Annotated in this window: 42 protein-coding genes and 2 pseudogenes (1 of these 44 running past the window's edge); 19 read left to right on the top strand and 25 right to left on the bottom strand. The window is 64.3% G+C overall.

What is annotated here, in order from left to right; translation table 11 throughout:
• The 3 genes from GF068_RS47285 to tnpC (GF068_RS40720) form a co-directional block, all read left to right on the top strand.
• Window positions 1–141, top strand: partial view of a hypothetical protein gene (locus GF068_RS47285; RefSeq protein WP_153824958.1) — the 3' portion only. Its footprint begins 138 nt before the window's first position; the window shows 141 of its 279 coding nt (coding positions 139–279); the start codon falls outside the window, past its left edge; it ends in the stop codon at window positions 139–141.
• Window positions 138–515, top strand: coding sequence for an IS66 family insertion sequence element accessory protein TnpB (gene tnpB / locus GF068_RS46735; RefSeq protein WP_206079663.1), 378 nt, complete (start codon window positions 138–140; stop codon window positions 513–515). The genes GF068_RS47285 and tnpB (GF068_RS46735) overlap by 4 nt, the downstream gene beginning before the upstream one ends.
• Before the next feature lie 67 nt (window positions 516–582).
• The gene (gene tnpC / locus GF068_RS40720) at window positions 583–2,082 is read left to right on the top strand and encodes an IS66 family transposase (RefSeq protein ID WP_153824957.1); all 1,500 of its coding nucleotides are present in this window, start codon (window positions 583–585) and stop codon (window positions 2,080–2,082) included.
• Between the two features lie 240 nt (window positions 2,083–2,322).
• Here tnpC (GF068_RS40720) and GF068_RS40715 read toward each other — a convergent pair.
• Window positions 2,323–3,104 (bottom strand): annotated as a pseudogene (locus tag GF068_RS40715) (IS5 family transposase).
• A 179-nt stretch (window positions 3,105–3,283) separates the two neighbouring features.
• Here GF068_RS40715 and GF068_RS40710 point away from each other — a divergent pair.
• Entirely contained in the window at window positions 3,284–3,511 is a 228-nt protein-coding gene (locus tag GF068_RS40710; RefSeq protein ID WP_153824956.1) for a hypothetical protein, read from the top strand.
• A gap of 9 nt (window positions 3,512–3,520) precedes the next feature.
• Here GF068_RS40710 and GF068_RS40705 read toward each other — a convergent pair whose 3' ends face one another.
• Window positions 3,521–3,811 carry a hypothetical protein gene (locus GF068_RS40705; RefSeq protein ID WP_153824955.1) on the bottom strand — a complete coding sequence of 97 codons (291 nt, stop codon included), beginning with the start codon at window positions 3,809–3,811 and terminating at the stop codon, window positions 3,521–3,523.
• Between the two features lie 577 nt (window positions 3,812–4,388).
• On the opposite strand from GF068_RS40705, the gene GF068_RS40700 reads away from it, so the two are divergent.
• Window positions 4,389–5,525, top strand: coding sequence for a toll/interleukin-1 receptor domain-containing protein (locus GF068_RS40700; RefSeq protein WP_153824954.1), 1,137 nt, complete (start codon window positions 4,389–4,391; stop codon window positions 5,523–5,525).
• A gap of 83 nt (window positions 5,526–5,608) precedes the next feature.
• Here the strand turns inward: GF068_RS40700 and GF068_RS45895 are convergent, their stop codons facing one another.
• Window positions 5,609–6,439, bottom strand: coding sequence for a hypothetical protein (locus GF068_RS45895; RefSeq protein WP_240808147.1), 831 nt, complete (start codon window positions 6,437–6,439; stop codon window positions 5,609–5,611).
• A 276-nt stretch (window positions 6,440–6,715) separates the two neighbouring features.
• Window positions 6,716–7,501, bottom strand: a pseudogene (locus GF068_RS47530) (serine/threonine-protein kinase); the annotation flags it as partial.
• Between the two features lie 697 nt (window positions 7,502–8,198).
• Here GF068_RS47530 and GF068_RS40690 point away from each other — a divergent pair.
• The 4 genes from GF068_RS40690 (at window position 8,199) to GF068_RS40675 (ending at window position 20,840) form a co-directional block, all read left to right on the top strand.
• Entirely contained in the window at window positions 8,199–11,474 is a 3,276-nt protein-coding gene (locus tag GF068_RS40690; protein WP_240808145.1) for an STY4851/ECs_5259 family protein, read from the top strand.
• Window positions 11,467–17,688, top strand: a complete 6,222-nt coding sequence (locus GF068_RS40685; RefSeq protein ID WP_153824951.1) for a DEAD/DEAH box helicase — start codon at window positions 11,467–11,469, stop codon at window positions 17,686–17,688. Before GF068_RS40690 ends, GF068_RS40685 begins: the two co-directional genes overlap by 8 nt.
• 690 nt (window positions 17,689–18,378) lie before the next feature.
• Window positions 18,379–20,016: a HEAT repeat domain-containing protein gene (locus tag GF068_RS40680; RefSeq protein WP_153824950.1), complete on the top strand. Its 1,638-nt coding sequence runs from the start codon at window positions 18,379–18,381 to the stop codon at window positions 20,014–20,016.
• On the top strand, window positions 20,016–20,840 hold the full coding sequence (locus GF068_RS40675; protein ID WP_153824949.1) for a hypothetical protein: 825 nt from the start codon (window positions 20,016–20,018) through the stop codon (window positions 20,838–20,840). The genes GF068_RS40680 and GF068_RS40675 overlap by 1 nt, the downstream gene beginning before the upstream one ends.
• Before the next feature lie 237 nt (window positions 20,841–21,077).
• Here GF068_RS40675 and GF068_RS40670 read toward each other — a convergent pair whose 3' ends face one another.
• Window positions 21,078–21,449, bottom strand: coding sequence for a hypothetical protein (locus tag GF068_RS40670; RefSeq protein WP_153824948.1), 372 nt, complete (start codon window positions 21,447–21,449; stop codon window positions 21,078–21,080).
• 136 nt (window positions 21,450–21,585) lie between these two features.
• Here GF068_RS40670 and tnpA point away from each other — a divergent pair, with 136 nt between their 5' ends.
• The 3 genes from tnpA to tnpC (GF068_RS40655) all read left to right on the top strand — a co-directional run bounded on the left by tnpA (window position 21,586) and on the right by tnpC (GF068_RS40655) (window position 24,072).
• Entirely contained in the window at window positions 21,586–21,951 is a 366-nt protein-coding gene (gene tnpA / locus GF068_RS47525; protein WP_420814153.1) for an IS66 family insertion sequence element accessory protein TnpA, read from the top strand.
• The gene (gene tnpB, locus GF068_RS40660; RefSeq protein ID WP_153824946.1) at window positions 21,951–22,325 is read left to right on the top strand and encodes an IS66 family insertion sequence element accessory protein TnpB; all 375 of its coding nucleotides are present in this window, start codon (window positions 21,951–21,953) and stop codon (window positions 22,323–22,325) included. The genes tnpA and tnpB (GF068_RS40660) overlap by 1 nt, the downstream gene beginning before the upstream one ends.
• A gap of 103 nt (window positions 22,326–22,428) precedes the next feature.
• Window positions 22,429–24,072, top strand: a complete 1,644-nt coding sequence (gene tnpC / locus GF068_RS40655; RefSeq protein ID WP_153824945.1) for an IS66 family transposase — start codon at window positions 22,429–22,431, stop codon at window positions 24,070–24,072.
• 72 nt (window positions 24,073–24,144) lie between these two features.
• On the opposite strand, the gene GF068_RS40650 is transcribed toward tnpC (GF068_RS40655), so the two are convergent.
• The 3 genes from GF068_RS40650 to GF068_RS40645 form a co-directional block, all read right to left on the bottom strand.
• Window positions 24,145–27,288, bottom strand: coding sequence for an NACHT domain-containing protein (locus GF068_RS40650; protein WP_153824944.1), 3,144 nt, complete (start codon window positions 27,286–27,288; stop codon window positions 24,145–24,147).
• Between the two features lie 1,477 nt (window positions 27,289–28,765).
• Entirely contained in the window at window positions 28,766–28,933 is a 168-nt protein-coding gene (locus GF068_RS43980) for a hypothetical protein (RefSeq protein ID WP_170319984.1), read from the bottom strand.
• Between the two features lie 160 nt (window positions 28,934–29,093).
• A complete protein-coding gene (locus tag GF068_RS40645) occupies window positions 29,094–30,035 on the bottom strand; it encodes a protein kinase domain-containing protein (protein ID WP_170319983.1) in 942 nt (313 codons plus the stop codon).
• A gap of 240 nt (window positions 30,036–30,275) precedes the next feature.
• Between GF068_RS40645 and GF068_RS40640 the strand changes: the two genes are divergently transcribed.
• The 6 genes from GF068_RS40640 to GF068_RS40615 all read left to right on the top strand — a co-directional run bounded on the left by GF068_RS40640 (window position 30,276) and on the right by GF068_RS40615 (window position 39,259).
• Complete coding sequence (locus tag GF068_RS40640; protein ID WP_153824942.1) at window positions 30,276–32,006, top strand: protein kinase domain-containing protein; 1,731 nt, start codon at window positions 30,276–30,278, stop codon at window positions 32,004–32,006.
• A gap of 6 nt (window positions 32,007–32,012) precedes the next feature.
• Window positions 32,013–33,287 (top strand): sigma 54-interacting transcriptional regulator, encoded by a 1,275-nt coding sequence (locus tag GF068_RS40635; RefSeq protein ID WP_153824941.1) that lies wholly within the window; start codon window positions 32,013–32,015, stop codon window positions 33,285–33,287.
• 133 nt (window positions 33,288–33,420) lie between these two features.
• Window positions 33,421–35,763, top strand: a complete 2,343-nt coding sequence (gene hsdR, locus GF068_RS40630) for an EcoAI/FtnUII family type I restriction enzme subunit R (protein ID WP_153824940.1) — start codon at window positions 33,421–33,423, stop codon at window positions 35,761–35,763.
• Window positions 35,764–35,799: 36 nt separating this feature from the next.
• Window positions 35,800–37,242 (top strand): type I restriction-modification system subunit M, encoded by a 1,443-nt coding sequence (locus GF068_RS40625; protein WP_153824939.1) that lies wholly within the window; start codon window positions 35,800–35,802, stop codon window positions 37,240–37,242.
• A gap of 275 nt (window positions 37,243–37,517) precedes the next feature.
• Window positions 37,518–38,945 carry a restriction endonuclease subunit S gene (locus GF068_RS40620; protein WP_170319982.1) on the top strand — a complete coding sequence of 476 codons (1,428 nt, stop codon included), beginning with the start codon at window positions 37,518–37,520 and terminating at the stop codon, window positions 38,943–38,945.
• Between the two features lie 11 nt (window positions 38,946–38,956).
• On the top strand, window positions 38,957–39,259 hold the full coding sequence (locus GF068_RS40615) for a S24/S26 family peptidase (protein WP_153824937.1): 303 nt from the start codon (window positions 38,957–38,959) through the stop codon (window positions 39,257–39,259).
• A gap of 6 nt (window positions 39,260–39,265) precedes the next feature.
• Here GF068_RS40615 and GF068_RS40610 read toward each other — a convergent pair whose 3' ends face one another.
• From GF068_RS40610 to GF068_RS40560, 11 genes are all read right to left on the bottom strand, one after another.
• Entirely contained in the window at window positions 39,266–40,429 is a 1,164-nt protein-coding gene (locus tag GF068_RS40610; protein WP_170319981.1) for a plastocyanin/azurin family copper-binding protein, read from the bottom strand.
• A gap of 559 nt (window positions 40,430–40,988) precedes the next feature.
• Window positions 40,989–42,773: an IgGFc-binding protein gene (locus GF068_RS40605; RefSeq protein ID WP_153824935.1), complete on the bottom strand. Its 1,785-nt coding sequence runs from the start codon at window positions 42,771–42,773 to the stop codon at window positions 40,989–40,991.
• Between the two features lie 11 nt (window positions 42,774–42,784).
• Entirely contained in the window at window positions 42,785–43,678 is an 894-nt protein-coding gene (locus tag GF068_RS40600; RefSeq protein WP_153824934.1) for a tetratricopeptide repeat protein, read from the bottom strand.
• Between the two features lie 135 nt (window positions 43,679–43,813).
• Window positions 43,814–45,286: a protein kinase domain-containing protein gene (locus tag GF068_RS44640; RefSeq protein WP_153824933.1), complete on the bottom strand. Its 1,473-nt coding sequence runs from the start codon at window positions 45,284–45,286 to the stop codon at window positions 43,814–43,816.
• 159 nt (window positions 45,287–45,445) lie between these two features.
• The gene (locus GF068_RS40590) at window positions 45,446–45,742 is read right to left on the bottom strand and encodes a helix-turn-helix domain-containing protein (RefSeq protein ID WP_153824932.1); all 297 of its coding nucleotides are present in this window, start codon (window positions 45,740–45,742) and stop codon (window positions 45,446–45,448) included.
• 229 nt (window positions 45,743–45,971) lie between these two features.
• Complete coding sequence (locus GF068_RS40585) at window positions 45,972–46,355, bottom strand: hypothetical protein (protein WP_153824931.1); 384 nt, start codon at window positions 46,353–46,355, stop codon at window positions 45,972–45,974.
• Window positions 46,356–46,381: 26 nt separating this feature from the next.
• Window positions 46,382–46,723 (bottom strand): hypothetical protein, encoded by a 342-nt coding sequence (locus GF068_RS40580; protein ID WP_153824930.1) that lies wholly within the window; start codon window positions 46,721–46,723, stop codon window positions 46,382–46,384.
• A gap of 24 nt (window positions 46,724–46,747) precedes the next feature.
• Entirely contained in the window at window positions 46,748–47,371 is a 624-nt protein-coding gene (locus tag GF068_RS40575; RefSeq protein ID WP_153824929.1) for a hypothetical protein, read from the bottom strand.
• Between the two features lie 182 nt (window positions 47,372–47,553).
• Window positions 47,554–48,567, bottom strand: a complete 1,014-nt coding sequence (locus GF068_RS40570; protein ID WP_170319980.1) for a sigma-70 family RNA polymerase sigma factor — start codon at window positions 48,565–48,567, stop codon at window positions 47,554–47,556.
• A gap of 164 nt (window positions 48,568–48,731) precedes the next feature.
• Window positions 48,732–49,832, bottom strand: a complete 1,101-nt coding sequence (locus GF068_RS40565; protein ID WP_170319979.1) for a hypothetical protein — start codon at window positions 49,830–49,832, stop codon at window positions 48,732–48,734.
• A gap of 17 nt (window positions 49,833–49,849) precedes the next feature.
• The gene (locus tag GF068_RS40560; RefSeq protein ID WP_153824926.1) at window positions 49,850–50,887 is read right to left on the bottom strand and encodes a hypothetical protein; all 1,038 of its coding nucleotides are present in this window, start codon (window positions 50,885–50,887) and stop codon (window positions 49,850–49,852) included.
• A 189-nt stretch (window positions 50,888–51,076) separates the two neighbouring features.
• Here GF068_RS40560 and GF068_RS40555 point away from each other — a divergent pair, with 189 nt between their 5' ends.
• On the top strand, window positions 51,077–51,316 hold the full coding sequence (locus GF068_RS40555) for a helix-turn-helix domain-containing protein (protein ID WP_338046772.1): 240 nt from the start codon (window positions 51,077–51,079) through the stop codon (window positions 51,314–51,316).
• A gap of 891 nt (window positions 51,317–52,207) precedes the next feature.
• Here the strand turns inward: GF068_RS40555 and GF068_RS40550 are convergent.
• From GF068_RS40550 to GF068_RS40525, 6 genes are all read right to left on the bottom strand, one after another.
• The gene (locus tag GF068_RS40550; protein WP_153824925.1) at window positions 52,208–52,876 is read right to left on the bottom strand and encodes a SpoIID/LytB domain-containing protein; all 669 of its coding nucleotides are present in this window, start codon (window positions 52,874–52,876) and stop codon (window positions 52,208–52,210) included.
• Between the two features lie 2 nt (window positions 52,877–52,878).
• Window positions 52,879–53,277, bottom strand: coding sequence for a hypothetical protein (locus GF068_RS40545; RefSeq protein ID WP_153824924.1), 399 nt, complete (start codon window positions 53,275–53,277; stop codon window positions 52,879–52,881).
• A gap of 12 nt (window positions 53,278–53,289) precedes the next feature.
• Window positions 53,290–54,498 carry a hypothetical protein gene (locus GF068_RS40540; RefSeq protein ID WP_153824923.1) on the bottom strand — a complete coding sequence of 403 codons (1,209 nt, stop codon included), beginning with the start codon at window positions 54,496–54,498 and terminating at the stop codon, window positions 53,290–53,292.
• Window positions 54,499–54,538: 40 nt separating this feature from the next.
• The gene (locus GF068_RS40535; protein WP_153824922.1) at window positions 54,539–54,928 is read right to left on the bottom strand and encodes a hypothetical protein; all 390 of its coding nucleotides are present in this window, start codon (window positions 54,926–54,928) and stop codon (window positions 54,539–54,541) included.
• A gap of 99 nt (window positions 54,929–55,027) precedes the next feature.
• A complete protein-coding gene (locus tag GF068_RS40530; RefSeq protein WP_153824921.1) occupies window positions 55,028–55,870 on the bottom strand; it encodes a hypothetical protein in 843 nt (280 codons plus the stop codon).
• Window positions 55,871–55,893: 23 nt separating this feature from the next.
• Complete coding sequence (locus GF068_RS40525) at window positions 55,894–57,582, bottom strand: hypothetical protein (RefSeq protein ID WP_206079662.1); 1,689 nt, start codon at window positions 57,580–57,582, stop codon at window positions 55,894–55,896.
• Window positions 57,583–57,671 lie beyond the last annotated feature (89 nt).

Below are 57,671 nucleotides of genomic sequence, written 5' to 3'. Positions count from 1 at the left end.
GCCGGTTTCTCGCCGGTCGAGATTATCGAGGCCCGGTCCGCCGATGTCGGCGGACCCTATGTGGTCGTGCATCGATCCGGCGTGCGCATCGAGGGCCTCGACCTCGATGCGCTCGTCGAGCTTTTGCGGAGGCTTTCGTGATCGGCTCGACGCGGCAGGTCAAGGTCTATGCTTACCGAGAGCCCGTCGACATGCGCAAATCCTTCGATACGCTCACGGCGCTCGTCGCCCAGGGCCTTCGCCGCGATGCGATGTCGGGTGAGATATTTCTCTTCGTTAGCCGCACCCGCCAGCGGTCCAAGGTGTTGTACTGGGACGGCACGGGGCTTTGCCTCTTCTCGAAGCGGCTCGCGAAGGGGCGATTCGCGGCGCCGTGGGCGCGGCCTGGGGACGGTCCGCTCGTGCTCACCACGAGCGAGCTCGCGCTCCTGCTCGAAGGGAGCGAGCTCATCGGTCGAATGCCACTCTCGCCGCCGCCGTACACGCCCGCCCATCGCGTGTTGCGCTGGGGATGAGCGGTTTTTTTTTCACGGCCGTCGGTACATTCGAGGGGTCTGACGACATTATACGTTTCGAGACCCGATGCGTTTCGAGACCGAGAATGACCCCGAAGTCCTCCGCCAGGCGGCGCTGCTGCTCGAGCGGGAGAACCAGAAGCTCGCCAAGAAGATCATCGAGCTGACCGCCGAGCTCCTCGCGCTCAAGGGCGGCGATCCGGAGCAGCTCAAGCTCCGCATCGCCGAGCTCGAGCAGCAGATTGCCCAGAAAAATCGCCTCCTTTTCGGCGAGAAGTCGGAGCGTCGCGACGGCGACGAGCAAGACGCAACGCCGGAGCCGCCGGCACCGCCGAAGCCGCCGCAGAAGGGCCACGGACCGAAGGCGCAGCCGTCGTTGCCGATTGTGGAGGTCGTGCACGAGCTCGACGAGGCGGACAGGGTATGCAACTCGTGTGGCAGCGCGCTCGAGGTGTGGGAGGGGCAATTCGAGGAGTCGGAGGTGGTCGACGTCGTCCCGCGGCGCTTCGAGCTGAAGAAGCACAAGCGGCAGAAGTATCGGTGTCGCTGCGGTGGTTGCGTGGAGACGGCGCCCGCTCCGGTGAAGCTCTTCGAGGGGGCACGGTATTCGGTCGACTTCGCCGTCGAGGTGGCCACGGAAAAGTATTGCGAGCACTCGCCGCTGGAGCGCCAGGTGCGCAAGATGCGGCGCGAGGGCCTGCTCGTCGAGTCGCAGACGCTCTGGGACCAGATCGAGCGGCTCGCGCGGCTCCTTGCGCCAGGCTACGAGGCCCTCGTGCGCCACGTCCTGAGCCAGCCCGTCATTGGCGTCGACGAAACGCGATGGCCGCTCCTCGGCAAGAATGAGCCCTCGCGGTGGCACGCGTGGTCGATTGTCGCGCCGGATGCGGTCGCGTACCGAATTCTCGAAGGTCGCTCGACCGAGGAGGCAAAGCAGGTGCTCCGCGGCTACGAGGGCGTCGCCATGTGCGACGGCTACGCCGTCTACAAGTCGCTTGCCAAGGGCGAGAATGCGGGGATCGAGCTCGCGCACTGCTGGGCTCACGTGCGCCGCGAATTCATCAAAGCCGAAAAGTCCTATCCCGAGGAGACCAGGGCCGTGCTCGGGCTGATTCGCGGACTGTACGCGGTCGAGGCGCAATGTGAGGCAGGGGCCTCCGGCGACGACAAGCGGCGCGAGCTGCGGGCAAACGCGTCGAAGCCGATCGTCGACCGAATCCGGGATTTCGCCGAGACGACGGCCGTGGTGCCTGGGAGCAGCCTCGACGATGCCATCCAGTACATGGCGGGCCTGTGGAGCGGGCTCACGCGATTCTTGAAGGATCCGCGGATCCCGCTGGACAACAACCACACCGAGCGAGCCGAGCGCGGCGTCGTCGTCGGGCGCAAGAATCACTACGGATCACGCTCGAAGCGGGGGACCGAGGTGGCTGCGGTTTTCTATTCGTACGTGGAGAGCGCGAAGCTCTGCGGGATCGATCCGAAGGTATATCTGCGCACGGCCGTCATGGCTGCGCTGCGCGGGGAGCGGATCGCGCTACCGCATGAGGTCGCCGGCGGAAGATAGGGCTGCGCGAGTAGCCAGACCGGTCGTCCGCGCCGAAGGCGGTGCGATGAGGGCACCGGTGCGTGCGACGTATTGATCGCTTGCGACGAACGGGTCGACCGCGGGGACCAGGAGCGGGCCGCCCCTGCACGCCCGCGGGCGCCCATCCAGACGCGGCTGGGCGAGGAGTTACGCCCGATCGAGGCGTCGACATCTTCGCGTCGCCCGATGGCCTCGGCTTGCAGGAGCCCAGAAGTCATCTCATAAACCACCCAGCAGCGTCCTGAGGTACACGACGATGCATCCGAGGTGGACGAAGCCGAGGAAGTTTTTGGCGTAGCGCTCGTGCCGAACCAAGATGCGGCGGAAGCTTTGGAGCCAGGCGAAGAGACGCTCTACCTTCCAGCGGCGCTTGTATCGACGGAGGGGGCGAAGGTCCTGGCTGAGGCGCTTGCGATTCGAGCGATTGGGCGCGATCATCTCGATCCCGCGCTCCTCCGCGAGCCGCGCGTCGAGCTTGTCGCTGTCGTAGGCGGTGTCGCCGATGAGGCGCTTGGGGAGTTGGGCGAGAAAGCAGCTATCGAGCGTTCGGTCGACGAGCGTGACCTCATGCGGCGAAGCACTTTCGATGCAGATGGCGAGAGGAAGACCAGAGCCGTCTGCAATGGCCATGATCTTGGTCCCCTTGCCGCGCTTCGTCTTCCCGACGCAGGGCCCCCCTTTTTGGCGCTCACGAACGTGCCGTCGATGAACGCCTCGCTCAAGTCGATCTGCCCTCGATCGCGTAAGTCCCCGGCCAATGCGTACAGGACCCGTTCGAGCGTGCCGTCCTTCGACCACTGCTGAAACCGCCGATGGCAAGTCTGGTAAGGCGGATATCTCTCGGGCAAGTCGGCCCATCGAGCGCCGGTGCGCAAGATCCACAAGATGCCGTTGAGTACCTCGCGGGGATTCTTCCACGGCCTCCCGCGGCCATCGGCGCGTACGGGCGGCGAAGGGATGAGCGGCTCGAGTAACGCCCACTGAGGGTCTGTCAGGTCCACACCGCGTAAATGTCGTCACGAACGAAAATGTACCGACGGCCGGATCAAGGCCCGTTCGATTGATCCTACAAAGTAGGATTATGGGGCAGATGGACCTACCGGAGTGTTTATGAGATGACTTCTAGGGATCTTCGTGGAGGTGAAGCATCGCGGCCAGGTCATGGGCGCGAAGGAGATCCGTGCGTTCCCTCGGCGGGCGCAAGCGCGGGGACAAGTGCCTCTACGTGAGCACGGGCGGGTTCACGAAAGACGCCCACTACGAGGCGGAGCGCGCGGACGTGGCGACGACGTTGATCAGCCTGCCGGCGCTGCGGAAGCTCGTCGTGGACCACTACGAGAGCCTCGACGCGGAGACGCGGGCGCTCGTGCCGTTGCGGCGGCTCTACTGGCCGGTGGGGAAGAAGTGACGGCAGCGCTCAATCTGCGTACATCTCATCGTCGAGCGTCTTCGCATCGAGCACGTTGCCCCGACGATCCACGAGCTGCACGCGCCATCGCAGGGCCACCGATTGCCCGACCTCGAAGCGTGTTCGCCATACGGGATGGTTGCGAACGACCTGCGGATCGCACCGGACTTGAGCACGTTGCACGAGCGCGCCCGCGGGCGGCGGGAGCGTCACCACGCCGCTGGCGAGCACGGCATTCGCCGCGTCGAGCAGTTCGAACCAGACCGCCAGGAGCCTCGGACGCCTATCGGCACGCCGCACACGCACCTGCAAACCAAGCCCCGTTGCGAGCCCCGTCTCGACAATTCGCGCCGGAGGCGGCGCAGCACTCCTGTTCTTGCTGATGGCGGTGGCCGAGGGGGTGACACGCGAAGGCATCGTGCATAATCTCACGTGGCGCTTCGACAGGAAGCACGCGATGACCCTGGATAAGTCGCTGCTGCCGAGATTAGACCCAACGTATTATACCGAGACCCGGGCTGCCACGGCGGACCTTGTGGGACGTGCCCCGCCGCCCCATCCTCGGTGCTGGGCAGGCTCCACAAGGACCCCGGACGCCGGTCGGGGCGGCGACGGCCCGCAACCCCGTTGGGCTGCCGGACGACTCGGTGCAGCACGGCGGGATGCGTGGTCACAAAAAGTTCTGGATTTGCCTTGCGGTCTGGGACCGTGCCATGAGATTTGTACGTCCGTGGGGTCTAGGTCAACGAGCCACGTTCGCGCTGCGGGGGGCGGTCCGGGCAACTGGACCGTAGTCGGTGGCTACCGCCTGGTGGACGCCCCGCTACGTCGCGCATAAGCAGTCATCCGAACCTCGTCAACAAAAAGGACTCGGTACATGATCGCAAAGCCGCCGACCGTTTTCGTCTCCTATGCATGGGAGGACGACGTAAAGGTCTGGGTGCGCGATTTTGCTACGCGTCTTCGGAGAGAGGGGGGCGTCGACGTACACATCGATCAGTGGCATCTCGCTCCGGGCGACCCGTTGCCAGCATTCATGGAAAACGCCGTTCGCACAAACGATTTCGTTCTCCTTGTCTGCACCCCGAAGTACAAGGCGAAGTCCGATGCCAGACAGGGCGGCGTTGGTTATGAGGGGAACATCATCACCGGGGAAGTCTTCGCCAAAGCGAATCATCGTAAATTCATTCCTATCTTGCGTAAGGGCGATTGGTCGTCAGCGGCTCCAAGCTTCCTTTTGGGAAATGTATACATCGATTTTCGCGGTGATCCCTACACCGAATCTGCGTACAAGGATCTTCTGAATACACTGCACGGGCGCTTGGAACGACCGCCCACCCTCGGGCTTGCACCGGCTTCCAGCGGTGAAATTCCCGGCGCAAGCGGCGCTTCACCGAAACCAATCGCCCACGGTATAGCAGCTCGATCGGCAACCAGCAATCGTGCGCAACTGGTCCCAGCCAAGAATGGTGCCCCGATCTTTGGTGTCAAGCGTACTGTAATCGGTACTCTGATTGTTTGCTTGCTAGCACTCGCGGCAGCATTCATTGGTCTCTCGAAGCTCTTGTCCCCATCTCCAAGCACGCAGACGGACTCGAAGCCTATGGTTCCCTCTCCGAGCACTCAGGCGGAGCAACTCGGACAGCCGGAGCGGGGATGGATCGAAGCATACGGAGCGGCGATCGACTCAGGCGACGTGGACCGCATCATTGCGTTGCATGTGCTGCCTACCCGGCGCTTCTTCACAGCGCGAAACCAAGACGCGACGCAGCTCCGCAAGCTCTACCAAGGCTGGTTCGACGGGGATGGCCGCACGAAACGAACGGGATTCGACAACTGCTCGCTCGCGACCGTGGCGAGCGATGGAGCACGCGCCCTACGCTGCGAAACTTATGTTGAGCCGCCGTTCTCGAAGAGCCCGTCCAGGGTGCCTACTTGTCTCGTATTCAGGAGCGATGGGAAGCTATTATCGCGGACGGAGATATCCAAAGGTAACGATTGTCCGCCCCACTGAGCCTGGAAGCATACACCGCGTCGGAACATCGCGTCTGTCGGCGGAAGCAAACATTGCTGGGACCGCTACGGACAACCGGACCTTCACATCGGATCGTCGAGGTGTAGGGTGACCCTGTAGGTCCGCATCTCCCCGTCGAACGAGCTCGACACGACATCGCGGAAGACGAGGCCCAGGCACAGCGCCGTGACGCGCACCTTGTCTTCGTGGCGTGCGTTCAGCCTCTCCGCGATGATATCTTTGCCGTTACGAATCCTGATGTCGATGCCATCCTCATGAATGTCCGAGGTTGTCGCTCGCACGCGCGTCAGCTTCGTATCGTTTTCGGTCGCAGTGACAGAAGTGCAGGTCCAGCCCTCCGTACGCCTCGCGCTGGGGCGTAGACATACCGCGGCGGTGGGATGGGAGTCGCGGATGTTGCGCTCCTCTGTTTTTCCGAGCCTCTCGAGCGCGACGGCGAACCGGAGTAGCCACCTACCGTCGGGATCCAGGTCGTCCGTACATGATGCTGAAACGCACGGCCTTTTGGATGGGCAGTCGGAGCAGCGTTCTTTGGCCGGGTCGCAGAGGCTCTTCCTCTCGGCCGTATTCTGAGGGTTTGTTGCGCAGTTTTTTCCGCCGCAACACACCGCGGGGCATTCCTGCGACGGGGGTGGAAGCAGCGGCGGATCGGGTGGTTCCGGCTCGAGCTTGCCGACCGTGGTCGCTCCCGGGCTCGTCGAGACGGGCAACACGGCCGAGGGGGGATCGGGGGTGACTTTTGCAGGCGTGGACGGCAGAGAAGGGAGCATCGAAGCCACGGGATTGGCCTCTTGCTCGCTCTCGTCACCGCCTCGCAACGCGAAGACCGCCACGATCACGGCGAGCACGACACCAACAGCAAGACCGGCGAGGATGGGCGCCTGGGACGTCATGGGAATGGCGGACGGCGGCGGAGGTGGTATTTCCACCGGAGGTCTGTGCAATGCGTGAAGCAATGGGCTGCTCGGTTCCGTGACGCGCGGTGGTGGGGGCGTGGGCGCCGTCATGGGAGCCGTCATGCCCTGCTCCGTGCGCACGGCCATCGAGAGCTCCGTCTGCGGCAACACGACCCGCTCTCCGCGAGACATCCGGAGCAACTCGACCCCCGACCGGGGCCTCCCGGAAGGATCCAAGCTCAGGCACGCCGCGATGGCTCTCGCCCACGGGCCTGGGAGAGCTGGCGGGGGCCAAGCGAGGCTCCCCTGGGCAGCGGAGCGATACGCCCGTCCAAAGGCTTCGAGGGACGCATCCACCGGCAATCCCGTGGGATGTCGGCCCAGCAAGAGCTCTGCGCCGAGGACGCCAAAGGCGAACATGTCCCGACCGAAGCCACGGTCGTCCCGGGGAACGGACATGCGGGCGGCGAGGTCGGGCGCGACGAGCTCCGGCGCGAGGTAAGGCACGGTCCCGAGCACGGCGCCCGTCGCGGTGAGCGGCCGGGGATTGCCGAGCTCCACGGCGATGCCGAAATCAACGAGCTTGACCGTTCCGGGGCTCGTCGGTGCCGTCCAGAATCGTTCGGTGACGAGGATGTTGTCCGGCTTGAGGTCGCGGTGGACGATCTTGCGCTCGTGGACGAACGCGAGCGCCTCGGCGATCTGCTCGAGGAGCGCGGCCCGGTGCGCCGCCGTCATGCGGGGATCCTGGATGAGATCGGAGAGCGGCTCCCCGTCGACCAGCTCGAGGACCAGGCCGGACACCCCGGCGGCGATGTCCTCGAAGAGGCCGTGACAAACGATCAGCGCAGGGTGCGGAGCCTTGGCGAGCGCATGGGCCTCCCGCCGGGCGCGCTCGAACGCCTCGGGCGTGGCGCGCTCGCGTGCGACGACCTTGATGGCGCGCAGGGCGCGGTTCTCAAGGAGATCAGCCGCCTTCCAGACGGTTCCCTGTCCCCCCTCTCCCAGCGGTTCGAGAAGTTCGTACCGATCGATGCGTTGGCCTGCACGAACGCGCATCTTCGTGCTTCTACTACAAACAGGCGGAGGATGTTGAGTGGCTTTCGTTCGGCTGTGGGTCGGCTTCTCGGTCTTCGACTTCGCGTCTCGGAAGTAGCCTGGGTCGTCCACGATCTCATCGCTCTGCATGGCGTGACGACCCCGCCCGCTCCTGGCACGGGGGTGCCCCGCGCACGCAGAGGAACCTTCAGGATCAGGATGTTGGTCTTCCCAACATCGTTGCCCTCGGATACGATGCTCTCCTGCAGATCGCCGTGCTGAGCTCTGAGAACACGTAACTCATCCCACGGATGAACCTGCCGCCGTCGGACCGCGTACCCCGGCGCACGGCGTCGAACTCGCGCGCGCCTTGGCCGACGCGCTAGTGGCGGCAATCGCGGCCGGAAGATGCGGATCGGACACCCCAGCAACACCGTTGACCTCCCATGGGTGTCTCGATACCATCGGACAAAAGGAAGGTTCGTGACTTCATGGGCAGGGGTGGGCAAGTGCGCGTCACGAGCTTGTTTGCTTGTTTTGCGTTTGGGAAGTCGGCCCACGCCGAGCCAACGGCGGTCGACAAGGCCGACGCCGATACGTCCTTCCAACTATGCCCGGCAGCTCCTCAGACGTGGGTGGTCTGAGACGATGCCTCGCATCCGATGTGCGGTGTCATGCATCTGATGGCAGTTGAACCGAGGGCGGAGAGCATGCGCCAATGAAGTCCGTTCAAAGGATCCTAGAAGCACGAGGCTTAGCGGAGCCCGATGGTCGACCGTTATATGCGTACAAGGTGACGGTCAATGAGCTTGCTGCGCTTCACGGCGATCTCGTCGAGCACCTTCGCTTCTGCTCCACCGTCAAGCATCGTGCGGCTGCTGCGTTCTGCCTTTTCGCCGCCGAGAGCATCAGCCGAAGCGACGGAACGCAATGGTGGGCCTGGGATTCTGCTGTAATGAATCTGGGTAGACAGCTTGAGCAATCGGACATCCGTGACGCAGTTCAAGAAGGGCTCCGTTTTTGGAAGCGTCAGCTATGGCGCGGCGACGCACGACGGGAGTTTCTCGGAACGCTCGTCAGCGAAGGCGGACTTCCTCTGGCTCTTCTCAAGGATGACGATGGCCGCCTTCGCCCGTTTTTTCGGGAGCTCCTGCGACGGCATGAAATGTTTCCCGACACGGACCTCGTGAAAGAAGCAGAGGAACTCTCGGCCGGTTTGCCACGCCGAATGCAGTATTCGGTCGTTTTCGATCTCGCCGCGAAGCTCGTGCGCGCAGTCGCTCAAATGCGGCGCAACTGTGAGACGACCAGCGACTCGACGAACGTCGATCTCCCCCTCCGGCTCGACGACGAACCCGCTCGCGCGCTGCTTGAAGGTCTGCGCGCAGAGCCCCAGATCTCGGTCCGCGCCGAGCGGGGGATCGTCGTGAAGACGATTCTGCACCAGCGCACGGACCTCCTGATCGGTCGACGCATCGATCTGCCTCCGCGGCTCAGCAGAACATGGATCGCTTCGACTATCGGGCTGAACGAGACCGAGGAACTCCCGCCGCGCCTCTACTTCTCGGTTCAAGTCGCGAGTGGTTCACGAAGCCAAGTTGCTGTAGGCACCCTAGCCGATGACAGCTACGTCCTGCGTTCCACGCATACGCGCGACATCGTTCGCTCTGCCATCGCAACCGAACAAGTGAGCTGCATCATTTCCACAACGGAAGGCGACCTTGGTTCGTTCATTCCACGAGGAGGTGAGGCACTTCCGGACGGTCCCTGGGTCTTCGAGGACGAAGCTTCGGAGTGCGCCCTGCGTGCGACGACCTCGTGCCGCCTCCGCGCGGCTTCGCTTCTCGTTGCTGTTCCGACTGAGGGGACTTCTGAGTGCGCTGGTCTGCTCGACAACGTTGGCTCGCTCCTGAATCACGGGCGCGAAGTCGTCCGGATCTTCGGAGCCTTCATTTGGCGCGATGGGGAAGACGAAGTCGTCGTCACTCCTCAAGCGGAGGCTGATGATGCTTTTCACTTCGAGCTCCGCGGCTCTCGGCCCGCCCTGGTTCTCGACCCCGATCTCTGGCGGGGAAGACCGGAAATCGTCGAAATTCGCTCGCCCATCGTCGCGCGCGTACCGGCGGCAGAGCTGCGCTGGCGCCGACGTGGCGCTCGATGGTCGGCGGACATGCGTCAGGCGCTCGGAGATGGAGAGATCGGCGTGGCTCGCGGCGGCGTCATCGTATTTCGCGCCCGCGTTCACGTGTTGCCGGACGACCTGCAGATCGCAATTCGTTCGGGCACGCTCAACTCTGGCAGCGTCACGATCGAGAGCAAGGCGCTCATCGACGTTGGTGTGGAGCCGCTCGACGGCGTGACCACGGTGACCCGCGCCGACGCGAAGGGTTTCAGCATCGTCGTCAGTGTCGAAACCAGTGTTCCTCCGTCGACGCTCCAATTGGTGCTTCGCATGGAAGGAGGCTCTCGAACTGAGCTCACTATGCCCTTCCCCATTAAGAATGCGAGCTTCATCGGGCGCAACGGGCGATTTCTTGCAGATGGTGCAGCGGCCGTGTCGCTCGATGAGCTCGCTCATGTTCGCGCCGTCGTCACCGGCGGGAAGGCCGGCATTTGGTCCATCGATGTTCGTCACAAGACAGGAACGTCTCGACTCGTCGGGTTGCGGGAGACCGCCAAGGGGAGCGGCGTCCTCTCGTGCCATCTCGAGCCGCTCCGCGATGCTCTTGCGGCGATCCTCGCGGAGGACAGCAAACTCGATCACGAGGTGACGTTGAAATTGGTCGAGGAAGGCCGTAGCGTCCAGGGCGCCGTCTCACTCTTCGTCCGTCGCTACGACGCCTCGCCCGAACCGCGAACGGAAGCCGACGGATCGCACAGCGTGGTCCTCGAGCCTGGAGCCGCGCAGTTATTGGGTCCAGAAATCGTGGCGTTGCTCCGTGCGGAGGCCGTGCAACTCGATCGCCTCGACGAACCGGCGATTCCCCTCCCTCAGATCGGACCTGGACAATGGTCCGTGACGGCGGCGAACCTCCACGCGGGAGCCTGGCTTGTCCTGTTGTATCAACGAGACTATCTTCGTGCCCGGCCGCTTCGCATCACGGTTCCTGGCGCCGCAGAAGACGTGCCCACGGGGACCATGGCCGCGGCGCTTCGCGAGGCTGATGAAGAGCGCCGGCGAGATATGCTCGCCCGAGCCGTCGTAGCCCTTCCTGATGACGGAACTGGCGTCGACTGGGATGCTGCCCGGCCGTTTATCGCAAAACTTGGAGTATTCCCTGCGTCCACGTTTGACCTTCTGGGGGCCGTCAGCCGCTGTCCTCGTGTCGCCGTCCTCTCGCTTCTAGAATCCGCCAATCGCGATCGCGTCTGGTATGGACTCGAAGAGCTGCCATTTCTCTGGGCCGCAACTCCTGTTGCCGATTGGCTTCATGCTATCGGCGCGTACAAGGAAGCCCTGAGATCTCAACTTCCCAGCGACATCAGCATCGAGATGATCTTGCGAGAGAGCGCGCCGGATCTTTTTGGCTCGAGCAAGCGCACGATGTTTCTCGATGTCATTCATGACGCGGCGTATCTCGTTCACAAGCATATCCCCAAGCCTGGCGAACGGTGGGTGTTTAACGCGACAAACCCGTCTTTCGCGGCGTCCAGAGTGCCAGTCTTCTCTCACTACTTGCAGGAATTAGCGCGCCGCCACGCGGAGAACGACTGGTGGCCCACGAGCACTCCGTGGGAGGACATGACGAGCTTGCCCGTGCTGGCGCCCTTCGTGAACGAGATCCGCGGGTTGGGCAGGTTCAAGCAGAACGTGCTGATGACGCCGCTCGTCCTCGCGGGAAAGACGGCGGCAGGGGACGCGCGATGCGACCTCTTGCGCTTGCGCCAGGTTCGAGATTTCGACCCCGAGTGGTTTGATTTTGCCTACGCGATCGCGCTTGCGGTCGTGCTCGGAAACCGCCGTGCCCGGAAGGAAGCCCCGTTCCATGACTGAGCCGTTCTTTTCTCGCCTCGCCCAAGAGCTCGTCGTCCGATCCGCACGAGCGACGATCAGTCAAGCCAGTCCGGCGAACGCGCCGCTTCTGCATCATCTCCAGGCAACGCTCGAGGCCGACGCGGGTGCAGCCGGGAGCTTTCTGGCTCCGCCGCTGTTCGAGGCACTCTTTCGATGGGAGAGCGCTGATACTCCACTGGAACAAATTTCGTTTCTCGAGAAGGAGCTCGTGGCGGCGATGGACCAGCCACCCAAGGAGCTTCAGGACGAGTATCGCTTTCCTCGCAGCCGCGCGCCCTACAAGCATCAGCTCGCCGCGTGGACGGCGCTCGAGGCGACACCCGCCCGGTCCGTCGTCGTTCGGACCGGGACGGCAAGTGGGAAGACCGAATGCTTTCTGATTCCGATCCTGAACGACTTCGCACGCGAGCTGCGCGGACTACCACAGACATCCCCGCTCGTAGGCGTTCGAGCCCTCTTCCTCTATCCTTTGAACGCGCTCATCAATAGTCAGCGCGACCGCCTCTCCGCGTATACCGCCCGCTTCGGCCGCAGGATGCGATATTGCCTCTACAATGGCGCGACGCCGGAGACGGAGCCGAAAAGGCTCGCCCAGGTGGCGCCCAACGAGGTTCAGTCCCGGAAAGAGCTCCGCGAGGAGCCGCCTCCGATCCTTGTGACCAACGCGACGATGCTCGAGTACATGCTTGTGCGCGCGAAGGACCGGTCCATCCGCGAGCAATCCCGCGGTCGTTTGCGCTGGATCGTGCTTGACGAGGCGCACACGTACATCGGCTCGGCAGCGGCGGAGCTGGCGCTTCTGTTGCGGCGGGTAATGCACGCCTTCGATGTAACCCCCGAGAACGTTCGCTTCGTGGCGACCTCGGCGACCATTGGTGATCAGGAAGCCGAGGTGCAACTTCAACAGTTCCTCGCAGACATCGCAGGAGTCGCTGTGGACCAGGTCACCGTGATTGGTGGCCGCCGTGTCGTCCCTCCGCTCACAGAGCAGCTGACATCTCGGGACGAGCCCCGTCCTTCGGTCGAGGCGCTCCAACGACTCACCGAGCGTGAGCGATTCGACGCCCTCGGAAGCGTCGCGAAGATTCGCACCCTCCGCGAGCGACTCTGCGAGCCGGGGACTCCGCCTCTGAACCTTGCCGAAATTGCCGCGCACCTGGGTGATGGCAATCGAGCGCTCCCGCACACGATGGTCCTCGCGCTGCTCGACGCCGCTAGCTCGGCGAAAAATCCCACCGGCGAGCACTTGCTCCCGCTCCGTGGCCACTTCTTCGTCCGCACGTCGCCTGGTTTGTGGACGTGCCTCGATTCAAAATGCGCCGGCCGAAAGGGCACGAAGCTCGACGACGCCGCGTGGCCGTTCGGAAAGGTCTTCCTCTCCCATCGCGAGCGCTGCGATTGCTGCGATTCGCTGATCTTCCAAGTGGTACTCTGCACGACGTGTGGAACCCCCGCGCTTCCCGCGCGCGATCGGACGGGAACACTTACGCCTCGTTTGCTCGATGAATCGCATACCGTCGACCTCGACACGGACGAGGAGAGCGATGACGACGACGCGGACGCAGGGATGGGCGCAAAAGGAGCGAGTAACGAGCTGATTGTCGGCGAGAAGCACGGGGCGACCATTCCTTTCAGGCCTCTCAACGCGCGAACCGGAGAGCCTGCTGCGAGGGGGTCTACCATCGTTCATCTCGCGAAGTCGGAATCGGGTGAACCCGAATGTCCTGGCTGCGGAGCACGGGAGTCCAAGACGCACGTACGTTTTCGCCCACTCCGACTCGGAGCCCCGTTTTACCTTTCTGTCGGGATCCCTGCGGTGCTCGAGCGCCTTCCAGCGGAAGAGAAGACGCAGCCTGCCGAAGGCCGTCGACTTCTGACGTTCAGCGACAGCCGGCAGGGCAGCGCACGGTTTGCGGCTCGGCTTCAGCTCGACAGCGAGCGCAACGAGGTCCGCGCTTTCGTCTATCACACTCTCTGGAGCCAGCGAGCGCCGCGGAACCCGGAGCGCCAGAGTGAGCTGAAGAAGGAAATCGAAGGGCTGCAGGTGGCCGCCGCGGTCCCCGCTGTGAAAACGGTCATCGATCAGAAAGTCGCCGAGCTGAAGAAGCTAGAGGCGCTCGATAGCCATCCGGTCGCGGAGATCCCGTGGAGTGAGCTCGCGCGCCGCTTGTCGGAATCCCCCGAGGTGGCATGGATGGCCGCTTCCCAAAAATTTCGCTATGCGCCAGCGGCGCTCGATCGGGCGGAGCTGGCGAACATGCTCTTGTTCCGTGAGCTGTTGCGTCGTCCGCGTCGCCAGAATTCATTGGAGACCATGGGGCTTGCGTCACTCGGATACCCGGCAATTGAGGCGATCGCGCATGTACCTGCCGTGTGGCGCCAGTATGGGAAATCATTGCCCGAGTGGCATGCGTTCTTGAAGCTGAGCATCGATTTCTTCGTGCGCGCGATGACGGCGCTGGAGGTACCGCGGAATCTGAAGCGGTGGCTCGGGCTCTCGATGAGCTTCACTAGAATCGTCGAGCCGGATGCCGATGGGGTTCGCAACAAGACGTACCCCTGGCCTCGACTCGGACGCATCGGGCGGCCTTCTCGGCTAGCGCGCTATCTGCTCAATTTTCTTCGGGTCGACGCTGAAGACACGAGCGAAGGCGGACCTCGAAGTGACGTCGATGTGCTGCTGCGAGAGGCGTTTCGCGCGCTGTGTCACTCTGGAATATTTAATCAAGACACGGATGGATTTCGCGTCGATCTAGCGAAGCAAGCGACGGTTCGTCTCGTCTTCGAAGCATGGTTATGCCCGATCACGCGCCGCATCCTGGACACTACTCTCGACGGCATCACGCCGTATGAGCTGGGTGCGCTCGAAGCTGGGGAGCGGCGGTGCGAGCGCATCGAGCTGCCGATCCTCGCAGCACCATTTCGTCGGGTCGGGGGGATCGAGCAGCCGGCGGCGGAGCTCGAGCGGTTGCTCGACGCTGATCCGCGCACCGGGATAGCCAGGGCGAAGGGGGTATGGGGGGAATTCGCCGACCGCATCGCGCTGAAGTCTCCGACGCTATACATCCAGAGCGGCGAGCACTCCGCGCAACAGACCAAGAGTACCTTATCTTCGCTGGAAAAGCGCTTTAAGTCCGGCAACGTGAACGTCTTGAGCTGTTCGACGACGATGGAGATGGGTGTCGACATCGGCGGACTGAGCGCGGTCGCCATGAACAACGCGCCCCCCGGTCCCTCGAACTATCTTCAGCGCGCGGGCCGAGCAGGGCGCTTCGGTGTTCCCCAGTCGATCGTGTTGACGATGTGTCAAAGCACGCCCCACGCTGAAGCGGTGTTCCAGAACCCGAAATGGCCGTTCGAGACTCCAGTTCACGTGCCGAGAGTTTCTCTCGAAAGCGCGTCGATCGTTCGCCGGCACGTCCATTCGCTGTTTCTCTCACGCTTCTTCGAGGTCGGGAATCACTCGGCACTCGACCTCGAGTGCAAGCCGTTCTTCGTGAATCCGGTCGATGGTGTGTCTCTTGCCGGGCGGTTTTCGAGCTGGCTGCGAACCGATGCTCAGGCGGACACGGAGTTGAAGCGTGGACTTTTGATGGTGACCGCACGTACGATTCTCGCGCTCGGCGAGGACGCCGTGGGTGCTACGTTTTCACGGGCCGCGAATGACATTGATGCTCTCGCTGATGGCTGGCGGGTCGAGTATGACATGCTTCGCGCCGAGATCCGCGAGTCCGGAGCGGATCCAGACGCGCCCAACGCAGCCCGAGATGTCGTTGCCCGCGCCCTGATCCGCCAGTTGAAGCGGCTCGAGGGAGAATACCTGCTCCGGACGCTGGCTGATCGGGCGTTTCTGCCGAGCTATGGTTTTCCGCTCGGCGTAGTTCCGTTCGTTAACACGACAGCGGAACAGCTGAAGTTCGACACGGAGGAGCCGACGAAGGCAGACGAGGATAACGTTGCGCAGCGTCGTAGCTATCCATCTCGTCCGCTACCGGAGGCGATTCGTGAGTATGCCCCGGGAGCGTCAATCGTGCTCAACGGCATGGTGTTCAAGTCAGAAGGGGTAACGCTCAACTGGAAGACCCCGGTGAATGATCGTGCAGTCGCAGAGACCCAGGCGATTCGTTTCGCCTGGAAATGTAAGGCCTGCGGGGCGGTCGGCACTAGCCGCAATAAACCCGAGCGTTGCACGCGATGCGCGAGCGAGGCCCTGAAAGAGACGCGGTATCTCGCGCCTGCGGGCTTCGCCGTCGATATCCGTGCGACACCGACAAATGATCTTTCCACGCAGCTCTTTGTTCCGAGAGAGCCGCCCTACGTTGCAGCGAACACCGATTGGCGCGCACTCGCAAATCCCGCTACGGGATTCGTTCGCCATGATCCCGAAGGGAACGTTATTTTCTTGAGCGGCGGCGCGAGAAGGCGGGGATATGCGCTCTGCCTCCGGTGCGGTCGCGCCGTGGAGCCCGAAGGGGACCAGACTCCGGAGGCTGCCCTGAACGAGCACCGTCGTCTGCGCGGCGGCAAAGAAAGGGATGAAACTGCAGTTTGCCCGGGCAACGATCAGCCCTGGGCGTTCGCCAAGGTGTTCCTGGGCGGCGCCGCCCATACCGACGTCGTGGAACTCTTGCTCCACGATCCCGTCTCGGGGAGCCCCCTCGGCGACGCCACGGTAGCAACCGGGCTTGCGATAGCCCTCCGCGACACGCTGGCGCGGCAGCTCGGTATCGATCCTCGAGAGGTCGCATGGGCGATTGGCGACGGACAATCTCCCACCGGACAGTCGGGGAAGTCGATTCTGCTTTATGACCGCGCGACTGCCGGGGCTGGCTTCGTCGCGAATGTCCAATCGCTGCTTCCTCGACTTCTGCGGGGTGCGAGCGATATCTTGTCCTGCAGCAAAAACAAGTGCGACCGTTACTGCCATGGCTGTCTTCTCGCGTTCGATACGCAAGAGTTTGTCGAAAACATCGACCGCCACGCGTCGCTTGCGTTCCTGAGTGAAAAGTTCCTCCTCGCGATGGAGTTGCCGGACACGCTCCGGTATTTTGGTCCGGCGACGATATCGGAGAGCGCGGATGCCACGAACGCCATCGTGAGCGAGCTTCGACGCTGCCATGCCGAGGAGTTGCGCATCTACACGACGGGGCCGGCGGCGGAGTGGGATCTCGCGCGATGGCCCCTCGATCGCATGCTCGTTCAGCTGGCGTCCTCGGGAACCCGGGTTCGGTTGATCGTGCCCGAGGAGATCGTAGCCGATATGGAGTGGGACGAGGCGGCTGCGCTGGCTGCGCGCATAGAGGCCGCTGGAATCGAAGTGTTCACAGCTCCCCGCGGTGGCGTCCGATGCGGAGATTTGGACGGGTCGAGCGGATGGCTGCTGGCAGAGATTTCTGGCCCGCAGCGGTCGGTTCGATGGGCCGTCTCGGACCCGAGCCAAGCTCGGCCTGATGCGAGCTGGGGCGCGACGGTGCTTAGCGAAGTAGAACGAGCCGCTTGCGTTCGATCGAACAGCGACAAGCCCCTCGAACCGCTGATGTTAGCGCCGCTCGACCGCGCAACGCTGGACAAGGCGCGTCCTGGAGTGTTCCGAGAGGTGACCATTCGTGGCGCGATGGACGGCGATATTGCGACTGTCGGGCGACGTTTCTGGGGGCAGCTCGCGCTCGACAACCTCGCGCTGGCGGAGCGCCTGGCTCGGAAGCAATCGTTGCGTTCAATCACGTATGGCGACCGCTACATCGTCTCACCACTAAACGCGGCGATCGTCTACCACGTCATCATGCATCTTCGCGACGCGGGCGCGCTCACCGACGCAACCTCCGTCCGCATTCAGACCTGCGAAGCCTACAACGACCGGAACGAGGCCTCGCTTCACGCCGACTGGTATCGCCCACGAGAACAGCGCGAGGTGCTCGATGCGCTGTTTGCGGGAGTCGGTGCATCCACCATCGAGATCGGCAAGCGTCGCCACGCTGCTCACTTTCGCCAACTCGAGCTCGTCTGGGACGACGACCGTAAGATGACTATTCGGCTCGACCATGGATTGAGCTTCATGAAGACGACCAGCTTTACTCCCTATCGCTTTGGTGAGCCGGGATCGAAGCAGGCAGAGGCGATCCGGAAATTGTCGGCTCTCGTGAGGCAAGAGGCAGGAACGACGGTGCCAATCTACGTCAGCGGCCCTGCCTGAGCGGGGGCCGCGTTCATGCTCTCTTCGGCCTCGACACGAGGCTGGTTCAAAGGGCCTCCACGAGAGTCTGAAGCATCCTCAGCGCTGCCCTCGCGCCGGCCCGATCCGCAGTCGCGCGACGGCCACCATGAACTCGTCGGCCAAGGCTCGCGCGAGATCGATGTGGTGTGTATGGGAAAACACAGCTTGCTCCGGTAGTGCTTCGTGGGCGTCCGGGGGACCGCTGGTCAGCGGGTCATGGGCTCGTTCCGTATGTCGCTCGTCGGTGCGCGAGGGAGATGTGAACAATATCACGCTCAATCGAGTTGCTCGTGCAACCCCGTGACGCCCCCCGGCCGGCCGATGGGGAGCAAGAAGATCACGGATCTCGAGTACCCGCCGGGGAAGTGCAAGCGCCGTCACGTGGTTGCTGCATGGCTCCTGCGAAGGCACCCGCAGACTGATCAAGGAACACGCCGCGCGCCAGTGACGAGCGCTCGCGAAGCCAACACGGCTGAATGCACAGACGTTGCATGCCCCGGTGGAGGCTGTCTAGGTGCGCAGGCGGACGCCCGTTCAGCGGAAACTTTCGGAAAGGTTCAGTGGCTTCGGCGCAGCGCACGTCTCTGCGGCTGGACACATGCTTCGCTGCATCCTGATCATCCTCTGCTTGCCTCTCCATCTGTCCTTGGTGGTAGGATGTTGGCATCCATGGATGGTTGGGAGACTCTCCTGGTCTGGAAGTTCAAGGGGCCCCGGTTCGATGACCACGGCATCGAGCTGAGGGACTTGGCCGTCATGGTCCATCTCCGCGAAACGATCGTGGAGGCTGCCAAGCAGGTTTGGCGCCAGGAGAATCCGGACAGCAAGCGGTTGCCGGATAATTTTGAAGATAGTATCGTTCTGAAAATATTTGAAATCGGCAAGGGCAGTGCCGCGCTCGCGATCCGCACGCCCTTCGTCGAAGAAGCTCCGGCTCAGCCAGATAAGCAGCAAAACTTGCCGCAGGTAGAGACGACGAGGCCACGACCGAAGTCTAACCGCCCGAATCTTCGCAAGGCCGTCGCCCATGTGGCCTTGGCCTCATCGGAAATCGTAGGCGGGAAAGTGCCTGCAACCGATATTTCACAGGGCGCAGCCCGGCATCTGCGCCATATTACCGGATCGCTGGGACCCGACGAGGCATACGAAGTAGAAGTGCCAGTCAGCGCCTCACTTCGACATGATCTGCCGGCAAACACAAACAACGCGGTTGAAACGACCAAGGCTGCAAGCCTTCCCGAAGACGCAGCAAGCGGCGAAGCGCAAGCTGAGCCTATTAAGTTGCTGCTGCAATCAGGCGACACAAAAACATTTGCCGATTACTCGTCAAAATTATCGCAGCAACCCCTGCAGCCCTCTTTGTCATCAGAGGGCGTGCTCCTGCATGATGCCGAAGATCCTGTAAACGTCGTCGGTACGATTACGCGTGCGGATATCGAGAGGCACGATGGTGCAATAAAAATCGATGGTCACGCCGTTCCCATCGAATTTACGCCCGAGCAGGAGGCTAAAATCACGAAGGCGTTGTACCTCCACGCCTCAACCCAATTGCAGGTGATCGGGCGGGGGAGGTACGATCGGCGCAACGGCACGCTACTTCGTATCACCCGTGTGGATCAGTGTGTTGAGGTGCCATTCACAGAGGCACAGCTCGAGCTTGCTTTCGGTCAGGATGGACAGGACCCATCGCCGAGCATCGTGGCGCCGCCGGATGCGGCTGATAGCCGCGTGGAAAGCTCCGCACCGGCCGAGCACCAAACGATGGCCCCCGCCGACGAACCCCCCTCCGGCGTCGCGGTACCTCCGGATGCGGCTGATACGGGCAGCGTAGAGCGTCCCTCGCAAGTTGAGGACCACACGATAGGGTCCAGCCGAGAACCATCCCCGCGCGTCGTGGAGCCTCAGAATGTGCCTGAGCCGGGCGCCGCGGAGCCGGGGACGCCCCCCGAGCCTCAACCGCCGGATCTCAAGGACCTGGCATGGGAGGCGCCTTGTGAGGCCATGTTCGAGCATCTGGCACAGCATGATCCGGGTAGGCTCTTGAAAATGCTGGAGGACGGCAGCTTGCGCCCCGGACATCTGACGCATGCGGCGGAGGCGGCCGGCGCGATTACTGAATCGGCAATCGTCGCGCCCGTACTCTTGCGCCTGTTGGGTCATAAGTCGCCACTGGTGCGGGAGGGGGCGTTGTACGGACTGGCATCGCATCTGACTGAGGAAGTCATGGGGCGCATTCGTGCTGTTGCCGAGTCAGATCCAATCGAAGAAGTGCAGGATGCGGCGCGTAGTGTGTTGGAGGACGGCTGATGTTGCTGCTGCGATGGCTCAAGCGGCGAGCCGCATTCCGGGAAGAGGATTTTGAGGACACTCTTCTGGCAATCTTCTACACGAAGGATGGCAAGCCTGATACGTCGCTATCCGTGTACGAGATAGCTGGCGAGGCGCCACAGGTGGTGCAGACGCATGCAGAACATGCCATCGGGTGTCTATCTTCTCCGCCAAGGCAATTCGTCAGTGTTGATGTGGCTGGCTTTAGTGGGCCGAATAAAGCCACAACCCAGGGGACCACCGGGTTCAAATTTACTGCCGACGCCCATAGAGAACTGCGCTTCGATAGCGCGGATGCTCTGCGAGCGTTTGTTCGCGGGTTGTGCGACGCAAGCCCCCATCGAACCATAGAGTCGCCTTCGCGGGAAATCCGGAGCTATGCCAAAGACAGGCAGGCGGCGCAGGATCCTGAGTGGGTGGGAGTATGCGTGGGAAAAAAAGATTGGGAGAAGTGGATGCGCAAGAAAGATGACGAAGGTGGCGGCCCCTCCCAAACCCCAAAGAGCGAGTCAACTGCCGCCAGGCCCAGCGGGAGCGAGCCCAGCGGAAGCGACGTGATCGCGGCAGATGTGCCCGCCACCGAGCCAAGCGCGACCATGCACGGCGGGAGCGAGCCTCGCGGTAACGAGGTGATCGCGGCTGAGGTGTGCACCACCGAGCCCGGCGCAACCGAGCTAAGCGCGATCACGAGCAGCGGAAGCGAGCACAGCGGCAGCGAGGTGATTGCGGCTGAGGTGCGCGCCACCGAGCCAAGCGCCGCCAAGCCCAGCGCGGACAAGGCTACGTTTCCGGAGACGGGCTGACAGCAGCCACGGTCGATGACCCATTGGGTTCCCCGCGCGTACCTCAACCCCCGTTGTATCTCGCCCCGGGATACCTCCTTTTTCGAGAAACGCTCCTCCACATCATTCCCGCGAGATCGCTCGCCGCAATACGGGCGCCGTTCAACGCTTTGGCACCCGATTCGCCCCCCTGCGTTTCGTTCCGTCGGTGTCGGGACGGGGGGCGGGCGAGGAGGTACGTTGGGGTAAAGCGCCATTCTATACCGGCTTCCGTGTGACACGATAAAGCTTGCCGTTTGACTCACGATCAACGCGCTGGCCCAGCCTCTGAGCAAGCTGCTCCGCACTGGCTGCCAGATCCATTTTCACCCGCCCGACCGCGTTTTCGTGAAGTTCTAGTATCAAATCGAGTGCCTCGGCGCTGGCTGCCGCTACCATCTGCCCACGTGCCCGGTTTGCCAGGTTGGCTGTACTGCGAAGAAATGATTGTTTCAAAATGGCCAACGAGCACGGACGTCCTTCATCGGCGAGCGCGCTCAGCGCGTTCGCCATCGCGTGATCGGTAAGAAAATCAAGCGCTGCTGGTTTGGCGAGGCGCTCGTCAAACTCACGTGCGAGCACGGTGAGCACGGCTCCTTCGCCAAGCTTCAACGCTCCAACCAAGCATTCAATCCGTTCGGCAGACCCAGTGTAACCACCCGACCAACCCCACCTTCCCCCCGGTCTCCCCCTGGCTCACCCTCTCCTCGACGCACCTGGAGGGCGAATGGCACGGAGGACGGCGAAGCAATGGGGTCGGCTGGTCGCGCGATGGCAGGACAGCGGCCTGACGGCTGGGGAGTTTGGCGCCAAGGTCAAGGTCGAGCCGCGCAGCCTTCATTGGTGGCGCTGGGCTCTACGGAAACGGGGCGCGATGCGCGAAGATTCGACCCCGATGCTCGAATCGCATCCTGCATTTCTTCCCGTCCACGTCGTCGAGCGCCCGGTAGCCCCGGAGAATGCCCCGCCTGCCCCGCTCGGCCCCGTCGAGATCGTCGTCGATGGCCGTCACACGATCCGCGTCGGCCCGGGATTCGACGCGGATACCCTCCGGCGTGTGCTCGATCTGCTCGGCGAGGCGGAGTCTTCCTGATGTTCACGCTCCCTCCCGCCCTGCGCATTTACGTGGCGACGACGCCCGCCGACATGCGGAAGAGCTTCGATGGTCTCTCCGCCGCGGTGGCGCAGCTCATCGGCCAGGATCCGACCTCGGGCCACCTCTTCGTGTTCCGTAATCGTCGCGGGGATCAGATCCGCGTGCTGTTCTGGGATCGCACCGGGTATTGCATCATCGCGAAGCGCCTCGCGCGCGGCCGGTTCCACCTGCCTTTGCCCGCGTCGCCCGACGCGCGCCATTTGGAGGTCGACGCCGCGGAGCTTGGCCTGCTCCTCGAAGGCATCGACCTCAGCGACGCCCAGCGCCGCAAGCGGTTCCGGCTCCTGCCCCGGCCCTCGCGCACCGCTTGACGGTTTGTCGTCCGGGACCGGTGGTTCGCCCGTGGAGCCGCGGGCAAACCATGCCGGGACGATTCGGCTTGCAAATGGGCTTCGCGCGCATTACAGACCGGGCATGCCTTCCCCGGGGACAAACGCCAGCAAGGATGACCTCGCGCCCGTGCGCGCGAAGCTCGAGTCGATGGCCCACGAGGGCCGCGTCGAGGAGCTTATCGAGCTCGTGCTGGGGCTGCTCTCCCGCGTGCGGGACGAAAACACGGCGCTCACGGCGCGGCTCCAGACCGCGCTCCGGGCGCTTTATGGGCGCCGTTCCGAGAAGGTCAGCGCGGCGCAGCTCTCTCTGATGCTCGATGCGCTGGGCGACGCGGCGCCGGATGCGGCTCGCAATGCGGCCCCGGACGCCCCGCCGCCCGCGCCGGAGCCCGAGAAGAAGAATCCCGAGCCGAAGTCGCCGCCGCACAAGGGCCGCAGCGCGCTGCCGGCGCATCTGCCGCGCAAGTCGAAGATCGTGCGCGTGCCGGCGGCCGAGCGAAAGTGCGCCGAGTGTGGCGTCGAGAAGAGCGGCATCGGGTTCATCCGGAGCGAGATCCTCGAATTCGTCCCGGCCCAGTTCGTCGTGATCGAGGAGGACCGGGAGAAGCTCGCGTGCCGCGCTTGCCAGGCCGGCGTCGTCGCCGCTCCGAGCGAGAAGGTGATGGAGCGGGGCCGCCCCGGTCCGGGGCTGCTCGCGAAGATCGTCGTCGACAAGCACGAGGATTCAATGCCGCTCTACCGGCAGGCCAAGGAGTTCGAGCGGATGGGCGTGCGCCTGTCGCCCTCGACGATCGGCGATTGGGCGGCGTTCTCGGTGGACGTGCTCGAGCCACTCTGGGGCCGGGTCGTGCGGTGGGTGCTCGATTCGGGGTATGTGCGGTGCGACGACACGGGAATGCGCGTGCTCGACCGGGATCACCCCCAGGGCGTGAAGAAGGGCCACATCTGGGGCTACGTGGGCGGCGGCCTGGTCGCATTCCACTACACGCCGAGCTGGTCGGCCGAGGGGCCGGCCGCGTTCCTGAAGGGATATCGCGGATACCTGCAAGGCGATGGATACGCGGGATACGACAAGATCCTGGCTGGGAAGGCGGATCCGGCGGACGACGCGGATAGCGACGGCGTGCCGCTGGCGTCGACGGAGCGTCGGCTCGGGTGCGGAATGCACATCCGGCGGAAGTTCGAGGAGGCGACGAAGCTCGGCAATACGACGGGCGCGGTGGCGCTGTCGCTGATTCGTCGGCTCTACGACCTGGAGCGAGATTACAAGGAGCGCGGGTTATCGGCGGAGGAGCGGCTCGCGGAGAGGAAGGCGCGCAGCGCGCCGGTCCTCGACGAGTTTTACCGATGGGTGCACGAGATACACCCGCAGCAGGTGCCGAAGACGCCGCTCTACAAGGCGACGCACTACGCGAAGAAGCACGAGGCGTCCTTTCGGCGGTGCTTCAGCGATGGGCGATTCGAGATCGACAACGGCGAGGTCGAGCGGCGGCTGCGCTGGATTGCGCTCGGAAGGAAGAACTTCCTGTTCGCAGGGTCGGACCGGGGCGCGGAGAGGCTCGCAATTGCTTACACGGTGACCGGATCGTGCCACATGAACGGGGTCAATCCGCTCGCATATCTGACGGACGTGATCGAGAAGCTGCAATCGGGCTGGCCGAAGGACCGGCTCGACGAGCTGTTGCCGAACGTGTGGAAGCCGGGGATCGGCGCGGCGGAGGGGTGAGCGGCGGCGGGATCCGGCGCGAGCGGCGCGCGAGGGACAGCGCCGACCTTGGGGGTGCGGTTGGTCGGGTGGTTACGACCCAGTAGCCGCTTCGTCTGCCCAGGCGCGCAGTACCCGACCCCCCTCGCCGGCTGCCGCATGCAGACGACGCGCACGTCCGCTCGAACCGCTCCATGGGTTCCGAACCTCCAACTCGTGGGTAAGCACGAACGCGAGCATATGGGACAGCTCTAGCCGCGCAGCTCTCTCGACTGATATCAGCCGCAAGATGCCCTTGGCGACGACATCGTAACTGTGCCGTCCCACGAGCTGCAACCAGGCAACGATGTCGGAACGCCGCAAGTTGGGAAGGTGTTCGGTAACGGCTGCGAATGCGTCACTATCGCCAAGGAACGCGCGCGTAAGCCAAGTGGCGTGCAGGCGCCCCCCAGCAAGGCGCTCCTCACGTTCAAGCTCACGCAGACATCTAACCGCCGCTTCGGCAGGCGTCTTGTCGGCGATGCTACACATCAATGGCCGCCAGTATGCCTCTTGAGGTGACATCTCGTGGAGCCACCAGTCGCGCGGGGATGTGTGAAGTTCAACCGACTCGATTCGACGTAGTTCTCGTCGCCAGGCCGAGACGGGATCCGGCAACTCCCACATCGCGTTGCAGATTAGGTCGAATACCGGAGACGGGTGAGGGAGTTCATGTTTCCAGAAGTCGGTCAGCGCGTTACTAACCAGCTTCTCGTCGCTGCCTTCGCCGAGCTTTCTCAGTCGCACAAGAGCCGCCAGACGAATCAAAGGATTCATGTCCGGATCAACAGCAGCACGCATGCGCGGATCGTCGAAAGTAGGTGCGGTCGCGAGCTTGCTCAGCAGGTACGCCAACCACATCACTTCACGCTCAGGGAATTTTGTGATCGTTTGACGGGCGCGCTCCAGATAAATTGATGCTGCCCGAGCGGCAATTCGATCGATCGCTACCTGCCACGCTGTCACATGCCCCGGGAATCCTACAGCACACACCGCTCGAAGCACGGACTCGGTAAGCGAGTCATCTTCCGCGGCCACGATGATCTCGGCTCCCCCTTCGTGCAGACCTTCCCCGTTCTCGAGGCGCTGCCGTACACTTTCGGACATGGGATGAACGAACCCGTCCGCGATCAGCTTTCCGACGCCAGACGGTGCGGTCTGCGACTTCCAGCGCTCGGCGAGCGCATCCCCGATGCGCTTACGAGTGGCGGGCGTCACCCGTGCCCCGTTCGCAACGCACCTTCCGACCGCCATCAGTGTTGTTTGAAATGCGTCATCGGGCAGTTCCAGAATGCGATTGATGAGTGCGTCCGCATCGTTCGACTGTTCGATGGCAAACACGAGTGCTTGCGCCCAAGGCCGAGAAATATCCTCCGAAAAGCGTCGCACGACTTCATGGGGAAGATGCTCTTGGATGTAGCACCCGGCGAGATACTCTTGGATCAGTGGGAACACGAAGCTATACGCGCCTACTTGCTCGCGGAGCACGCCACACGACTTAAGGGCGGAGAGTAGTTGTGCCGGCGACTCCGAGAGGACGCGCATTGCGTCTCGGGACGACACCTCTACGCCCCCGCGTTCAAGCGCGGCGAACGCGAGCTGCTCTGCCGCGCTGCGAAGCTTCAAATCGTCCGGCAACGTTGTGGTTGGTTTGTGAGCGTCAGGACGGAGGAGCGTGGCGATATAGCGCTCGATCAGCTCCGTTCGACGGGCCGGCAGCGGCGTGAACTGTGTCATCGCATGGTCGACCATGAGACACAACAGCAATGGGACCCTTGCCATGCGCCGGACTTCGCGGCTGCGGGCGATAGCGATAGCAATCTGCTGCGCCTTCCCTTCGTGACCTGACGGTAACCACCCTGAGCAGAATGCTTCGATCTGGTCATCTCTCAGGGGTTGCAGTTCGAGAATGCGCGCGCCCATTGGCGCCGCCAAGGCTCCGGTCTCACGAGCAGTTAGAATCCAGGGAACGTCTGGGAAGCGCGCTGAGAACGTCGTCACAGCTTCCAGGACTTGAGTTCTCTCGCGCAGCGACAATTCATCGAGCCCGTCGAGCAGGAGCAGCAGCATTCCGCTCTCAGCGAGCTCTGTCCAGTCGACAGAGATGCCGAATTTGGTCGACACCTCTTCGTCCAGGAACGCAGCTATCGGACGTTGTGAGCGGGCCAAGTCCGCAAGTGAGATGAGGACGGGGACCCAGACTGAGTCGGCATGCCGATGGGCGAGCGCACGAAGCAGCGCCGACTTTCCCCCACCCGCCCCTGAAACGATCACGACTCGTGAGCGGGCGCCTTCGGGTAGTGCGTGCGGGTCCACCGGATCGCCGGCCTCTTGGACGTACTCATCGTCGAGCAGGACGCGCGGACGCTCACGTTCCCAAACCCTCAGCGTCGGCCATAGAAAGGAACTCTTCGTCATACCGACGAGAGAAGTTCCGGGGATACTCATTGGCCCATAGAGTCGACCAATTGCAGCCCGGTATGCAGCGACCCCCGGGCGGACGTCGACGATCCGAATTCCTTGCTCCCGCAGCTCCTGGAGCAATTGAGCCGCAGTAAAGATGCGCCGATACCGCGCACCGGACGCAGCCTTGGAGACAAGTATATCGAACAAGCTTTCCGATGATGTCTCATGGCATTGCGGCATCCACTGAGGGACAAAATCCCTTCGCAATCGCTCCGTTGGCGCAATCTCAATCGCCGTCGCTGCTAGCAGCGCGAACAGCGTCTCGTGGTTGCGATTCACTTCAGAAAGCAACCCCTGGACGGCGTTGACAGCGGTCTGCTGTTCGCTCGACAGATCGTTCCACCACTCCTCAGGGTCTCTTGCATAACACGCGCGGCGAGCTGCCTCGGCAACAGCTTCGTGCGTGGTTGACGTCATCCCAAGCCAAAGCACCAAGCGATCTTCCTTGCCGAAATCGGCCGCAAATCGCCTGTTCTCAAAGCTTTGCCACGCGGTTACCCATTCTTCGCTTCCGACGCGAATCCGCTCTTTCGCCTGTATCCAGCTGCGCCCGCCGTGAGCGAACACGATTTCAATGTCATCTACTTCTGCGGGTGCCTCGACGCGTACCTCGCGCACGTGATCTCTCAGCGGCCGCTCTCGCGGATCACACATGCGCCCGAGATAGAGGGCGGCCAGCGCATCCTGGTAGTGGATGCCGGACTGTGTGGTCGGTCCACCGGCGGCCGGCATCCTCAGACCACCCCCGAGCCGTAGCAGGAGCGTTCGTGCGGGCGTTCCACTGTTACAGCAGTACCCAAATCGTGCAGAATGGGCGCCCCCATGGCTTCAAGACGGCGCGCAGGCATGCGGGGTCCCAGGTTCGTCGAGCCTCGGCCAACGCGGCCCGCCGGAAGGCGCAGTTTCTTGAGCCCGTCGGGCAGCCCCTTGGGCGTCGTGGTGAGACGGGAACGCCTGGTTGGCTGACCAGAACCCCCTGACAGCATCCAGACTCACAAAGGTACGCGTCTCACAACCTTTGCCGACCTGCAAGAGGGAATCAGTAGGTCCTCGACGCGCGGGGGGCTGCACGATCGTAAGTGTTAGAAAATTCACATTTTTGACATGACGTGCCTCAGTGGAGCTGCCTTTTCCGATGCGGTGGCGACCGACTGCGGGCAATATCCAGCGGGATCAGCAGGTCCTCCAGGAAGCGCGGCAGCCCGCTCCACATGCCCACCATTGCGCACCCGTTTCGCGCCATCGTGACCACCCGTTTCGCGCCATCGTGACCACCCGTTGCGGGCATCGTGATCGGAGCGTTCGTCTATCAACCTATCCGCTGGTCGTCGCTCTCCGGTACCGCCCGAATCGCATGTGCCTTCTCCACGACGCTCGCCAGCCTACCCAGGGCCACCCACGCGGCCTCTGCATCGCTTGCAGCGATGGCCCCGACCACCACGTCAGCCAGGGCACGCGCAAGCTCGACGAGGTGCCCCGCTGCGCGTCCGGCATCCGACTTTGCGGCAGTCGGCCCTTCCGTGGGTACGCTCACCTCGTCGCGGGCCGTCGTCCCCGGGCCGGCTTCACCGCTCGCCCCCGTCCGTTCGCCCTGCGCCTCTCCCCCTTGACACCGCCCCGTTTCCCCCTCCAGGGGCGGCACAAGGCCAAGGCTGATGACCGGCGGCACAAGAACGTGAGCTAAGTCCGCGGAACTACTGGCACCCCCGGCAGGAATCGGACCTGCGACCTTCGGTTTAGGAAATGCGGGCTCGGGGCGCGAGGTGGTCCTCGCTAACCCCTGAGAAGGACATCGGAAACAGCATCATTCCAGCCACTTTTGCGAAGTTTGACGAGGGCGGGGGAGGCGACATGGCGAGACATCTGGAGACGTCTTGGGATGTGGGTTGAGGCCATCGTGAGGCCACAGAAGAGACGGAGGGCGGCCAGGGCAAACGCCAGCTTGACGTTCCAGCAAGCTCTCCGGCAAGCGGGCGGACGCAGGCATCCTGGCGGACGAGCGGCGCCCTGCACGAACGGTCCTACCGAACAGCGCGTGACGTGCGCAGCGCCCTGGGGGGTGCGCGAGCATCGCCGTGAGGCGCATGAGGTTGAGCGCACAAACGCGCGGGGGACCGCATGAAGCGGAAGCTACACGTGGTAAGTGGTTACACGAAAGCGAAGGGGCGCGGAGCGCCCCCGACGTGAGGGGCGCCCCGCGCGATTCACGCTACTTCTTCGGCTCCTGCTTGGGGGCCGGCGGCTGGCCCTGCGGCGGCGGGGGCACGTTGGGGTGCCCTTGTTCGATGCGGTTGTTGCGGTCGTCCCGGTACGCGGGGTTGTTGGGATTCTTCACGTCGGAACGCTGATCGTTGGGCTTCGGTTGATGCTTCGACATCGTCGAGTCTCCTTCGTATGCACGCACCAGTCTCGGCGCGTGCATTGGTCATTGCATGGGTCGTGCCGCTCGCCTTCGCGATACGTGCCGCTCATTCCGCAGCGCTTCTGCTGCTCGCGATCATCTGTCCGGGCAGCGGCCGTGATCGCGATCGGTCCCGTCACGGCTTCTTGAATCGACCATCCTTCCCTCGGTATCGTCGAACGCTCTCGTCCCACTCCGGACGCCCCTCGGCGAGCGCGGCGAGGGCCGTGAACGCCGCGACGGTCAGGAGCAAACCGCCGATCACGACGGGCGCCGACAACCCCGATGCGGCGGATGGGTTTGCCACGGGCGCCCGCTGCTGCTGGGGAATCTGCACGGGCGGCGGATTGAGCAGGGATAGGAGCACCGCCGCGATCCGACCAGCGTCCGGGCGGTTCTCGGGCTTGTCGCTCGTCATATCGAGGACGAGGTTCCGGAACGCCGGGGGCAGGTCCGCGTTCTGGAGAGCCGACGGGTCCCTTGCGCCGGTCAAGAGCTCCGTGACCACGACGCCGAGCGAATAAATGTCCGCTGCGGCGCTGAATGCATCGCCCTCGAGAATCTCTCGGGCGATGTACCCTCGTGTACCTCCGGGGCCTCTCGTCATCATGGTTCCGACGCCAGGAACCCGCGCCAGGCCAAAATCGGCAATTTTCACGACGAACGTGCGAGGCTCCTCGGTCTTTACAAGCAAATTGTCGGGCTTGAGGTCACGATGAAACCCCTTCTTGTCGTGGATGGCTCGCAACCCCTCGATCACCTGGACCAGGATCCCGGCCACGGACCGCCAGGTCAATTTACCGATCAGGTTGCGGAGCGAGCCCTGATCGCAGAACTCGAGGACGATGTACGGCTCCTCGGCCTCGAGGTCATGGTCGACGAGATCCACGATGAACGGGTTGTCGAGCTCCTTGTAGAGCATCAGGGCCTCGCGCTGGAAGCGGGCCTTCCCGTCGGGGCTTCGATCCTTCAGGATCTTGATGGCCACGACCTGCCCGGTCTCCTTGTCGACGGCTCGATGGACGACCCCGAAGCCACCCTCGCCAAGCTTCTCCTGTAGTTCGTATCGACTCTTCACGATGTTCCTCCTCAGTTCGTCGCGTCCAGGCGCGACGGACACGCTGCGGATCGCACCCTTCGTGCCTGTCCTCGTTCACAGAGGGCGTGCACAAGTCTTTGAAATGACTTCGGTTGCCGTACTGCGTCAGACCCGCGTCGCTGCCAGCGATCAGGTTCGTCCCCCGACGCGCCTGATCGCGATCAGGCTCCCGCGCATCTTTCTTCCGTTCGGCCCCTTCCCGTTGTATGACCTACACTCGTGGAGATCAACGCTGGGGCCCGCGTCAACCGCTACGAACTGAAGAGACGTCTTGGAAAAGGCGGGCAGGGGTCTGTCTGGGAAGCATCCGATGTCCTCGATGACGGCGCTCCTCGTGCGCTCAAGCTGATCGCCCTCCGCGAGCTCGAGAAGGGCGCGGCAGAGCGGGCATGGCGCGAGGCGCAGGCCCTCCAGGGCGTGTCGCACCCCGGGCTCGTCCCGTGCCGCGAGCTGTTCAGGGACTCGGTCGAGGATCTCATCGGGCTCGTCTTCGACCTCGTGCAGGGACAATCCCTGGCTGCGGCGGCTCGGGATGCTCGCATGAGGTCCGAGTATCGGATCGCCGTGCTCGACCAGCTCGCAGCGGTCCTCGCGCACGTGCATGCGCTCGGTATCGTTCATCGGGATCTCAAACCCGACAACATCCTCGTGACCGATGCGTTCTGGTCTGCCCCCTTCACGCCGGGCGGCGTCAAGCTTGTGGATTTCGGCATATCGGCGCCCGCGGGCAATCCCTCGCCGATCACGACGTTCGGGGCCGTCGTCGGTACCACCCCCTACCTCCCGCCCGAGCTCGTTTTCCCCGGACCATCGTCGCCGGATCGGGAGGGCTTTGCCCGTGATGTATTCGCCTTCGGCGTGCTCGGCTGGGAGCTTCTTTTCGGCGCACACCCTACGGGTTTGCCCCCGGATGCTCTGCTGCCGGCCTACCACGACGCATACCGCGCGGCCTGGGAGCAGCGTCTACCATGGCCGCCGCCTGGGTCCGAAAGCCCCTGGGTAGCGACCCTCCGCGCGTGTCTTGCGCTCGATCCTCGCCGCCGCCCTGCCAATGGCGGCGCATTGCGCGACATCCTGCGCACGGGGAGCGCTTCGCTTTCCGGGGCCACGCAAGCGCACGCGGCGCCGACGGCCGCGCACGTCCCGCCAACATCGGCGCAGACGCCCGTATTCTTCACCGAGGGGATGTCTACGCCGCCCGTCGGGCCTCCTCCCAGAGGTCCGACAGCCAGTTCTCCAAGCGGGTATTATCCTCCGGCACCGCAGTCCATTCCGCCTCCTCCAACCCGCTCTGGCTCGAAGAACGGACCGAACTTGCCGTTCCTCTTGCTAGCACTCGCAGGGGCCGCCGCGTTAGGCGCGTTCGTACTTTGGTTGTTCATGCGCGGGAAATCCGATGCCAACTCCAGCGAAGGCATCCCCATCGACTTCAATCCGAAGAACGTCCCCACGGCGACGGTGCGGCCGACCGTCGTCGAGTCGCCCCCCGCAAATCTATCCTTGCCTTGCTGCGACAGTCGAGGCGGGTGTCAGTCAGGGCGTGCGTGCAATCCGGATCATTGCGAGGACAAGCCCCTCATCGAGCAAACCTGGAGCCTCCGCGTAACAGGGGCCGTGGCGATCGAGGGGAACAGGGATCTGACGGGTACCCACCCGCGCGCGATGGTATGCATGCGCAATGAGAGGACCGGTGAGCGCGCCTGCGCCCCGATGTCGAACATCGCGCGCGACGGCGGAGACCGCGTGCACGTCCTGCGTGCGAGCACGAAGGACCTGGCGTACGGCCGCATCCTCGTACGTATCGTCGAGGGGACCAAGGATCTTTACCCCGAACAGCGAATTGCCGATAATCGAGAAGGTTTCAAGAGCTCGGTTCTCTGCCGGGGGCTCAGGCTGCGCGTCGGCCCCCGCGAGACCGCGCCCGTCCATGTACTCGTTTATCTGGACTGAGAAGCCATGACCCGACCCGGTTTGCCACCGACCACCGAGGAGCATCGACCACCGACCGCCGAGCAAGCGGACCGCGGGCGCCCCGTCTTGCTCGCGGCATTCCCTGAATCAGCCGCCTTACCGACGCCTCCGCTGGGTAAGCCGGTCGGGCGTCTTTGGCTTGCAGACGCCGGCATCGTCGATGCCAAGGTCTCCGGCCAGCACCTTGCGTTCATGTTCGAGGGAGGGCGCTGGAAGGTCGAAGACCTCGGCTCGCGCAATTTTACTTACCGGAACGGGCACCGGCTCGAAGCTGGGACGAAGGTGCCCATCGAGGATGGCACGGTTTTGCGCATCGGCGGCACGTTGCTCGTTTTTCGGGAGGCGTATCGAGGCCCGCTTCGACCCGTGGAGCCGCTGGGAAGCCTCGTCGGGCCTTTCGGACTCACGGACGTTCGCGCGGCCGTGGCGGCAATCGGCGTGCGTCGAATGCATCCCGTGCTGATCGAAGGTCCGACGGGAACCGGAAAGGAGGCGCTGGCGCAGGAGGTGGCGCGGGCGCTCGGTCGATTGCACAAGTACACGGCCGTCAACGTGGCCGGTATCCCGGAGACGCTCTTCGAGGGACAGCTCTTCGGCTGGGAACGAGGAGCATTTTCGGGGAGCGTGGAGGCCAGGCCGGGAGTGCTGCGATCACACCACGGCGGTGCCGTTTTTCTGGACGAACTCGGGGAGTTGCCGACCTCTTCGCAGCCGAAGCTCTTGCGCGTACTCGATGGTCACGGCGTGATGTCCCTGGGCGGTGCACGTGAGCTGCCGGTCGACGTCGCCATCGTCGCCGCGACGAATCGGGACCTCACCGAATGTGTCGAGCGAGGCACGTTCCGGCGGGATCTGCTGGCGCGATTCACCTATCGCGTTCGCTTGCCGTCGCTCGCAAAGCGTCCCGAAGACCTTTTTGCCATGATGAGGGCGCTCTGGGAACGTAGGTATGGGCAGCTCGATTTCGGGCGGATGCGCGTCGACGTCGAGGCGGTCGAGCTCTTGATGCTCCAGGGGTGGCCGGGCAACGTTCGGGATCTGGACCGCGTGGTTGCATCGATGGATCCAGGGATGGGCATCAAGCTATCGGCGGTCGAGCAGGTGCTCGGGGTGCGCGCATCTCCGGCTGCGCCACCACCCACAGTCGAGGCAATCGAGAAAGCGATCGCGGAGGCTGGCAATAAATCGGAGGCTGCAAGACGGCTGGGGATTTCGCGGGGATACTTGCAGCGGCGGCTCGACGAGAAGAAAGGGAAGTGACCGCCGTCAAGGTTGTAGTCACGACTTACACCCGTGCCAGGGGTGGGGTCGCGCGCCTTCGTCGGGGTCACCGATCACCCCTTCACCTTCCTCTCCACCTCCTGGTAACCTGACGGCCCCCCCGAGCGTCGCCATGAACAAAAAGGCCCTCAGCGAACGCGACATCACGACGAAGTTCGTCCTCCCCGCGCTGACGCGTCCTTCCTCCGGCTGGGACCTCTCCCTTCAGATCCGCGAGGAGTTCACCCTCACCGCCGACCGCGTCACCACGAAGCCCCGCGCCGGCCAGCACCGGATCCCCAACACCGGCAAGCGCGCGGACATCGTCCTCTTCTACAAGCCGAACCTCCCCGTCGCCGTCATCGAGGTCAAGGACAACAACCACGCCGTCGGCGCCGGCATGCAGCAGGCGCTCGCGTACGCCGAGCTCCTCGGCATCCCCCTCGCCTACAGCACCAACGGGGACGCGTTCCTCGAGCACGACCTCTCCGGCACCTCGAAGAAGATCGAGCGCGAGCTCCCCATCGACCGCTTCCCTACCCCCGACGAGCTCTGGCGTCGCTACTGCGCCTTCCGGAAGATCGGGCCCGCCGAGGAGGCCGTCGCCGCGCAGGATTGGTATCCCGGGACCGAGGACAAGACGCCGCGATATTACCAGATCAAGGCCGTCAATCTCACGGTCGAGGCCATCGCCAAGGGGCAGTCGCGGGTGCTGCTCGTCATGGCCACCGGGACGGGGAAGACGTTCACCGCGTTCCAGATCATCTGGCGGCTCTGGAAAGCAGGGGTCAAGAAGCGCGTCCTCTTCCTCGCCGATCGCAACGTCCTCATCGACCAGGCCCGCAACAACGATTTCCAGCCGCTCGGCAAGGCGCTCACCAAGATCAAGCATCGCATGGTCGACAAGTCCTTCGAGATCTACATGGCCCTCTACCAGGGGGTCTCGGGCTCGGAGGAGGCGAAGAACATCTACAAGCAGTTCACGCCCGGTTTTTTCGACCTCGTGATCGTCGACGAGTGCCACCGGGGCAGCGCCGCGGAGGACTCGGCCTGGCGGGAGATCCTCGAATACTTCAAGTCGGCGACGCAGATCGGGCTCACGGCGACGCCCAAGGAGACGGAGACCGTCTCCAATATCGATTACTTCGGCGAGCCGATCTTCACGTACTCGCTCCGCGAGGGCATCGCGGATGGGTTCCTCGCGCCGTACAAGGTGATCCGGGTCGAGTTCGACAAGGACGTGGACGGGTACAGCCCCGGCAAGGGGAAGTTCGACAAGTACGGGCAGCTCGTCCCGGATCGGACCTACCAGCGCAAGGATTTCGATCGTACCGTGGTGCTCGAAAAACGCACCCCGCTCGTCGCCCAGAAGGTCACCGAGTATCTGAAGCAGACGGGGGACCGGTTCGCGAAGACCATCGTTTTCTGCGAGGACATCGAGCACGCCGATCGGATGCGGTCCGCGCTCGTCCAGGAGAACGCCGATCTCGTTGTCGACCACCCGCGCTACGTCCGAAAGATCACGGGCGACGACGCGGTGGGCAAGCACGAGCTCGATGATTTCATCCTGCCGGCCTCTCGTTATCCGGTGATTGCGACGACGTCGAAGCTCCTCACCACGGGCGTCGACGCGCAGACCTGCAAGCTCATTGTCATCGACCAGGAGATCGGCTCGATGACCGAGTTCAAGCAGATCATCGGCCGCGGGACGCGGCTGCGCGAGGATTACGGCAAGTTCTGGTTCACGATCATGGACTTCCGTGGGGTCACGCGGCATTTCGCGGACGAGAAGTTCGACGGTCCGCCCGAGCAGATTTACGAGCCCAAAGAAGGGGATCCGATCGCCCCGCCCGAGGACGACGATATCGACGAGCCGCCGCCTTCGCCCTCGGCTGCACGGCGCGGGACCCGTCGGACGAAGTATTACATCGACGACGAGGAGGTGTCCGTCATCCGCGAAGACGTGCACCGGTACGATGCCGCCGGCAAGCGCATCGAGGTGCCCGTCGAGGCGCATGCGCGCGTGGTGCTGCTGGAGGTCTGCAAATCACGCAAGGATCTTCGGCGGCTCTGGCTCGCCGTGGAGAAGCGGGGCGAGTTGCTCGGGGAGCTCGAACGGCAGGGCGTCGCGACGGGTGATCTCGCCGTCAAGTACGGCGAGGGGTACGCCACCTACGATCTCCTCGCGCACGCCGGGTTCGGGGCGCCGCTCGTTCCGCGTCGGGAGCGGGCCAAGAACGACGGTGTGGAGCAGGTCCTCGCCCGGCACAAGGGGCTGGCGCGCAAGGTGCTCGAAGGGCTCGTCGCGAAGTTCGTCGACGAGGGGCTCGAGGCGCTCGACGACGCCGAGCAGCTCAAACTGCGGCCCTTCGACAAGATGGGCACCCTCGTGGAGCTCGTGCGCGCCTTCGGCGATCGGGGGAAGTTCGAGAAGGCGGTCGCCGCGCTCGAAGGCGCGCTCTACGACGACGCTTGACGAGGGCCGCGCCAAGGGGGTAGCGAATAACCCGCCATGGCCATCGGTACGACGATCAAGACGATCCAGGACATCATGCGCAAGGACACGGGCGTCGACGGCGACGCCCAGCGCATCGGCCAGCTCGTCTGGATGCTTTTCCTCAAGATTCTCGACGATCGCGAGATCGAGAAGGAGACGGCGCGGAAGCGGTACCGCTCGCCGATCCCGGACGAGCTGCGCTGGGGGGCCTGGGCCGCGGATCCGGAGGGGATCACGGGGGACGAGCTGCTCAAGTTCGTCAACAACGAGCTTTTCCCCGGGCTGAAGGGGCTTCCCGGCGCGGATCCACTGTCGACCGTGATTCGCAGCGTGTTCGAGGATGCCTACAATTACATGAAGAGTGGGCATCTGCTGCGGCAGGTGGTGAACAAGCTCAATGATATCGACTTCAATCGTTCGGCGGATCGGCACGAGATCGGGGGGATCTACGAGCAGGTCCTGAGTGATCTGCGCGGAGCGGGCAATGCGGGCGAGTATTACACGCCGCGCGCGGTGACGGCGTTCATGGTGGAGCGGGTCGATCCGAAGCTCGGAGAGACGGTGCTCGATCCGGCGTGCGGGACGGGCGGGTTTCTGGCCTGTGCGATCGAGCATCTGCGGGAGAAGTACAAGAAGACGGAAGCCGACGAGCAGACGATCCAGGCTTCGATCCGCGGGATCGAGAAGAAGCCGCTGCCGCACCTGCTTTGCATGACGAACATGGTGCTGCACGAGATCGATGCGCCGACGCAGATCCGCAGGGACAATGCGCTGAGGCGCTCGGTGGCCGATTACGGGAAGAAGGACAAGGTCGATGTCATCGTGACGAACCCTCCGTTCGGGGGGATCGAGGAGGATGGGATCGAGAATTCGTTCCCGGGGGCGTTTCGGACGCGGGAGACGGCGGACCTGTTTCTGTATTTGCTGACCGTGCTCTTGCGGGATGGTGGGCGGGCTGCGCTGGTTCTGCCGGATGGGACGTTGTTCGGCGAGGGCGTGAAGACGCGGCTCAAGGAGCGGCTGCTCACGGAGTGTGATCTGCACACGATTGTCCGGCTGCCGAAGGGGGTTTTCGCTCCGTACACGGGGATCAAGACGAACCTTCTGTTCTTCACGAAAGGGAAGCCGACCACGGAGGTCTGGTACTACGAGCATCCGTATCCGCCGGGGTACAAGAGTTACTCGAAGACCAAGCCGATGCGGATCGAGGAGTTCGAGCCCGAGCGCAAGTGGTGGAGCAAGCGCAAGGAGACGGATCAGGCCTGGAAGGTTTCGATCGAGGAGATCAAGCAGCGGGGGTACAACCTCGATATCAAGAATCCGCGAGCCGTGGAGGATGGGCCGGGGGATGCGGAGGAGTTGCTCCGGGAGTATCGGGCGATCTCTGCGGAGGTGGCGGAGGTGCGGGATCGGCTCAGGGATGAGCTGCGGGCGGCGCTGGAAGGGGCGGCGCGATGAAGGGGAAGAGGAAGCAGCTTGGGCTTTTCGAGCGGCGGGAGTTGACGCCGGAGGCGGAGAGGCTGCTATCGAATCTCGATACACTCGCCGATGCGCCAGGAAGCGTGGCGCAGTTACGAAGGGTCGTTCTACATCTCGCATTTCAAGGCCGGTTAACGTCGCGTACGGGTGGGCGAAGTGCGATCCCGCGCGTCAGTGAGGAAGCAACACGTGGTCGCGCTGCAACAAGCGAGATAATCCCCGGGGTTTCGGCACTATCCGTTGGCCCCGCGGAGATGAAGACGCCCGATGGTTGGCAGTGCGTTCCGTTAACGAGTGTCGCAACACTGGAATCAGGACATACGCCGAGCCGTAACCATCCTGAATACTGGGATGGTGGCGTGCCCTGGATTGGAATCCGGGACGCGCGGAAGCACAACGGCAAAGAAATTTTCGATACGGAACAAACCGTCTCCGAACTGGGGATCGAGAATTCATCCGCGAGGCTTCTGCCGAAGGGCACGGTGTGCCTATCTCGGACCGCCTCAGTGGGTTACGTCACCATCATGGGTCGATCGATGGCGACCAGTCAGGATTTTGTTAACTGGGTTTGCTCCGACGCCTTGCTGCCAAAGTTTCTGATGTATCTGTTTGTGTGCGAGCACGAATCCCTCCGCCGGTTCTCGAAGGGAGCGGTGCATCAGACGATTTACTTTCCTGAGGTGAAGGCGTTTCATATTCTCCTGCCACCCGTCGAGGAACAGGAAAATATCATTGCCGTCGTGGAGCACTTCTTGCGACGATGCGACGACCTGGATGCCCGCCAGGCGAAGCAGCGGGAGACGGCGGCCCGGCTGAACAAGGCGGCGCTCGATGCGCTCACGAGTGCCGAGGGGCCGGAAGACGTGGTCGCAAGCTGGCGGCGGGTGGTAGCCAATTTCGCACTATTGACGGACGTGCCGGGGACCGTCAAGATGCTGCGGGAATTGGTTCTGGAGCTTGCGGTTAGGGGCCAACTCGTGCCCCAAGCCGTGGGCGACGAGCCGGCTTCGGTCCTTGCTGGCAAGATGGCAGGGGCAAATCCTACCGCTCTTCCTCCAGTCAAAGAATCCGAGCAGCCATACTCGTTACCTGAGTCGTGGCGGTGGGTACGTCTCGGTATGTGTGGAGGTTTCATGGGAGGGGGCACCCCTTCGAAATCGACGCCCTCGTTCTGGGCGGGGCCGATCCCGTGGGTTAGCCCGAAGGATATGAAGAGACCTTACATAGAAGATGCTGAGGATCACATCTCCCAGGAGGCGATTGAGCATTCCTCGGTGAAGTTAATTCCGAGTGGTGCTCTGCTCTTCGTTGTTCGTGGAATGATCCTGGCGCACTCTTTTCCTGTTGCTCTCACGACACGGAGCGTCACGATTAATCAGGACATGAAGGCGCTTGTTTTGGCAGCTCCCGCAGTTGCAGAGTATCTGCTTCGTGCCTGTCAGGCTAGTCGAAAGCGGATGCTGCTACGGGTTGAGCGGTCTTCCCACGGGACGTGCCGTCTCGATTCGGAGGAGGTTGCAAGATTTCCTATTCCGTTGCCGCCCCTCGCCGAACAAAAGCGCATCGTCGCCAAAGTCGACCACCTCATGTCCCTCTGCGACACCCTGGAAGAAAAACTCCGCCGCGCCGAGGAAGGCGCCCGCAAGCTCGCCGACGCCCTCGTCGCCGAGCTCCTTGCCTGAATACGCGCGCCATGGGCTGGGCCACCGGATACATCACCAAGCTTCGCGCCGGGCAGGTCGTTTCCTTCCGCCCGCGGGGCAACTCCATGTCTCCGCGGATCGAGTCCGGCCAGCTCTGCACCGTGGAGCCCGTCGACCCACGCGACATCCGCCCCGGCGACATCGTCCTGTGCAAGGTCCGCGGGACCGAGTATCTACATTTCGTCAAGAGCGTGCAGGATGGGCGGTTTCAGATCGGGAACAATCGGGGGCATATCAATGGGTGGGTGGGGCAGAATGCGATTTTTGGGCGGTTGGTGAGGGTGGAGGCGTGAGTCGGCTTATGGCACGACGAACACCGCGCCGTTCATGCCGAGCGAAGCGTGCGGCACGCAGTAGAAGGGATACGTGCCCTGCGTCGACAGCGTGAAGCCCTTCGAGGTGCCCGCGTCCGTCACCGGCACGAACGGGCCGCTCGCGGCGGGCGTGGGCAGGTTGGCGAGGTCCATGTACCCACCCTGCAACGGATGGTTCGCGAAGCTGCCGGAGAACGTCACGACCGTCCCCGCCTTCACCTTGATGCACTTCGGGGTGTAGGAGAGGCTCGAGAACGTCACCGTCGTCGCCGACATGGCGGTGAGGTCCGTCGCCATCGACGGCGTGCAGCCATTGATGTTCGCCACGCACATGCCGCCGCTGCAGATACCGCTCTGGCATTCGGCGTCGCTGCCGCAAGCGTCACCATTGCATTTCAGGCACATCGCGCCGCCGCAATCGACGCCGGTCTCGTCGCCGTTCATGATGCCGTCCATGCAGGTCGCGGGGGCCACGCATGCGTTGGCCATGCAGACGTCACCGTTCATGCAATCGGCGTCGACGTTGCAGGCGACGCAGGTGCCATTGTCGTCGCAAACAGTGCCGCCGCCGTCCGTGCACGTGGTCCCGAGCGCGACGGGCAAGTGCGTGGGCGCGCCCGCGAGGCACGCGTCCAGCGTGCAGGAGTTGTTGTCGTCCGGCTCGTCCATCGCGTCGTCCTCGACGATCGCGGCGCCCATGCCGTCGCAGACGTGACGCTTGCAGTCGCCTGACGACTCTGTGCTTAGGGGTGTACCGGCAGGGGCGTATATCGTGCCGCAGATGCCGTTCGTGCAGGTGGGCGCTCTGCACTCGGTCACCTGGCCAGGACAATCAAATGCATCGATACACCCCGTGCACTGGCCCATGCCATCGCACTGTTTGCCCATGCCGCAGTCAGTCCCAGCAGGCAATGGTGTATTCGAGACGCCAGTCATCGGATCGCATGAGTCCGCCGTGCAGGGATTGCCGTCGTTGATAACGGGCGTGTGGGAGACGCCGGTCATCGGATCGCACGCATCCACGGTGCATGCATTCCCGTCGTCTGGATTGACGGGCGTGTGGGAGACGCCGGTTCTTGGATCACACGCGTCCACGGTGCATGCATTCCCGTCGTCGGGGTTGATGGGCGTGTGGGAGACGCCGGTCATCGGATCGCACGCGTCCATAGTGCATGCATTCCCGTCGTCCACGGCGGCGTAGGCGACTCCGCAAGCCCCCCCAATACATGTGCGCAATTGGCACTCGTCGTTCTGTCCGGAACAATCGTTCGCAGTAACGCAACCGGTGCACTGCCCCGCACCGTCGCAGGCAAGATTCATGTTGACGCCGCAGATTGTGCCGGTCGGTTTGAACGCCGTACCGCAAATTCCTACAGTACACGTCGCGCTCACGCACTCGTTGCTCGTCTCCGGGCAGTCTGTCGGAACGTTGCATTCCGCGCTTGTGCCTCCGCTGCCTCCGGTGCCTCCCGCACCGCCTATGCCGCCCGCGCCGCCCATACCTCCCGCGCCTCCCGCGCCGCCCATGCCTCCCGCGCCCCCATCACCACCTGACCCGCCCAGTCCACCCGAGCCACCGTTTGAGCCGCCCTCCCCCTCCGGCAACGGCTCCCCCGGGACGAGCCCGAGAATCTGGTTGCAGCCGGTCGCCAAAACGGCTGCCAAAACGGCGATTCTCCACGATGTGTACGCCCTCATCGTCGTCCTCCTATGGGCCTATGGGTGGTGGCAGCTCGTTGATAGGCAGAATCCCAACCCCCGCCGGATAAGCGTATGAGACATTGAGCGTCTGCGGAGTCGTCCCCCATCCCCACACCGTGACACCAAACGGCTGGGTACTCGACATCTCCTGCACGCCGTTCGTGCATGCCATCACGCCCTGAAAATCGCCCGTCACGAGATCGACGCGTGTGTATTCGTAATCGCCGATGGATGTCCAGTTCTGGAGTGGGCCTCTACATTTCAGCTCCACGGAGGCGAACTCTCCTGTAGTCTTGGACTTCACACGGATGACGACTAGGCTCGTTTCTGGGTAGGTTGGATCGGTAAAAAACACGTACCGTCTCAGAAACTGCTGGGGCGGGATCACGTTCACCCACTCCGGATCCCCGATGTTATTGTAGGGCGCCCCGCCCGTCATGTAGCCGCCCATGTAGAACGGGTGCTGCGCGTCCTGGCTGCGCACCACGAAGGGCCCCGGATCCTCGAACTCGAGAACCTGGCCCTGGTTGATCGTCGTCGGCGCGCCCGCGGGCTTCATGGGCGTCCAGGTGAGCGTCGTCCCGTCCACGGCGCCGACGAGGCGCCATCGAGACGACTCCTCCTCCGTCGTCGACCGGCTCTTGTACCGCACGGCCACGTATTCGTTGCCGAGAGCGCGCACCGGGGCGAGCTGCTGCTGGCCCGAATCGCAATCGTCCTGCATGGACGGCACGTTCATGCATTTTGACGCGCCGAAGACGGCAATCGGCTTGTCCGACGTGATTGGGCTTCCCGTGAGCTCGTCCGCCTGCGTGATCTGCAGGAACTGGCCCGCGTTCAGCATGTAGTCGACGGGCTTGTTCAGGTCGGAGGTGGGGACGCCGCCGCCGCCCACGATCGCCTTGTTCGGCAGGAGCGTGACCTTCGTGTTGTCCTCATGGGCGAGGATCGCCAGGGATGGCCAGGCGTCGGGGAAGACGTCGCTCGCCTTGTACGCGTTGATCGCGAGATAGTTGGTGTCCCAAGCGCTCGTCGGCAGGAGCAGCGTGGCCGACGTGACGGCTGTCTGAGCTCCGCCATAAGGAACGATCTGATAGGCCGCGACCGGATAGTCCGTCGTGATGTGGAAAGCGTCGCCGATGCCCGTGTCGACCACGCCGGTCTCGGCGCTCAGCGCGGCCGGCTTCGGGCAATCGATGACACTGGCGCCTTGCAACTTTCGCGATAGGAACAGGATCGCAACCTGCCCCACGTCGATTCCCTTGATGGCGTCATAGGCGTTGTACTGGACGGCGCCGTTGGCTCCGACGCTTGGGATGTACGCAAACGTCGCCGGATCGAGCGTCGAGCCCTTCCTCGAGACTTGGAGGTGCACCGGCTTCGCCCAGGTATTTGCCACGAATGCAGCAAAGCATGCGCCATCGGCCTGCGGGCGGAGGGCGGTCTTCAGCGCCCAGTAATCGCAGCCGTACGAACTCCTCGCCTCAACGGCAGCCAGGCAGGCATTATCAACACATTTCCCATTGGCACACGCCTGGTCCGCGGTGCATTGCTGCATGACCTGGCCGTAACAATCAACGACCGCCTTCAAATCGCCGGAACACGTAGCGTCGCAGCCAGGCAGCCCCCCATCCGGTAAGAAATCACCGCCATCCCCTGCCGTGGTGCCGCCATTTCCTGAGCCTCCCTCACCTTCCGGCATGGGCTGCCCGGGAACAAGTCCGAGGATCTGATTGCAGCCACCTACGACGATCGCTGCCGCGACGGCAATCTGCCATGCGGTAAGCCTCATAGCCGTCCTCATCAGAAGCTCCCGTTCACCCAGATTCCACCCGACCCCACATTCATGCGCGTGTTTTTGCTTGGCCTGATCGCGAACAGCACAATCGAACCGGTCAAGGCAGCCCCTCCTGCTATGAAAAGCGCCGTCGCCACGTTCCCTGCTGCTATACCCTCTTCCCGGAGCTGCAAACCCATGGGTTCGCACTGGTTGCTGCTGTTGCAGAGACCCTCGTTGCTCTGATCCTGCTTCGACATGGCAACGATGCCAAAGCCAGACCCAACACCAAGCGTGAGCAGACCGCCCACACCCAGGACCAAGGCGCCGATTTCCGCCCCGCTCAACCCGGGGCGCTGCGATGCCTGCGTTGTAGCCATGGGCGATAGCGCTGTGGGCAGCGTCGGGGGCTGTACCGGTGGAGTCGAAACTGCTGCCGGTGCTGGCGCCTCGATCTCGACGACGACAGTGTCACCGTCCCGCATTACACTGATGTGCTTTTCCCACGGCTTCCGTCCGGTCGCCGTCGCCGCTACGACATGCTTTCCCACATCCACGGGAACGGGTACCCCCCATTGGGCTTGCTCCACCACCGCCCCATCCCGCTGAACCGAAAGCCCCGCCAGGTCACGCAAAGCATCGGGGACGACGACCGTGACCTGCGAGAGGTGTGGCTCGATGGCACCAGCCTTCTGAGCGGCCTTTTGCTGACGGTCCTTGTCGCCCTTTGCCGCTGCGACTTGTTCGGCTCTCCGGTACGCGGCGTGCGCGGTCGCGAGGCGGCCCCACCCCTCGTAGCACTGACCAAGGGTAATCATCCCGCCGACCCCTTCAGGCGCGAGCTTGATCACCTCTTCGAGTCGTGGGCAAGCCGCCGCATAGTCTTTCCTCGTCATCTCCTCAAGCGCCTGCTCGTACATCTGCAGCGCCTGAGCTTGAACGGCTGGGGGCGGGGGCTGCGCTTCCGCAGAGGGAACGGCGAGCGAAAGTGCTATCAGAATAACTCGGACAGAGAAAGCGGTGCGACTCGTCATCGTCACTCCTGTGGGCGGTCATCAGAAAAGGGGCTCGAACGGCCGCTCATTCTGCTTCCGAGGGGATGCGGGCGGATTGCTCACGCGCGCGGGGCGTACTGGAGGTGTAGGAGCGGCCGATGCCGATGCTGATGCCCGAGCGGAGGCCGTGGCCTCCGGTGCCGCGCTGCTCGGCGTGCTCGCTGGAAGAGCTGCCTCGATGGTCGGTGTCGAGGTGGGTGGCGCCTGTGTAGCCGCTGCGGCTGCCGAAGGCGCCTCCGATGGCGTCACCGACGCGGCAGTTGCATCCTCGTCAGGGCCTGTGGTTCGCGCGGCCAAGGACACGAGCACCCCTGTCGCGACGATCAGGAGGCCGATTCCTCCCGCCACGACCGGCCGGATGGCTGGCGCCTTTCGCGGCGTCGCATGCGTCGTCGCAGCCCCGGGGGCGGTCGCATCCGGAACGGGGAGCATCGGCTCTGCGTCGGGTTTGGCTGGCGTTGGCGCCGTAGACGTGCCCACGGTGGACGCCGCCGAAGGAAGCGCCTGCAAGGGAATGGTTACCTGCATGCCCGTGGGAGCCTCGAACACCCCACTCACCGAAAGCGCCATCCCCCGCGCCGGCGGCGCCACCCCCAGCGCCTCCGCGAGCGCCTGCACCGCCGCCGTCGCCGTCTGGAACCGCTCCCCCGGCTCCCGCGCCGTCACCTTCGCGAACCACGCATCGAACCCCGGCGGCAGCGCCACACCACGCCGCGCCGCCCGCGCCGACGCCGGCTCGACCGGCCCCCCGATCGCCACCGCGACCAGCGCGTACACGTTCCCGCCACGGGCCTCCTCGGCCCAGTACGCCCCGCCGACGAGCAGCGTATACGCCATCATCCCGAGTGCGTAGATGTCCGCCGCGCCCGTGAGCCTCGTGCTCGGGTTGAACTGCTCCGGCGCCATGTAGAGCGGCGTCCCGAGCGACTGCGTCGCCGCGCCCGTCGTGGCACCTTCCGCGACGACCTTCGCGATCCCGAAGTCGAGGATCTTGACGCGGGGTTTGTCCTCGTCCCGCTCGCAGAGGAACACGTTCGCGGGTTTCAGGTCCCGGTGGACGATCGAGGCCCGATGCGTCTTGTCGAGCGCGCGTGCGGTCTGGTGCAGGTAGTGCAGCGCCTCGTCCGCGGGGAGCCTTCCCACGCGCTTGAGCCGCTCGCCGAGCTCCTCGCCGCGGAGCAGCTCCATCACGAGGAACGGCATGCCCGTGGACTCGTCGACGCCCGCGTCGAAGACGTCGACGATGAACTCGCTGTCGACGTGCGCCGCGACCTTGGCCTCCCGCTTGAACCGCTCGCGCAGCTCCTCGCTCTGGAAGAGGTGCGCATGCATGACCTTGAGCGCGCGCCGACGCTCGGTTTCGAGGTGGATCACCTCGTAGACGGCTCCCATCCCGCCAGCCGCGATGCGACGGGCGATCCGGTACCGGCCGGCGAAGACGGTTCCGACGGCGAGATCAACGGCTGCTTCCACGATCGTTCGAGATTACAAGGAGGCGCCGTGTATTCTGTCAAGCTTCCAAAGGCATATTATCGAGCTAACGTCGATACACATCGACTCAAAAGGCTTGGTACGGAAGGACTAACCAGCACATACGAAATAAATTCGTTGGATAAATTCGAGGGCCCCAAGCTACGTCCAGGTCGTCTCGTTACGCGGAGACTTGCAAGGAGCGCCCGAGCGTGGTTCGTCCGCGAGCCCCTGGAGCCTGCGGCGCAGGAACCGCGACCGCCACTTGCCGACGGTCTCCTCGGTGACGCCAAGCCTCTTGGCCACGGCTTTGTTGTCTTGCCCGTCGGCGCAGAGGAGCACGATCCGTGCTCGCAGCGCGAGCCGCTGAGGCGTCTTCCCGCGCCGCACGTGCCCTGTCAGGATGTCGCGCTCCTCTGTCGTCAGGACCAGGGGCGTCTTCGGTCGTCCACGGTTCACGACCTTCCTTGATAGGTGATCCGGCCGTCGTTTGTCGAGGGGTCTCCGGCGAACCTTCCGGTGTTGGTCTTACTGGACACCCCACCCCGTTCCAGGGCAAACTCCGCCCCGGAGGCCGCGCCCGCTCCGGATCCCCGAACTCGAGATACTCGCCCGGCTCTGCCCGGGAGATGGGACCGAGAAACTCCAGCCAAGCAGGCACTCTGGAACCCGGGCGCGGCCTCCCCTTTCAACCCCGCGAAGCCGCCTTCACCTCGGGCCGGACGAGCCCCACGAGCGTCCGGATCACGTCCGCGACCGCCATCATGCGATCGAGCCTGCCCTTGGTGTGCGCCTCGCCAACTGGAGCCAGGACGCCCGCAGCCCACGCGTCGAGCACGTCGAGGATCCTCCGCACGTCCGCGGGCTCCAGCGGGGCTCCTGGCCTGGACTTCAGCAGCTCGGGCCGCACGATAGGGATCAGCACCGCGAGCACGTCGGCGAGAGCCAAGGCGCGCGCGTATCGGTTGCCCATGCCTGGCGCTGCGCCGCCGAGGGAGGCGGCTCCGAGCATGCCCTGGGACCACCCGTCGAGTGCGTCGAGCATCCTCGCGAGGGGATAATCTTTCTTCATGGTTTCCTTCCGGCGTCGCACATGCCCTACTTCGTCTGGATCGCGGCGATCGTGAGGTTGAACGCCATCCGATGGAACTCCTCGAAGGCTCGCCCGGCCTCCCGGTCGGTGAGGGCGTACCCACGGAACACCTTGCGCCCCGCAGCGTCGATCGCGCGCTCCTCGACGTACACGCGGCCATCGCTCCCGAACGCGAGGGTCTGGAGACACGCCCACCGGAGCAGATCGCGCGTCCCGTACTGCGCGCGTTCCTCGTCCGTCAACGTGTACCCGACGAACACGCGCCGCCCCGGAGGCGGCTCGTCCTCGATGCAGATGTAGATCGTGCCATCGCTCGCGAACACGAGCTCGGTCGGTAGAGTCGCCATGGTTCTCGACCTCCTTCCCTGCACTCACAACGGGATCCGAAGCTGCACCCGGTCGGGTCGTGAAGCGCCCTCGCTCGAAGTGAGCGACACGATGCCGCCCCCTTGCAGCCGAAGCAGCGCGGGCACGAGCGCTCCCGAGTACGACAGCTCCGGAAGCCGATCACGCAGGCGTGCGACGGAGACGAACCCGTCCGCGTCCGCGCGCATGCGGGAGAGCGCGAAGTGCAGGAGCCCCTCGGCATACGCGTCGTCCCCGAGCCTTCGAAGCGCTCCCGCGTAGTTCGCGACGTAGATCGCCGCGTCCTGGTAGGCCGCGTCCACGCGCATGAGCTCGAGCAGGAGCAGCTCCCCGCGCTCGTCGTGAGCGACGGCGCCCGCGGAAACGCGGGTCGCTCGCGCGGATCGCGGAGGCGGAAGCGGTGGGAGGCGATCCGAGAGGCGAGCCTTGCGGAAGCGCTCGCGGATGCGGAGCACGAGGGCCCCGACGAACGCGCGCGCGAGGCTCCACGAGGAAGGCCGATCCACGATCGTATCACGCGGCGGTTCGGAGTGCGCCACGCTCATCCGCGTCCCGCTTTGCGGCGGCAGCGCCGAGCGGTCCATCACGGTCGTTGCTGCGTCGTCGTCGACGTCCCGAAGGGCGTTCATGGTTCCTCCCTATCGCCGACCCAAGGCGACAAACGCCCCCAGGAGAGGGCGATGGAGACGTGTGCCCAGAACCATCCCCATCGCCCCCTTCTGCAGGGCGTTTGTCGGCTGCGTGCGTCGCCTTGTGGCACGCACATGGATAAAATTGGGTTGGTCGCCCCGGAGGGACACCCAAAAGTGAATCAGGGAGCGCGGCGGGGTCGCTCGGTCCGGATGAGCTCGCCGAGGACGAACGCTCTCACCTTGGGCAGCGGATTCGACGGAAACCGACGATCGTATCGCTCGAACGCCGCCCGTGCATCCGTGATGTCGCCTTGCTCCAGGGCACCCACCGCCCGATTCAGCAAGGCCCGAGCTTCGGGCATCGGATCCGCAGGAGCCGTCCTTGAGCTCGGCGCGCTCGGAGGCTGCGCGGGGGGCGGCGCCGCGGTCACCGGCAGCGCGGCAACAGCCGGGGGAATGCGCTCGTCGAGGTGGCTCCTCGTGGCCTCGGGCACGACCGCCGCGGGATGCATGAGGAGATATACGAGGACCCCTCCAACAACCCCGCCCGTGATGTTTCCTCCGAGAAACGACCCCACGTCCGGCGCAGCCGGCCCCGTCGCCGGAGCCTCGGCATCCGGCACCGCCGCGGGCGCTTCCGGCCTCGTCGATCCCGGCCCCTGCTCGACGATGGCGCGGAGCCGCTCGCGCAGCTCCTCCGGCACGTGCTCCGTGCGCGCGCGAAGGAACGCGAACAGCCCGTCCACCGCGAAGGGCAGGACGACCATGCCGCGGTCGCGCATCTTCCGCTTGATCCGCCGCGTGAAATCCTCCCGCGCGCGCTCGAGGCGATCCTTGACGGTCCGCTTCGAAACGCCGACCAACTGCGCCGTCTCCTCGTGGCTCAGCTCCCCGAGCTCGACGGCCGTCAGCACTTCGCGAAGATCCGCATCCATCTCCCCGATGGTCTCGTGCACGAGTCGCTCGTACTGCGCTGTAGCCATGGCCTCCTCGGGGTTCCGCGCGCCGCTCGGCGCCGCTGTGATGTCTGCCTCGACGGAAAATCCTCCTCGAAACTGCTCGCGTACCTGTCGATCCCGCGCCTTTCGCTGCGTGATCGTGTACAGCCAGACAGCCATCGCCCCCTTCGCCGGATCGAACCGCGACAAACCCACGACGGCCGCCGTCAAGACCTCCTGCGCGAGGTCTCCCACCTCCGCGAGTGGAACAGGCCCCCAGGGCGGCGGAAGACGCACCAACCATCCCGGTACGCGGAGCGCAAGCTGCGTGAGTTGCTCGCGAGGATCACCTTGGGTGTCGAATTCTCGGGTCACGTTCTATCAATTGGGATGAGCGCCCGAGAGGGACACCCAAATCGTCAGTTGTCCTTCGGACGGCAGCAGATCGTCGAGGGACGAAGCGCCTCCACCTCCCCGATCGGTTCCCCGCCGGCCGGCTGGCATGTGCCCGCGTGGTACGTGACGTTCGAGATCGACTTGCTCCCGAGGGCCGCGCCGGGGAGGGTCACATCGAAGCACGCTTCCTTGAGGGACGAGATCGAGTACCCGAGAAGCAGAGGATCAACGCACGCGTCGTCCTTGTAGATCGAGGCCATCGCCGTACACATGCTGCCCTCGACCTCCGGCGAACACTCGCATGCGGTACATCCTCGTTTGTCGTCGAACCCGGTATAGACGACGAGCCGATCGGTGTAGTTCTCCCCCTCGCAGGGGACATCGTCCTCCTTATATACGCAAACGCGAAACTCCGGCGGCGGCGCAGGCGCGGGGGCGCACTTCCCGCCCGCCCCGCATCCGCCCTCGCCGCTCTCCGGGTAACCTTCGCAGGCGACCACGGTGAGACCCCACGTCGGCTCGTCACCCTGCCCGGTGAGGATCTCGAGCTCGTCGACCTCGCAGCCCTCGTCCACGGCCACCATCGGCCCGATCGTGAGCGACTCGACGCACGGCTTGCCGCCGCACTGTTTCCCGGCGGCGATCGCGTTGGAGCTCGAGCAGCTCCCGTCCCAGTCGGCCGGGGGATCGAACGACGTGGGGACCGCGCCGGACGTGTAGCAGGCCGCGTTGCCGGCCGTCATCGTCGCCGGGAGCGTGCACGAGCCCGTCGAAGGTTTGCAGGCGCAGTTGCAGGCCAGCGGCCCCGCGACGAGATCGGCGTACTTGGTGAAGTGGTGGTGGGGTGCCTCGGGCGGGCACTCGACGGCGGCGCCGGGCGTCCTCGCCACGAGGATCGGCTCGCTCCATCCGAGGGGCCGGAAGGGGACGCACTGGCCGGTGCAGATTTTGGCTTCCGTGTCGCCGTCTCCGGCATCTTCTGCCGCGTCGGTTCCGGCGTCCGCCGGAGGGGAAGGATTCAGACAATCAGGCTCGTCGACGTGGCACCAGAGAATGGGTTCGTTGCCGCATCCCCATAGAACCAAGAGCAGGAGCAAACCAAAACACTTTAGTTGATACGTCATTGATATCCCCGGTTCGTTCAAGGACTCCACATGATGCCGATTGCCAACGAGGGCAGCACGACAGGGCTTTCCCAGGCGGAGCGCGGCGAATTTCCAAGCAAAGCACCCTTCATGCGCAGCAGGACCTCACCATGTGCACGCAGCCAGAGCGCCTGGCTCAAGGGTTGGTCATACGATACCCGCAAGCCCGACCCCGCAAATGGCTGAATCGTACCGGTGCGGAACACGAGCTTCTCCCCTCCCGTCGCCTGGAGGAAACCGCCGGCAACAGGAAAACATGTGCGGACACGCGAATGCACGACGAGGCAAGGAATGCCCGTCAGCCCCCCGAGCCACAAGCGGACGGGATCTCCTGCCACCTCGCCCCGGTGATCGACCGCCCCACGAACTTCCACTCCGAGGGAGAACCAAGGCCACCGGGCCGCAGCCTGGATGGCGCCCCCCAACGCGGTGGCAGGTGTATCAAGGAGTCCGACGACGAAGGCGACAGAAAGCTCGCGCCGAAACGGAGGCTCGGGCACCCTGGGCGTGGGTGTGGCGGGAAGCGGTGGCTGCGACGCGAATGGCTCCGGGGCACGGGGTGGCGAAGGAGCCGGGGACGGTGCCCGCAGCGGAGCTGGGGCCTGCGATGGCTCTTGCGAGACCAGGAGCGTCCACGCCTCCGGCGTCTCGCCCTTGGGCGTCATGAACCGCGCGTAGATCATGAGCGCCACGTCCTCGACGAGCTCGTCGCACTTCCACCGCGGGGTCGCCGTCTCCTCCCACTGGACCGCGCCCTGATCGTCTCGCGCGACGAGCGCGGCCTCCAGACGTCCAGCGGCGCGCCGCACCGTCACCGAGAGCGACGCGCGCGCTGCGTCCGGGAAGGCATCGTACCGGAACTTCGCGCTTGTCAGCTCCGCGAGGGCGGAGCTTGCGGGGCACTGCGCTCCGGAGGGCGCCGCGTACTCGAGCCGAAACGCAACGCGCGGCGCCGTGGGCGCATCATCGGCCATCGCGGGCGGCGCGAGCATCACCAGGGCAAGCGTCAGCAGGTCTGCATAGGCGCGGCGCATCGATCCTCGGACGAACCCCAGGCTACCAGGAAGCGTGGAAAAAGTGCAAGACGTTCCCTGCTGGTGGGGCTCGACGACAAACCGGCGCCTTCTCGGCGAGGGTTCCCGGCTGTCATCCCGCCCCTGCTCATGCTATCTAAAGTCTGTAGATCCGCCGCTCTCGTCGGGTAGGCTACTTTTCCCGACGTCGTGGACGAGACCCTCCTACAGCGCAAATTAGGCCACATCATCCGAGATCGACGGCTGGCGCTTGGGCTGAGCCAGGAAGAGCTCGCGGATCGGTGCGCGCTGCATCGGACGTACGTGGGGTCCGTCGAGCGTGGCGAGCGCAACATCTCGATCCAGAACATCGTCCGGATCGCGAACGCGCTCGACACTCGGGTCTGGGAGCTGATTCGAGCTGCCGAGGAGGGGCTTCCCATCCCCTGATGGCTCCGGCGCATTGGAATTCTTTAGGTAGCACTCAGGACGAACGCCCGTCAATACGAAGCGAGCGACTCGTCCCTGACACCCCGCGGGTCGTCATGGCGACTTGGGGAGCTAACCCACGTCGAGCAGCTCCGCAGCGTCGTGTGCGACTGCGCAGCGTGTGATGTCGTTCACTTCTTCAGCTTGAAGAGCGCCATCGCGATCTCGCCATCCTTGATCGTCACGGTCCGCGTACGCGCCCCGCACTTGACCACGTGTACGCCTGGGGGAAGCGGCAACCGAAGCGTATCGGCTGTCGTGATGGAAACATCATCGACGGAAAACCTACATGTACCGCCTATGGCCACTGCAACGAGGGTCCCCACCTCCTCGGGAGTGGTCTCGCTGGACGACGGAGGTGGAGGCGCAGGCGGCGGAGGAGGCGGAGGAGGCAGCGTCGCGGCGAGGACCGAGCGGGACGGCCGCGGGGCGGTTCCTGGCAGGGCTGGTCGGGAAGGCGGCGCCACGACCTGCAAAGACGGTCGAGGGGCCTCCGAGGCCAAGACGTCTACGACAGCCGGCTCGTCATGTGCGCACCGTTCGTTCTTGACGGCTGCTGAGGGCTCTGACGGTGCGGAGGGTGATTGCCACGAGGTGATTCCGTAAACCACCACGCCCGTGGTCAGCATGCCGAGCATCGACAGAAGAGGAGTGTGCCAGTGGCTCATGATCGGCGAGGTCTACCACTGCGAGGAGACCTCATTCGTCAGGGAACGAGACATCGTTTGTCAGAGAACGCCGGACGAAGCTAGCTGCGTTCGGGACGCTGAGATATCAGCTTGGCCGCAATGCCCAGCAACCCGATCCCCAAGGTGCAATCCTCTCCGGCTTGGACCAGTCGAAGCGCCACCACTACCTCCGCATGGTGATGCCGAAGAAGGCGAGCGCCAGAACGCCCCAAAGCGTTTGACCGACGAGCCCCGTGCGCTCCCCGCTGGCCAGCGCGTGGAACTCGACGTCGTCACCATAGAAAAATCGCAGGATGGTCCGGTGATCGTATCCCTGCGAAGCCAGCCAGTGCGCGCAATGCTGGCCAAGACAGCCGCGGTTCCCTGGATGCGACCGAAGCGAAAGGCCGGTGGGGACGACTTCGGATCCTCGTCTGCCGACGTTGTAGGTCACCCAGCGTTCGGTCTTCGTCGGATCGGACCCGAGTGACCCGTCCGGCTTCCAGTAGGCGCCAGCGACATGGTTCGCGAGGATCATGCGCCCCTGGTATCGGAGCACGATCCCCCGCGTCACGGAGGCGGCAACCACGCATTCTTCGCTCGCCCCTCGTGCGAACACCTGAAACTGCTCCCCGCTCGGGATCGCCGTCGTCCGCCCCAGCGTCGGCCGATCCCGCATCGCCCGGAGCACGAACGTCCGCGCCGCGATGGCAAGCGCGGCCTTCGCCTCCGGATGCGCGTACGGATGCTCGCCCGCAACCACCCGCGGCACGTACTCGCGCTCGAGCGAGAGCCATCCCGCAGACGTGAAAACACGCTCCGGAGCTTCGGAAGGCTCCTCTCCGATCACCATGGTCACCCCCGCAATCCGTGCTGCACCACGAAGATCCCGCACTCCGTCACGGGCGAGTTTCCCGGATGCAGCCAAACCCGCGCCGTCGCCCGTCCCGCGTCGCTCGAAAAACGGAACGTCCAACGTTCCACCGGGCTCGGGTACTTGGCCATGGCGACCACTTGCCGCTTCTGGATCAGCGGCCCGACGGTCACCGTGGGCAGCGTGGCAAGCAATGCCTCCTTGCCGAACACCGGATCCAGAAGCGTGAGCGTGGCGGAGACCCGCCACTGCGGGGGAGGCTCGTCCCCCATCAGCGGCGGCTGCTCGATGATCACGACGCAATGTGTCGACGGGCCGAACTGCGGATCCGATTCGACGACGTTATGCTTCGACTCGCTATTGATCTCCGCCACGCTCATGGCATCCCCCCTTCAGGTCTTCACGCCGGACTGCTGCTGATGGTGCTGGAACGCGATTCCGTTGAGGGAGAGCTGCACGTAGAGCCCCACCTCGAGCGGACGCATGACCACACCTCCGAGTTCGATCGGCTTGATCGGGAAGACGATGTCCTCCGGGACGTGGATCACCGCGTTGAATGCGCCATGCTCGTTCCGCTCGGGGTTGTCCGTGAACACGTAGCCATCGGGCACCGGCAAGACCGCTGCGCCGCCCGACGTCCGCGAGAGCGTCTTCACCTTGGTATCCGGCACGTTGCGCAGGTGATCGATGAGCAGCTTGCGGGACAATTCACTCGCGCCGCTTTGCGACTTGTCCCAGTGGAAATAGATGACCGCGGAGCGACGCAGCGCCCGGTACAGGAGGTTCTCCCCGCTGTAATCGTGAAAGATTTCCTTGGGCAAGAACGTGCCCGCGTCGTCCCACAACCACGCCTGCCCCGTGAGCACGCTCTTCGCTTCGCCGATACCCGCGAGCTTGTCGATCTCGGCGCCATCGTACCGGACCCGGAGCCCCGCTTCCTGCATCGTAATCGATTGGATCAGGAACTCCGTCTCACTGTACGTGACCTTCGACGGACGCTGGAGATTCGTCCAGTTCGTCGTCACCGTGGCGCTGTTGCCGAGGAGCGTGAACGATTCCCCCACCGCCACATTGAAGAGCGGATATTCCCCCTTCGGGATGTGGAGCCATGCGGCTTTCTCGTTGCCCAGGCACTTGCATCGAATCTCGGCAACGGAGTAGAAATGGCCCTCCTGGCGCATCACGAACTGCGAACCGCGGGACGCCCACTTGTTGAAGAGTTGCCGCGCGCCATTGTTCGGCGGCACGAAGGTCGGGGGCAGCTTCGGGCGCGGCTTCGGCTTCTGCGCCTGCACCTTCTTCTGCACCTTCTTCACCCCGATACGCTGCCCGCGGGCGCGGGAGCGCCGCTGGAGCTGGCGCAGCTCTTCGAGGGAGACCGTCTTCTTCCCACGCTTGCGGAGCGCGCGAATGTCGCCCGTGTCTTCCTCCTCGGCCTCGAGCTCGAGGGCGGCGGTGTCGTCGTCGTCGTTGTCCTCGTCGTCGGGGCCGGCGGTCTCGTCGTCGTCGAGCTCCTCGAAGGGCGAAGCCGTCTCGCCCTCCTCGTCGGATTCCCTCAAAATGTCGAGGGCTGTCATATTGCTGCTCGTGTTATTGCTCATGATCTGGTTCCTTCCCCTGAAACTGGTCCTCGGAATGTGTCTACGCGTTCGCAACGACGCGACGCACGATGTTGGGCAATCGCAGGAACCGGCCATCCGGGGCCTGATACCAGAACCCCGTCGTTTGCCCCTGCAATGCACCAAACGGCGCGGCGGTATCGTTGCCCGCCGGGGCCGGCGCCTGCTGCGCCGCCTGTGCGGCCTTCTGCTGCGCCATGTACGAGAGCGCGAACATGGCCCCGCCCACCGCGATCACCGCGTTCGCGTGCGCATTGCGCCGCTTGCGCAGCATGTATCCGATCGCGACCAGCGCGACCGGCATGAGCCACCAGTGGTCCTTGACCTCCTTGCTGTTCCGGATGTCGTCCAGATTCGCGAGGAGAGCGACCACCGCACCGGCCCCCGCGGTGTAGAGGAACCCGGTCCCCACGTCGCGAGCCCAATGCCTGTTATTGCCCCGGCGTCGAAACCGGGCGCGCGGAACCGCCACGAGAGAGCGGTCGACGCGGACTCTTTCTTCTGCCATGCTTCACGGTCTCCTTTCGGGCTGCCTGTTGAGAAGTACGAATGCAGCAAATACGATGATTGCCATGGGTAGAAAGCTGGTCGTGGCCCTGACCAATTCGGTCGCGCCATCAAAAGGCGACGGGAGCGGCGTCCGTCGAAGCGTCGCGATCTGTCGCTGAACATCCTCCAGGGTGCGGAGCATCGACTTCTCCGCCTCGTCGAACGGCAGCTCGCGGCCGACGATGCGCTCGCGCTCGACGTGTATCGATAAGACTTCCATTGCGCGCGCCTGCGCAGCGAGGAGGCGCTTCGTAACCTCGTCGTCGAAGTTCACAGCGTGGATCGCCTGCGCAGCGAGACTGCCGAGATATGCCGCAGCGATCGCGACGGCGCCGACGAGCAATACCGTCAGAACGTGGACGATGCCTGTCTCGATCGTCCCGGTCGCCGGCTCTCCCTCTTCGGTGACGATGTCGGACCCCGGCCGGAGATTCCCGGGGGCGAGAAGGAGAAGTGTGCGCGCAATTGCCGAGCCCGCGGCGTTACGCTCTGGTGTGCTGTAGAGATGCGGACCCAATTGTCCCAGCGGCGTAGGCCGCCACGAGACCGGCGCAATCCGCAGGGACATGACGACGAATGCCCGGAATTGACGCGCACGCTGCTTCTTGCCGAGCGCCATCCACGCGCCCTGCTTGGCGGTTTCAAGAGCCGCAGCGCCCGCGCTGGCGAGGTCGCGATCCTGGTGCGACCATCGGAACAGGCGCGGGGAGCTGGGGGGCGGTGCCGGAGGGGCTGGGGCGGGCGGCTCCTCTCGTTGCCACCAGTTCCACCACCAGAATGGTAAATGCTTCGGCATCTTGGGCATGGCGCGGCCCCCCTATCGAAGCGTCACGAGAAAGCGAGGCCCGCAGCGACCACCGCGATCACGGGCAGAAGGCTCCCCTTGTTGTTACCGTCGGCAGTCGACGGGGGAGCGGAGTTGGTTTGCGGGTAGTATTCCCAGCCCGGGGAGCTTCCCCCGCCCTGCTGCTGCCGCAGAACGTTGGCCCGATCCCGCATTGCCTTGGCTGCAAGGGGATAGCCGGATTGCTCGTACGCTTCGGCAACTTCCTCCAATTGATAAGGATTGTTGCAGGCTTCAAGGAAGAGCAGGATGTCCCTCTTGGCAGCTTCGCTGAACGTGTCGTCGAGCTTCGGGGAACCGCCAGCCCCCTCCCAATTCGGGGGCTGCTCGACCTCTTCCGGGGGTTCGGGCGTGGGCTGGGCAGTCGGGGCGGGAATCTCGTGCTTGCCGAGCAACGGCACGTCGACGAATACCGTCCCCGGCTTCGAGCCCGGCGACGCGGGCAGGTCGAAGCTACCCATAGGTGTCACCACGAGGACATGGCCGGGCTTCGTGCTCGCCTGAACACTGACCCCCGGCGGCAGCCCCGCCAAAGGCGCGGCGGGAGGCGGAGGGGGCGGCGGCGGACTCGGCGTGGACTGCTGCTGCGACGCGGCCGGGGCCGGGATCTCGCGCTTGCCGAGCAGCGGCACGTCGACCACCACGGTCCCCGGCTTCGAGCCTGGCGTCGCGGGCAGGTCGAAGCTGCCCATGGGCGTCACCAGAAGGACATGGCCGGGCTTCGAACTCGCCTGGACACTGACCCCCGGCGGCAGCTCTGCGGAAGGCGCTTGTGGCGCGTCGGCGCGAGAAGGAAGAGAAGGAAGCGGTGGCGGACTCGCGGACTCCTGCGTCTGTTGTGTTGTCGTCTGTTCTTCCGTCTTCGTTCCACCGCTGAACACGGTGCCGGACGCGTTGTTTTCCTCGACCAACGCATTGTAGGTTGCCTGATCCAGCTCTCCCGTCGTTGCTAACGGCCGATTGGGCTGTTTCTTGTTCCACCATGTCTGGAACGAGGCGAGCGCCTGCGTCGTCCTCGGCGTGAAACCGCTGACGAGGTCCATCGGATTCCTTCCGAAGTCGGAGGGGTTGCAATCGCCCGGATTCCGCAATGCCCAGCTCGCGAGAAGCGCCTGCGTGTGCGGAACGACAGCAGGGTCGAGCGTCGTCGTCTTTCCCGGAGCGGGCACGCCCGGGGTGGATGGCTGCGCGGGGACGCCATCGACGGCGACCGCGAGCGGGTGATCCGGCCATTCGTTCGGAATGCCGATCTCCTCGCCCGGGTAGAGATACGTCCAGTTGCCGTTCTCGGTGGCCTTGTGCGGATTCGCGGCCCGGAGCTCGGACCACCACTTCGCGCGTGCGGGGAAGGCTCCCAGCTTCGAGGCAATCTTCTGCGGCCAGTCATCTTTCACGACGAGATACTTGCGGGCCGTGGGAAGCACCGCTCCGGTGTCGCCCGCATAATGGAGCCATCCCGGCGGGATGTTCCACACGGGATCGGAATCCGGTTTGCCCGGATTCGCCGCGAGGAGCTCCTGCGTGCGCTCGGTCTGCCCCGTGAGCTTCTTCGTGATCCCGTGCGGCGTTTCGCCGGGGAGCGCGTGGTACGTGCCCCTCGTCGGATCGACGCCCGAGACCTCGCGAGCGCCGCCGCCCCCCGTCAGAGTCCGCAGCAGGCGAGGATCGTGCATGCGCAAGAGGGGCACGGCGCGGATCATCGCCTCGAGCTGTCCGGCGCTCATCGGTGAGGCCGACACGTGCTGCAATGGTCGCGGCCTCG

The organism is Polyangium spumosum, from assembly GCF_009649845.1.
GTDB classification, from domain to species: domain Bacteria; phylum Myxococcota_A; class Polyangia; order Polyangiales; family Polyangiaceae; genus Polyangium; species Polyangium spumosum.
Note: the sequence above shows the minus strand (reverse complement) of the source record. Positions and strands in the feature narration are given on the sequence as shown.

Bases quoted from the DNA above. Each gene is read 5' to 3' on its own strand.
- GF068_RS40580 (WP_153824930.1), bottom strand. From the start codon at position 46,723: ATGGCGACTCTACCGACCGAGCTCGTGTTCGCGAGCGATGGCACGATC.
- hsdR (WP_153824940.1), top strand. From the start codon at position 33,421: ATGAACAAAAAGGCCCTCAGCGAACGCGACATCACGACGAAGTTCGTC.
- tnpC (WP_153824945.1), top strand. From the start codon at position 22,429: ATGCCTTCCCCGGGGACAAACGCCAGCAAGGATGACCTCGCGCCCGTG.
- GF068_RS40560 (WP_153824926.1), bottom strand. From the start codon at position 50,887: ATGCGCCGCGCCTATGCAGACCTGCTGACGCTTGCCCTGGTGATGCTC.
- tnpA (WP_420814153.1), top strand. From the start codon at position 21,586: ATGGCACGGAGGACGGCGAAGCAATGGGGTCGGCTGGTCGCGCGATGG.
- GF068_RS40575 (WP_153824929.1), bottom strand. From the start codon at position 47,371: ATGAACGCCCTTCGGGACGTCGACGACGACGCAGCAACGACCGTGATG.
- GF068_RS40635 (WP_153824941.1), top strand. From the start codon at position 32,013: ATGACCCGACCCGGTTTGCCACCGACCACCGAGGAGCATCGACCACCG.
- GF068_RS40680 (WP_153824950.1), top strand. From the start codon at position 18,379: ATGGATGGTTGGGAGACTCTCCTGGTCTGGAAGTTCAAGGGGCCCCGG.
- GF068_RS40650 (WP_153824944.1), bottom strand. From the start codon at position 27,288: ATGCCGGCCGCCGGTGGACCGACCACACAGTCCGGCATCCACTACCAG.
- GF068_RS43980 (WP_170319984.1), bottom strand. From the start codon at position 28,933: ATGTCGAAGCATCAACCGAAGCCCAACGATCAGCGTTCCGACGTGAAG.
- GF068_RS40700 (WP_153824954.1), top strand. From the start codon at position 4,389: ATGATCGCAAAGCCGCCGACCGTTTTCGTCTCCTATGCATGGGAGGAC.
- tnpC (WP_153824957.1), top strand. From the start codon at position 583: ATGCGTTTCGAGACCGAGAATGACCCCGAAGTCCTCCGCCAGGCGGCG.
- GF068_RS40620 (WP_170319982.1), top strand. From the start codon at position 37,518: ATGAAGACGCCCGATGGTTGGCAGTGCGTTCCGTTAACGAGTGTCGCA.
- GF068_RS40565 (WP_170319979.1), bottom strand. From the start codon at position 49,832: ATGACGTATCAACTAAAGTGTTTTGGTTTGCTCCTGCTCTTGGTTCTA.
- GF068_RS45895 (WP_240808147.1), bottom strand. From the start codon at position 6,439: ATGACGTCCCAGGCGCCCATCCTCGCCGGTCTTGCTGTTGGTGTCGTG.
- GF068_RS40615 (WP_153824937.1), top strand. From the start codon at position 38,957: ATGGGCTGGGCCACCGGATACATCACCAAGCTTCGCGCCGGGCAGGTC.
- GF068_RS40545 (WP_153824924.1), bottom strand. From the start codon at position 53,277: ATGAGCGTGGCGGAGATCAATAGCGAGTCGAAGCATAACGTCGTCGAA.
- GF068_RS40600 (WP_153824934.1), bottom strand. From the start codon at position 43,678: ATGTACGAGCAGGCGCTTGAGGAGATGACGAGGAAAGACTATGCGGCG.
- GF068_RS40525 (WP_206079662.1), bottom strand. From the start codon at position 57,582: ATGCACGATCCTCGCCTGCTGCGGACTCTGACGGGGGGCGGCGGCGCT.
- GF068_RS40690 (WP_240808145.1), top strand. From the start codon at position 8,199: ATGAAGTCCGTTCAAAGGATCCTAGAAGCACGAGGCTTAGCGGAGCCC.
- GF068_RS40540 (WP_153824923.1), bottom strand. From the start codon at position 54,498: ATGAGCAATAACACGAGCAGCAATATGACAGCCCTCGACATTTTGAGG.
- GF068_RS40550 (WP_153824925.1), bottom strand. From the start codon at position 52,876: ATGGTGATCGGAGAGGAGCCTTCCGAAGCTCCGGAGCGTGTTTTCACG.
- GF068_RS40585 (WP_153824931.1), bottom strand. From the start codon at position 46,355: ATGAAGAAAGATTATCCCCTCGCGAGGATGCTCGACGCACTCGACGGG.
- GF068_RS40685 (WP_153824951.1), top strand. From the start codon at position 11,467: ATGACTGAGCCGTTCTTTTCTCGCCTCGCCCAAGAGCTCGTCGTCCGA.
- GF068_RS40530 (WP_153824921.1), bottom strand. From the start codon at position 55,870: ATGCCCAAGATGCCGAAGCATTTACCATTCTGGTGGTGGAACTGGTGG.
- GF068_RS40605 (WP_153824935.1), bottom strand. From the start codon at position 42,773: ATGAGGCTTACCGCATGGCAGATTGCCGTCGCGGCAGCGATCGTCGTA.
- GF068_RS40610 (WP_170319981.1), bottom strand. From the start codon at position 40,429: ATGACCGGCGTCTCCCACACGCCCATCAACCCCGACGACGGGAATGCA.
- GF068_RS40675 (WP_153824949.1), top strand. From the start codon at position 20,016: ATGTTGCTGCTGCGATGGCTCAAGCGGCGAGCCGCATTCCGGGAAGAG.
- tnpB (WP_153824946.1), top strand. From the start codon at position 21,951: ATGTTCACGCTCCCTCCCGCCCTGCGCATTTACGTGGCGACGACGCCC.
- GF068_RS40625 (WP_153824939.1), top strand. From the start codon at position 35,800: ATGGCCATCGGTACGACGATCAAGACGATCCAGGACATCATGCGCAAG.